40 protein-coding genes and 2 pseudogenes (1 of these 42 only partly in view) are annotated in these 57,671 nt (G+C 74.4%); 24 read left to right on the top strand and 18 right to left on the bottom strand.

The annotated features are described in order from the left end of the window. On the top strand, nt 1-21 hold the 3' end of the coding sequence (locus CXR04_RS07495; RefSeq protein WP_101421088.1) for a ribonuclease HII. The gene continues 693 nt to the left of window position 1, outside the view; the window shows 21 of its 714 coding nt (coding positions 694-714); its start codon lies off the left edge, out of view; it ends in the stop codon at nt 19-21. Between the two features lie 114 nt (nt 22-135). Next, on the top strand, nt 136-720 hold the full coding sequence (locus tag CXR04_RS07490) for a hypothetical protein (RefSeq protein ID WP_101421087.1): 585 nt from the start codon (nt 136-138) through the stop codon (nt 718-720). 36 nt (nt 721-756) lie between these two features. Here CXR04_RS07490 and CXR04_RS07485 read toward each other — a convergent pair whose 3' ends face one another. Further along, nucleotides 757-1,407 (bottom strand): hypothetical protein, encoded by a 651-nt coding sequence (locus CXR04_RS07485; RefSeq protein ID WP_101421086.1) that lies wholly within the window; start codon nt 1,405-1,407, stop codon nt 757-759. Between the two features lie 352 nt (nt 1,408-1,759). Here CXR04_RS07485 and CXR04_RS07480 point away from each other — a divergent pair, with 352 nt between their 5' ends. Further along, entirely contained in the window at nt 1,760-3,919 is a 2,160-nt protein-coding gene (locus CXR04_RS07480) for a RecQ family ATP-dependent DNA helicase (RefSeq protein ID WP_101421085.1), read from the top strand. A gap of 51 nt (nt 3,920-3,970) precedes the next feature. On the opposite strand, the gene CXR04_RS07475 is transcribed toward CXR04_RS07480, so the two are convergent. Beyond that, nucleotides 3,971-4,840, bottom strand: a complete 870-nt coding sequence (locus CXR04_RS07475) for an SAM-dependent methyltransferase (RefSeq protein ID WP_101421084.1) — start codon at nt 4,838-4,840, stop codon at nt 3,971-3,973. Nucleotides 4,841-5,038: 198 nt separating this feature from the next. Between CXR04_RS07475 and CXR04_RS07470 the strand changes: the two genes are divergently transcribed. The 9 genes from CXR04_RS07470 (at nt 5,039) to CXR04_RS07430 (ending at nt 19,909) form a co-directional block, all read left to right on the top strand. Then, entirely contained in the window at nt 5,039-6,340 is a 1,302-nt protein-coding gene (locus CXR04_RS07470; RefSeq protein ID WP_101421083.1) for a DUF4192 domain-containing protein, read from the top strand. Nucleotides 6,341-6,551: 211 nt separating this feature from the next. Next, nucleotides 6,552-8,831: a glycogen debranching N-terminal domain-containing protein gene (locus CXR04_RS07465; protein ID WP_101426244.1), complete on the top strand. Its 2,280-nt coding sequence runs from the start codon at nt 6,552-6,554 to the stop codon at nt 8,829-8,831. 75 nt (nt 8,832-8,906) lie between these two features. After that, a complete protein-coding gene (locus CXR04_RS07460) occupies nt 8,907-9,662 on the top strand; it encodes an NUDIX hydrolase (protein ID WP_101421082.1) in 756 nt (251 codons plus the stop codon). Nucleotides 9,663-9,934: 272 nt separating this feature from the next. Beyond that, a complete protein-coding gene (locus tag CXR04_RS07455) occupies nt 9,935-11,869 on the top strand; it encodes an ATP-binding cassette domain-containing protein (protein WP_101421081.1) in 1,935 nt (644 codons plus the stop codon). 67 nt (nt 11,870-11,936) lie between these two features. After that, complete coding sequence (locus CXR04_RS07450) at nt 11,937-12,950, top strand: FadR/GntR family transcriptional regulator (RefSeq protein ID WP_101421080.1); 1,014 nt, start codon at nt 11,937-11,939, stop codon at nt 12,948-12,950. Nucleotides 12,951-13,708: 758 nt separating this feature from the next. Then, nucleotides 13,709-15,292 carry an RNA polymerase sigma factor gene (locus CXR04_RS07445; RefSeq protein WP_267898181.1) on the top strand — a complete coding sequence of 528 codons (1,584 nt, stop codon included), beginning with the start codon at nt 13,709-13,711 and terminating at the stop codon, nt 15,290-15,292. Nucleotides 15,293-15,570: 278 nt separating this feature from the next. Continuing rightward, nucleotides 15,571-16,524 carry a patatin-like phospholipase family protein gene (locus CXR04_RS07440; protein WP_101421078.1) on the top strand — a complete coding sequence of 318 codons (954 nt, stop codon included), beginning with the start codon at nt 15,571-15,573 and terminating at the stop codon, nt 16,522-16,524. A gap of 22 nt (nt 16,525-16,546) precedes the next feature. After that, nucleotides 16,547-18,880 carry a hypothetical protein gene (locus CXR04_RS07435; RefSeq protein WP_159072279.1) on the top strand — a complete coding sequence of 778 codons (2,334 nt, stop codon included), beginning with the start codon at nt 16,547-16,549 and terminating at the stop codon, nt 18,878-18,880. A gap of 189 nt (nt 18,881-19,069) precedes the next feature. Continuing rightward, a complete protein-coding gene (locus CXR04_RS07430) occupies nt 19,070-19,909 on the top strand; it encodes a S1 family peptidase (RefSeq protein ID WP_101421076.1) in 840 nt (279 codons plus the stop codon). 188 nt (nt 19,910-20,097) lie between these two features. On the opposite strand, the gene CXR04_RS07425 is transcribed toward CXR04_RS07430, so the two are convergent. Then, nucleotides 20,098-20,328 (bottom strand): DUF7455 domain-containing protein, encoded by a 231-nt coding sequence (locus CXR04_RS07425; RefSeq protein WP_101421075.1) that lies wholly within the window; start codon nt 20,326-20,328, stop codon nt 20,098-20,100. Nucleotides 20,329-20,760: 432 nt separating this feature from the next. Here CXR04_RS07425 and CXR04_RS07420 point away from each other — a divergent pair. Then, a pseudogene (locus tag CXR04_RS07420) lies at nt 20,761-22,874 on the top strand (DNA gyrase/topoisomerase IV subunit B). Between the two features lie 51 nt (nt 22,875-22,925). Here the strand turns inward: CXR04_RS07420 and CXR04_RS07415 are convergent. From CXR04_RS07415 to CXR04_RS07385, 7 genes and pseudogenes are all read right to left on the bottom strand, one after another. Then, nucleotides 22,926-24,014 carry a glycoside hydrolase family 99 protein gene (locus CXR04_RS07415; protein WP_101421074.1) on the bottom strand — a complete coding sequence of 363 codons (1,089 nt, stop codon included), beginning with the start codon at nt 24,012-24,014 and terminating at the stop codon, nt 22,926-22,928. Nucleotides 24,015-24,146: 132 nt separating this feature from the next. Then, nucleotides 24,147-25,844: pseudogene (locus tag CXR04_RS07410) on the bottom strand (glycosyl hydrolase family 28-related protein); the annotation flags it as partial. A 99-nt stretch (nt 25,845-25,943) separates the two neighbouring features. Beyond that, complete coding sequence (locus tag CXR04_RS07405) at nt 25,944-27,608, bottom strand: glycoside hydrolase family 13 protein (RefSeq protein WP_101421073.1); 1,665 nt, start codon at nt 27,606-27,608, stop codon at nt 25,944-25,946. Between the two features lie 50 nt (nt 27,609-27,658). After that, entirely contained in the window at nt 27,659-28,540 is an 882-nt protein-coding gene (locus tag CXR04_RS07400) for a carbohydrate ABC transporter permease (protein WP_101421072.1), read from the bottom strand. 16 nt (nt 28,541-28,556) lie between these two features. Next, the gene (locus CXR04_RS07395; protein WP_101421071.1) at nt 28,557-29,507 is read right to left on the bottom strand and encodes a carbohydrate ABC transporter permease; all 951 of its coding nucleotides are present in this window, start codon (nt 29,505-29,507) and stop codon (nt 28,557-28,559) included. A 2-nt stretch (nt 29,508-29,509) separates the two neighbouring features. Continuing rightward, a complete protein-coding gene (locus tag CXR04_RS07390; RefSeq protein WP_101421070.1) occupies nt 29,510-30,907 on the bottom strand; it encodes an ABC transporter substrate-binding protein in 1,398 nt (465 codons plus the stop codon). A 136-nt stretch (nt 30,908-31,043) separates the two neighbouring features. Beyond that, nucleotides 31,044-32,048, bottom strand: a complete 1,005-nt coding sequence (locus CXR04_RS07385; RefSeq protein ID WP_047018487.1) for a LacI family DNA-binding transcriptional regulator — start codon at nt 32,046-32,048, stop codon at nt 31,044-31,046. Nucleotides 32,049-32,260: 212 nt separating this feature from the next. On the opposite strand from CXR04_RS07385, the gene CXR04_RS07380 reads away from it, so the two are divergent. Next, the gene (locus tag CXR04_RS07380) at nt 32,261-33,280 is read left to right on the top strand and encodes a sucrase ferredoxin (RefSeq protein ID WP_101421069.1); all 1,020 of its coding nucleotides are present in this window, start codon (nt 32,261-32,263) and stop codon (nt 33,278-33,280) included. Between the two features lie 145 nt (nt 33,281-33,425). Then, nucleotides 33,426-35,090, top strand: coding sequence for an ATP-binding protein (locus tag CXR04_RS07375; protein ID WP_101421068.1), 1,665 nt, complete (start codon nt 33,426-33,428; stop codon nt 35,088-35,090). A gap of 15 nt (nt 35,091-35,105) precedes the next feature. Here CXR04_RS07375 and CXR04_RS07370 read toward each other — a convergent pair whose 3' ends face one another. The 4 genes from CXR04_RS07370 to CXR04_RS07355 form a co-directional block, all read right to left on the bottom strand. Beyond that, complete coding sequence (locus CXR04_RS07370) at nt 35,106-36,746, bottom strand: solute symporter family protein (protein ID WP_101421067.1); 1,641 nt, start codon at nt 36,744-36,746, stop codon at nt 35,106-35,108. After that, entirely contained in the window at nt 36,743-37,462 is a 720-nt protein-coding gene (locus CXR04_RS07365; protein WP_101421066.1) for a DUF485 domain-containing protein, read from the bottom strand. Before CXR04_RS07365 ends, CXR04_RS07370 begins: the two co-directional genes overlap by 4 nt. Before the next feature lie 85 nt (nt 37,463-37,547). Beyond that, nucleotides 37,548-38,510, bottom strand: coding sequence for a threonine ammonia-lyase (locus CXR04_RS07360; RefSeq protein WP_101421065.1), 963 nt, complete (start codon nt 38,508-38,510; stop codon nt 37,548-37,550). Between the two features lie 160 nt (nt 38,511-38,670). Continuing rightward, entirely contained in the window at nt 38,671-41,124 is a 2,454-nt protein-coding gene (locus CXR04_RS07355; protein ID WP_101421064.1) for a DNA gyrase/topoisomerase IV subunit A, read from the bottom strand. A gap of 177 nt (nt 41,125-41,301) precedes the next feature. Between CXR04_RS07355 and CXR04_RS07350 the strand changes: the two genes are divergently transcribed. The 3 genes from CXR04_RS07350 (at nt 41,302) to CXR04_RS07340 (ending at nt 44,883) form a co-directional block, all read left to right on the top strand. Then, nucleotides 41,302-42,657, top strand: a complete 1,356-nt coding sequence (locus tag CXR04_RS07350) for a M16 family metallopeptidase (RefSeq protein ID WP_199850415.1) — start codon at nt 41,302-41,304, stop codon at nt 42,655-42,657. Between the two features lie 20 nt (nt 42,658-42,677). Further along, entirely contained in the window at nt 42,678-44,042 is a 1,365-nt protein-coding gene (locus CXR04_RS07345) for a M16 family metallopeptidase (protein ID WP_199850609.1), read from the top strand. Nucleotides 44,043-44,193: 151 nt separating this feature from the next. Continuing rightward, nucleotides 44,194-44,883 carry a GntR family transcriptional regulator gene (locus CXR04_RS07340; protein WP_101421061.1) on the top strand — a complete coding sequence of 230 codons (690 nt, stop codon included), beginning with the start codon at nt 44,194-44,196 and terminating at the stop codon, nt 44,881-44,883. A gap of 118 nt (nt 44,884-45,001) precedes the next feature. On the opposite strand, the gene CXR04_RS07335 is transcribed toward CXR04_RS07340, so the two are convergent. Continuing rightward, the gene (locus tag CXR04_RS07335; RefSeq protein ID WP_047018496.1) at nt 45,002-45,286 is read right to left on the bottom strand and encodes an HPr family phosphocarrier protein; all 285 of its coding nucleotides are present in this window, start codon (nt 45,284-45,286) and stop codon (nt 45,002-45,004) included. Nucleotides 45,287-45,510: 224 nt separating this feature from the next. Here CXR04_RS07335 and CXR04_RS07325 point away from each other — a divergent pair, with 224 nt between their 5' ends. From CXR04_RS07325 to CXR04_RS07315, 3 genes are all read left to right on the top strand, one after another. After that, a complete protein-coding gene (locus CXR04_RS07325) occupies nt 45,511-48,462 on the top strand; it encodes a bifunctional acetate--CoA ligase family protein/GNAT family N-acetyltransferase (protein ID WP_101421060.1) in 2,952 nt (983 codons plus the stop codon). A 176-nt stretch (nt 48,463-48,638) separates the two neighbouring features. Next, entirely contained in the window at nt 48,639-49,229 is a 591-nt protein-coding gene (locus CXR04_RS07320) for a DUF5998 family protein (protein ID WP_047018498.1), read from the top strand. Further along, nucleotides 49,229-50,443, top strand: a complete 1,215-nt coding sequence (locus tag CXR04_RS07315; protein WP_101421059.1) for an alkaline phosphatase family protein — start codon at nt 49,229-49,231, stop codon at nt 50,441-50,443. Before CXR04_RS07320 ends, CXR04_RS07315 begins: the two co-directional genes overlap by 1 nt. A 46-nt stretch (nt 50,444-50,489) precedes the next feature. Here the strand turns inward: CXR04_RS07315 and CXR04_RS07310 are convergent, their stop codons facing one another. Further along, nucleotides 50,490-51,251, bottom strand: coding sequence for a VOC family protein (locus CXR04_RS07310; RefSeq protein WP_234380104.1), 762 nt, complete (start codon nt 51,249-51,251; stop codon nt 50,490-50,492). Between the two features lie 198 nt (nt 51,252-51,449). On the opposite strand from CXR04_RS07310, the gene CXR04_RS07305 reads away from it, so the two are divergent. Then, nucleotides 51,450-52,286 carry a sulfurtransferase gene (locus tag CXR04_RS07305; RefSeq protein ID WP_101421057.1) on the top strand — a complete coding sequence of 279 codons (837 nt, stop codon included), beginning with the start codon at nt 51,450-51,452 and terminating at the stop codon, nt 52,284-52,286. 122 nt (nt 52,287-52,408) lie between these two features. On the opposite strand, the gene sepH is transcribed toward CXR04_RS07305, so the two are convergent. Beyond that, nucleotides 52,409-53,461, bottom strand: coding sequence for a septation protein SepH (gene sepH, locus CXR04_RS07300; protein ID WP_101421056.1), 1,053 nt, complete (start codon nt 53,459-53,461; stop codon nt 52,409-52,411). Nucleotides 53,462-53,878: 417 nt separating this feature from the next. On the opposite strand from sepH, the gene CXR04_RS07295 reads away from it, so the two are divergent. Beyond that, on the top strand, nt 53,879-54,952 hold the full coding sequence (locus tag CXR04_RS07295; RefSeq protein ID WP_234380103.1) for a hypothetical protein: 1,074 nt from the start codon (nt 53,879-53,881) through the stop codon (nt 54,950-54,952). A 25-nt stretch (nt 54,953-54,977) separates the two neighbouring features. Here CXR04_RS07295 and CXR04_RS07290 read toward each other — a convergent pair whose 3' ends face one another. Next, a complete protein-coding gene (locus CXR04_RS07290) occupies nt 54,978-56,309 on the bottom strand; it encodes a D-arabinono-1,4-lactone oxidase (RefSeq protein ID WP_101421054.1) in 1,332 nt (443 codons plus the stop codon). Nucleotides 56,310-56,460: 151 nt separating this feature from the next. On the opposite strand from CXR04_RS07290, the gene CXR04_RS07285 reads away from it, so the two are divergent. Next, nucleotides 56,461-57,576, top strand: coding sequence for a ferrochelatase (locus CXR04_RS07285; protein ID WP_101421053.1), 1,116 nt, complete (start codon nt 56,461-56,463; stop codon nt 57,574-57,576). Nucleotides 57,577-57,671 lie beyond the last annotated feature (95 nt).

Genomic DNA, 57,671 nt, shown 5'->3' with positions numbered 1-57,671 from the left:
CAGTTGGGGCTGGACATCTGACGTACCGGGCCCCGTCGTCGGGGCCGCCGCGGGGGCTGCGGGCCGCGGGCGCCGGTTGCTTCAGTTGCCCACCCGCTGATGTGCCTGTCACAGCCATTTGATAGACATGCGCCCATGCCTCTCCCTGCCGAGGACTCTCCCACCCACGAGAGCGTCCCGGGCCGCAGCGCGCCCCCTCGTCCCATCCCAGGCCCCCGACCCGTACGGCCGCGTGGCGGCTCCCGTTCCGGACCCGGCGGCCGTGCCCCCGGTGCCACCGCGCCCGGCGCCCGTCCCGCACCCGCCGGCGGCCAGGGCAGGCCCGCCGCCGGTCCGCAGATCCAACTGATCCCCGCGACGCCCGACGGTGCCGTCGACGCCGCCGACGAAGCCGTCGACCTGCTGCTGGAGTCCGGCCGCGCGCCGGCCGAGATCCTCGTCCTCACCACCGGCGATCCGCACCCGTGGGCGGCGCACGAGTTGTCGTTCGGCGAGGACGGCTACTGGGCGCAGGAGGCCGCGGGGGACGACGTCTTCTACGCCTCCGCCGCCGCCTCGGAGCGGCTGGCCGGGCGGCCGGTGGTCGTCGTCGCCGTCAACGGCGGCGGCGACGAGGCGACGGCCGCGGCGCTGCCGGCGGCGATGACGCGCGCGGCGGCGCTGCTGATCCTCTGCGGCGACGCGGACTACATCAACGGCGTCCTGGGCGTCTCGGCCTGATCGCCGCGCTCCGCCCGCGGGCGGAGCGCGGGCCGCTCAGACCGCCCACGAGATGGTGGGTTCCGCGTCCGCTTCCTGCTGCGCCGCCTCCGGCGGCTGCAGCGCCCGCGGGCCCGGGGCCGTGCCGATCTCCCGCGCGGGGGCGTCCGCGGTGAACTCCGCGTCCGCCGGCGGTCCGTCCGCGTACGGGCGGCGGCCGCCGCGGCCCTCGCCCAGTACCTGCCAGCCGCCGCCGGTGAGCGTGATGTACGCGCCGCAGCGCAGCCCGTGCAGCGTGCAGGCGTCCCGCAGCCCCCACATCCACGCGCCGTCCTCCTCCGTCCAGCCGGCGTCCCCGGTGCGGCAGTACAGCAGCACCGCCGTACGGACCGGGAAGCGGCGGCGCAGGTCGTGCGGGATGACCCGGCGGAGCCGGGCCAGCAGCGCGTTGCGCAGGGCCCAGCCGTCGGGTGCGGCCTCCGGGCGGCCCGCGTCGCGGCGCGCGAGCGACGCGCTCGCGCGCAGGCGTTCGTCGGGGTCGAGCACGGCGACCACCGCCGTCTGCGGCGGTGGCCGGTGGCGGGCGTGCAGGCCGGTGACGATCTCGCGGGGGTTGCGCAGGAGCGGGATGCCTGCCGCGGCCCACTCGGCAGGTTCGAGGATGCGGCCGGACGGGCCGGTGTCGCCGGTGGCGGGGCCGAAGACCAAGGGCCCTCCCTGGGGGCTGCGGGCGTACGGAACGCACGGCGGGGGCGAACGGGCGTGGGCGCGCAGCGTGGAGCAGCCCGGGGGACCGGGCCGGCGCTGGGAGCGAACCTCAATTCTCCCCGCCGAACTGGCCTGCGGCAATGCGGCATTGTCGACAGGTCCATCTTCTCCGGCCGCCGACGGGCTGCGGTGCGGGCCGCTTTCGGGCCCCGCGGCGGCGGTCGCCTGGCCGCTTTCGTGACGTCGGCGGGCCGGTGTCCCGCGGCTGTCCAACCGCTGACCAACTGCGTATCAGCAGTAATCACCGTGCGTGAGGTGGCTGACTGTCGGTGCCATCGGGTTGCATAGGGGCATGGACGATCAGGAGCTGCGCGCCGAAGCCGACGCCGTTCTCGCCGGACTCGTCGGCGACCCCGGCGGCACGGCCCGGCTGCGGGAGGACCAGTGGCAGGCCGTGGACGCCCTCGTGCGCGAGCGCCGCCGCGCGCTGGTGGTGCAGCGCACCGGCTGGGGCAAGTCGGCGGTGTATTTCGTTGCCACGGCGCTGCTGCGCCGCCGCGGCGGGGGCCCCACGGTGATCGTGTCGCCGCTGCTGGCGCTGATGCGCAACCAGGTCGAGGCCGCGGCGCGGGCCGGCATCCGGGCCCGTACGATCAACTCGGCCAACCCCGAGGAGTGGGGCGCCATCCACGAGGAGGTCGAGCGCGGGGAGACCGATGTGCTCCTCGTCAGCCCCGAGCGGCTGAACTCCGTGGACTTCCGCGACCGGCTGCTGCCCGAGCTGGCGGCCACCACCGGCCTCCTCGTCGTCGACGAGGCGCACTGCATCTCCGACTGGGGCCACGACTTCCGCCCCGACTACCGCCGGCTGCGCGCGATGCTCGCCGACCTGCCCGAGGGCGTGCCCGTGCTGGCGACCACCGCGACGGCGAACGCGCGCGTGACCGCCGATGTCGCCGAGCAGCTCGGCACCGGCGGCGGCGAGGCCCTCGTGCTGCGCGGCCCGCTGGACCGGGAGAGCCTGCGGCTCGGCGTGGTCCGGCTGCCCGACGCGGCGCACCGCCTCGCCTGGCTCGCCGAGCACCTGGGCGAGCTGCCGGGCTCCGGGATCGTCTACGCGCTGACCGTCGCCGCCGCCGAGGAGGCCGCCGCCTTTCTGCGGCAGCGCGGCTTCCCCGTCGCCTCGTACACGGGGCGCACGGAGAACGCCGACCGGCTGCAGGCCGAGGAGGACCTGCTGGCGAACCGGGTCAAGGCGCTGGTCGCGACGTCCGCGCTGGGCATGGGGTTCGACAAGCCGGACCTCGGCTTCGTCGTCCACCTCGGCTCGCCGTCCTCGCCGATCGCGTACTACCAGCAGGTGGGGCGCGCCGGCCGCGGCGTCGACCACGCGGACGTACTGCTGCTGCCGGGCCGGGAGGACGAGGCCATCTGGCGCTACTTCGCCGACACCGCCTTCCCGCCGGAAGCGCAGGTCCGCCAGACACTCACCGCGCTCGCGGACGCCGGCCGCCCGCTGTCCGTCCCGGCCCTGGAGGCGGCCGTCGACCTCAGGCGTACGCGGCTGGAGACGATGCTCAAGGTGCTCGACGTCGACGGTGCGGTCCGGCGGGTCAAGGGCGGCTGGACGGCCACAGGCCGCGAGTGGGAGTACGACGCCGAGCGGTACGCGTGGGTGGCGCGGCAGCGCGCCGCCGAGCAGCAGGCCATGCGGGACTACCTGAGCACGCCGGGCTGCCGTATGGAGTTCCTGCGCGCGCAGTTGGACGACGAGGGGGCGGCGCCGTGCGGGCGCTGCGACAACTGCGCGGGCCCGTGGATCGACGCGGGCGTCTCGGCGGAAGCGCTGACGGGCGCCGAGAAGGAGCTGGACCGGCCGGGGACCGAGGTCGAGCCGCGCCGGATGTGGCCGACGGGCATGGCCGCGCTGGGCATCGACCTCAAGGGCCGTATCCCGGCGGGGGAGCAGGGCGCCACCGGGCGGGCCCTGGGCCGCCTCTCCGACATCGGCTGGGGCAACAGGCTGCGGCCGCTGCTCGCGCCGAACACCCCCGACGCGCCCGTGCCGGACGACGTGCTGCGGGCCGCGGTCGACGTCCTCGCCGACTGGGCGCGCTCGCCGGGCGGATGGGCGGCGGGCGGGGCGGACGCCCCGGCGCGGCCGGTGGGCGTCGTCGCCGTACCGTCCACGTCCCGGCCGCTGCTGGTGGACTCCCTCGCCCGGGGTATCGCCACCGTCGGGCGGCTGCCGTATCTCGGCACGCTGGCGTACGCGGACCCGGACGGCGGCCACGCCGTGCGCCGTAGCAACTCCGCGCAGCGGCTCGCCACCCTGACCGGCACCTTCACCGTCTCCGGCGACCTGGCCGCCGCCCTGGCGGACAACCCGGGCCCGGTGCTGCTCGTCGACGACTACACCGACTCCGGCTGGACCCTCGCCGTCGCGTCCCGGCTGCTGCGCCGGGCGGGCGCCGAGGCGGTGCTGCCGCTGGTCCTCGCGGCGAGCGGCTGAGCGAGCGCAGCGATGACGCCGGGCAGCCGCACCGCACCGGCCGCCGCGGCGCTACGGCTTGCGCAGGAGATAGACGAAGTAGCCGAGGTGGTCGCGGACGAACGTGCGGAACAACGGGATCGAGGCGTCCATCGCCGCCGTCGTCTCCAGCCCGTAGCGCTCCCGGATCTCGTCGTGGTGGTCCCGGTAGAGAACCGTCATGACCTCGGCGTTCATGATGACGTCGTGGGTCTGGTTCTCCAGCCGCACGAGCTCGAAGCCCGCCTCGCACGCCAGCCGCAGCCCGTCCGCCAGCGGCAGCGGCGGCGGCGACGTCCAGACCTGCCGGAAGGTGTCCAACTGCGCGCGCGACGGTTCGCCGCGGCGGGTGAACTCCGTCATCAGGAACCGCCCGCCGCGCGGCAGCACGCGCCACGCCTGGCGCAGTCCGCGCAGCCGGTCGGCGATGTGGGCGAAGGAGTCGATGGCCCAGGCGGCGTCGAACGACGCGTCCTCGTAGGGGAGTTCCAGCGCGTCGTTGAGGGCGAACGTCACGCGGTCCGTGAGCGACGCGGCGGCGGCCCGCTCCCGGGAGCGGGCGACCTGCGTCTCGCTGACGGTGATCCCCGTGACGCGCGCGCCGGTGCGCTCCGCAAGACGCACGGCGGGACCGCCCGTGCCGCTGCCGATGTCGAGCACGTGGTCGGTCTCACCGGGCGCCAGGGCGTCGATGTAGTAGTCGGTCTGCCGGTTCATCGCCTGGTCGGCCAGCTTCCCGAGCGAGGTCGCGGGCAGGCCCGCGTCGTCAGCCGACCACCGGCCGACGTGGATGGCGGCGGTGCCCTGCGTCAGGTCGTACAGCGGGCCGAACCGGTCGTACGCGGAACCGACCTCCTCGGGCGACGGGGGAGCGAGGTTGCTGTCGTGCGCGTCGGATGCCATGGCGCGTTTGCCCCTTCGTGTCGGCGTACGTCGCCTTCCTCGCGTCACCGTAGAGGCCGCCGCAGCCGGGAGCCCGAACCGAACCGGCCAACCCGCGGGTTGGCCGGATTCCCCAGGTCCGGGAGGGTGATGGCATGGCCCTGCCAGGAGTTATCCACAGGGGTCGCGGATCTCGCGGAGACACGAAACCCTCAAGCCATGACAACGCACAACGAAACGCAGGTCGTGCTGCGCAGCCCGGCCGAGCTGGCGGACGCCCTGCCGTACCTGATGGGCTTCCACCCGGACGACAGCGTCGTCCTCGCCGCGCTGCACGGCGAGCACGGACGGTTCGGCGGCCGGCTGCGGCTCGGCATTCCGCCGGACCGGGACGGCTGGCGGGACGTGGCCGCGCAGCTCGCGGAGTGCCTCATCGAGGGCAGCGCGAAGCGGGGCGACAAGCCGGACGGCATCGTCGTCTTCCTCTGCCAGGACCCCGGCGTGGGCGAGCAGCCACGCGAGGTCATGGAGCGGCTCCGCTCGCTCGCCCAGCGGCTCCGCGTGGCCTGCGGACGGCTGGAGGTGCCGGTCGTCGAGGCGTTGTGCATCTCCGCCGGGCGCTTCTGGTCCTACCTCTGCCCGGACGAGAGCTGCTGTCCGCCGGAGGGCACCGAGCTGGTCCCGCCCGGCAGCTCCGCCATGGCCGCCGCCGCGGCCTATGCGGGCCTGCGGCGGCCCGGGTCGCTGCGCGCGCTGGAGGGCAGGATCGCGCCCCGGCACCCGGACGTCGACCGGCAGACGCGGGCGCTCGACGCGGCCGGCGGCTCGCTCGTGCCGCGGATCCTGGAGCAGGCCGGCCGCGAGACCGTGCGCGCCGAGACCCTGGCGCTGACGGACCGGCTGATCGCCCGGCTCACCGACGCTCCGCCGCCCGCGGGGGAGGCGGCGGCGGACACCGATGAGCGGGACGACAGGCTGCTCACCGACGACGAGTGCGCGGCCCTCATCGTCGGGCTCCAGGACCGGCTCACCCGAGACCGCGCCGCCGAGCGGATGGAGGGCGAAGAGGCGGCGGGCGCGCTGCGGCTGTGGCGGGCGCTGTCGCGTCGCTGCATCGGAGCGTATGTGGAGCACGCCGCGGCGCCATTGACGCTTGCCGGCTGGGTGGCGTGGTCCAGCGGCGACGAGGCGGCGGCCCGGGTCGCCCTCGGCTGCGCCCTGGTGTCCGACCCGGAATACCTGTTCGCCCGGCTGCTCCATCAGGCGATCAACGAGGGCCTGGATCCTGAGCCGTTGCGGCGCTCCCTGCGCCGCCAGCGCCGCGCCCAGGAGGCCGCCGCCTCGCCGGTGCCGGCGGAGCCGGGCTCCCAGCCGCCCGCGGCGGCGTCCCGGTCCCGGGCGCGGGCGCGGCCGCTGTGCCTGCCGCCGGCCCAGCCGTCGAACCGCGGGTCCCGCCGCCCGCCCGGCCGCCGCCCGTCGCGCCGCACCGCCCGGCGCCGCGACGTGCGGAGCAAGGAGTAGCGATGACGGCATGAGAGAGCGGTGCGGGGCGGCCGGTGGGCCGTCGGCGTGACCTGGAGGGGCTTGCGGGCGTTCTCACGGCGGCGGCCGGTCGCCGCCTCGTCCGTCCACGGCTTCCCGAGAGGACTGCCGCGTGTCTCCCAGCCCCCAGCCCCCGCGTCAGCGGCCACCCGTGCCCGGCCCCGCGCACGACGCGCTCGTCTGCGTCGCCATGCCGGCCTTCGCCGTCTCCGCCCGCCACGGCCAGCTCGACGGCCACGGACTCGAAGGGTTCTACCGGGCGGGCCGCCGGCTGGTCGGACGGCTGCGGCTGCGGGTGGGCGGCGTCGAGCCGCTGCCGGTACAGGGGCGCCGGTCGGGCGCGGACCGGGTGCGCTTCGTGGGCACGGTCCGCACCGGCGCCGAGTCGGGACCCGACCCCGCCGTGGTCGTGGAGCGGGTGCGGCACGCCGCCGGGGTCGAGCGGATCACGCTGCACAGCAGCGCCACCCGCGTGCTGCGCCTGACGCTGGAGGCCGAGCTGGGCACGGACCTCGCCGAGTTGAGCGCCGTCGCCGCCGGACACGAGCGCTGCGAAGTCCCGGCCAGCGTCCACGAGTCGGGCCTGCGCTGGCGCCCGCTCCCGGCCCTCGCGGACCCCGGCCGCGAGCCGGACGCCGCACCCGCGGAAGCCGGGGGAGGGGCACGCGCCACGGCCCCGGCGCGGACCGGCACCACGCCCGGCGGTGGCGCGCCCGGTACGGGTGCACAGGGCGGCGCCGAGGCTTATGGCGGTGCCGCCCGGGGCGGTGCCGCGCGTGGAGACGGTGTGCGCGGCGGCGCGGCTCACGGGAGCGGCGGGCGCGGGGCCGCGGCAGCGCCCGGCGGCGGGTCGCGGGGCGCCGAAAGAAGCAGCGGAGGGGGAGGGGGTGGGGGTGGGGCCCCCGGGGTGGGGGCCCTGGTGACCGCGGAGCCGCCGCCCGACGACGTGATCGCCGCGGCCGGGTTGCTGCGGTGGCAACTGGAGTTGGCGCCGGGCGGGTCCCGGACGCTGGAACTGCGGATCGGTACGGATCAGGCGTGCCCGCGGGAGCTGCCGCCGGTGCCGTGGCCGCCGGCCGCCGCCGCGGCGGGCGACGATCCGGGGGTCGCCCCGTTGCTGGGCACCGCGCTCGACGACCTGCGGACGCTGCTGCTCCGCGATCCTGCCGAGCCGACCGACGTGCACCTCGTCGCCGGGGTGCCGTGGCGTTGCGCGCTGGCTCCCGCGGACGCGCTCTGGGCCGCCCGCATGCTTCTGCCGCTGGGTACGCGCCTGGCCGCCGGCACCCTCCGCGCCGTCGCCCGCACCTGGCCGGCGGCCCCCGCCGCCGGGGCTCCCGAGCCGGCGCGGCTGCCCGGCACCCTCAGGGACGCGGGCCCGCATCTGCCCCCGGCCGCCACCGGCGTCGAGGCCACCCTCCTCTTTCCCGCCGTGCTCGCCGAGGCCCGCCGCTGGGGGCTGCCGGAGCGGGATCTCGGCGGGCTCCTGCCCGCCGCCGAGCGCTGCCTCGCGTGGCTGCGCGCCGCCGCGGACGACCGCGGCTTCGTCCCCGACCCGGCCCCCGGCGGCCCGTACCGCTGCGAGACCCAGGCCCACGCCCACCGCGCCGCCCTCCTCGGCGCCGAACTCCTCGACGCCTGCGGCCGTCCCGGTGCCGCCGAGTGGCGCCAGTGGGCCGCGGCCCTGCGCGAGCGGTTCCGCGCCGGCTTCTGGACCGAGGACGTCGCCGGCGGCAGGCCCGCGGCGGCCCTCGCCCCCGACGGCCGTCCGCTCACCCACCTCGGCAGCCCCGCCGCCCACCTCCTGCCGACCGCCGCCGACGCCCTCGTCCGCGCCAACGGCAACGCCAACCCCGCCTCCGCCACGCCCGCCTCCGCCGACGGCAACGGTCTCCCCGTCGCCGACAGCGCACCCGGCCTCCTCGACAAGGCGCAGACCGGTCAGCTCGCCCGCCTCCTCGGCGGCCCCGCCCTCGACTCCGGCTGGGGCCTGCGCAGCCTCGGCGCCGCCGAGCCCGGCTTCAACCCCTTCGGCCACCGCGCCGGCGCCGTGCACGTCCACGAGACCGCCGTCGCCGTCGCCGGGCTCTTCACCGCCGGCCACGACAAGGAGGCCGGACCCCTCCTCCGCGGACTCCTCGACGCCGCGGGCCACTTCGGCCACCACCTCCCCGAGATGTACGCGGGCGACCAGCGCACCGCGGGCGGCGCCCCGCTCCCGCACCCCGCCGCCTGCCGCCCGTCCGCCGTCGCGGCCGCCGCCGCGGTGCACATCCTCACCGCGCTCGCAGGCGTCGCCCCCGACGTCCCCGCCGGCACCGTCGCCGCCCGTCCGCCTGCCACGGCCCCGCTGGGCGCGGTGCAGCTCACGGGCTGGCGGCTGGCCGGCGAGCCCTTCGCCGTACGGGTCAGCCGCCTCGGTCTCGCCGTCGTCGAAGAGGCCGCCCCCGGCATCCAACTCGGCTCCTGAGCCGCCGCCCCGCCCGTCCGGCCCGTCTCCCGGGAAGTCCTGATTATCGTCAGGCAGACGACTAAGATCCCCGCCATGCCCCCCTACGAGCCGTCCGCCTACCCGCCGTTCGCCGTGACCGTCGACCTGGTCGTGCTCACCGTGCGCCGGCACGCTCTGAGCGCCCTGATCGTCCGCCGCGGTGAGGCGCCCTTTCAGGGCCGGTGGGCGCTGCCCGGCGGTTTCGTACGCGAGGAGGAGGACCTGGCCGAGGCGGCGGCGCGCGAACTCGCGGAGGAGACCGGCCTGCACGCGCACGGCCCGGTGGAGGAGGACACCCCCGCGCACGCCGCGCACCTCGAACAGCTCGCCACCTACGGCGATCCGAAGCGCGACCCGCGGATGCGCGTGGTGAGCGTCGCCCACCTCGTGCTGGCGCCGGACCTTCCCGCGCCGCGCCCCGGCGGCGACGTCGGCGGCGCCCGGTGGGCGCCGGTCGAGACCCTCGTCGGCCCCGCCGACGACGACGGGGAGCACCCGCCGCTGGCCTTCGACCACCGCCGGATCCTGGCCGACGGCGTGGAGCGGGCCCGGTCGAAGATCGAGTACTCGTCGCTTGCCACGGCCTTCTGCCCGCAGGAGTTCACGGTCGGGGAGCTGCGCCGGGTGTACGAGGCGGTGTGGGGCGTCGCGCTGGACCCGCGCAACTTCCACCGCAAGGTCACCGGCACCCCCGGCTTCCTGCTGCCCACCGGCGGCACCACCACCCGTCAGGGCGGCCGTCCCGCCCAGCTCTTCCAGGCCGGCGGCGCCACGATCCTCAACCCCCCGATGCTGCGCCCCGAGGTCTGAGGACCGGCGGGCGGCACGCCCTCTGCCTCGCCGCCTTCCCCACCGCGCGTCCGCGCAGCCGACTCCGGGGAAGCCCGGGCCGCACGCCCGGCACAGCCCCCGGGCGCCCTGTCCCAGCCGACGGCCTCCGGATTGCGCCCCTCCGGGCATACGAGTCGTACGAGCACACATCCGCGACGCCGCACCGCGCCCCGGGGTGAAATCCCGGTCCCGGCGCGCCTCCTGCGCAATCATCCCTATATGTCGGATATCAACCGATTTAGGGAGGCGCGGTGATCCAGGCCATCGGACTCACGAGCAGGCCCCGCGGCGGCCGCCCGCCGGCCGTGCGCGACCTCACGTTCGAGGCCGAGGCGGGCAGGGTCACCGCGCTGCTCGGCGAGCCCGGTGCCGGCAAGACCGCCGCGCTGCGCCTCATGCTCCAGTTGGACAGCGGCCGCGGCATCGCGCTGTACGACGGCCGCCCGCTGAGCCGGCTCCCCGCCCCCGCCCGCGAGGTCGGCGCCGTGCTCGGCGACGTCGCGGGCCACCCCGCGCGCACCGTGCTCAGCCACCTGCGCATGCTCGCCGCCGCCGTGGGCGTCCCCGCGGCCCGCGCCGACGCCCTGCTCACCCACGTCGGCCTCGACGCGCTCGCCGACGACCGGCTCGACGCCCTCTCCCTCAGCATGGACCGCCGCCTCGGCCTCGCCACCGCGCTCCTCGGCCAGCCGCACTCCCTGCTGCTCGACGACCCCGTACGCGATCTCCCGCGCCGCGAGGCGGCGTTCTACTACGCGCTGCTGCGGGAGCTGGCCGCCGCCGGAGTCTGCGTCGTGCTCGCCACCGCCCAGCCGCGCGTCGCCGCCCGCTTCGCCGACCGGGTGCTGACCCTGCGGGCCGGCCGGCTCGTCGCCGACGAGGAGGCCGACGACTTCGCCCGGCTGCGGCTGCGCCCCTGCGTCCTCATCAGGACGCCGCAGTCCGAGCGGTTCGCCAGTTATCTGACGCGGCAGGCGAGCACGCCGGAACGGCGCATCGAGGTGGTACGCCGCGACGGCGGCGTCCTGGCCGTCTACGGGACGGACAGCGCGGCCGTCGGCGAACTCGCGTACCGCAACGGCATCCTGCTCCATCAACTCACCGACTCCTCCCACGAGTCCGTCCTCACCGCCATCCCCGAAGCAGCCGTCCCCGCAGCCACCGTGCCCGCGGCCACCCGCACCGCCACCGCCACGGCCACCCTAGAACCCGGCACTGACACCGGCGCCGAGCCGCCGGCCGCCGGCGACACCCCGCCCGCCGGCACCTTCATCCCCGCCCCCGTGGCCGGCCCCGACGACGCCCCCCTCGCGGGACCGCTGCGCCGCCGCTGGCTCCCCGGCCCCGCCCACCCCCTGCGCTACGAGCTGCGCCGTGCCGGCTCCGGCTCCCGGCTGCCCCGCATCGCCGCCGCCGGCACCCTCGCCGCCTCCGTCGCCGGAGCCGCCCTCCTCGCGCACTCCGCGGGCGGCTCCGCCGTCTCCGACGCCCCCGCCGTGCGCATGCTCACCGGCTGGGCGCCGGTCTTCCCGCTGCCGCCCGCCGCGATCGGCGCCGGGCTGCTCGGCGCGTACGCCTTCGGCCAGGAGTTCAGCTTCCCCTCGCTCACCCCGGCCGTCGGTGCCGTGCCGCGCCGCCTCGGCCTGCTCTTCGCCAAGCTCGCCGTGAGCACGGCCGTGGCGCTGCTGCTCTTCGTCGCGGTCCTGCTCGCGGACGCGACGGCGCTCCTCGTGCTCTTCGGCGACATCGTGGACATGCCTGCCGACGGCGGTCTGCAACTGCTGAGCTGGGCGGGCGTGACGGTGGGCTGCGCCTGGACCGGGGTGCTGGCCGCCGGGCTGTTCACGTCGGCGTCGCTGGGGCTTGCCGCCGTGCTCACCGTGCCCGTCGCCGTCGCCCCCGGCATCCACGCGCTCGCCGACACCGGCGCCGTACGCCGCCTCGGGGAACTTCCGGTGCAGCTCATGCGCGTGCTGCACATCCCCAGGCCCGGCAGCGGACTGCACCTCGGCGGCGTGTTCGGCGTGCCCGCCCAACCTTTCGGGCACGCGCTGGTGTTGTCGCTCGGGGCCCTCCTCGGCGCGTACGTCCTGACCGCGGGCCGCGCCCGGTCCCTGGGGCGCGCGCTGGAGCGGAGCGGGTGTCCGAGTTTCGTACGGAAGGTTTTCAACTCGCCTGGTGAATAGCCGGTTTCCCACCGGTTTGAGGTCGCCGCGGCGTCAATGGAGGGGCGCTGGGCGATCACCCTTTCGTGTGCTTTTCACCAAAGCCCTCAAGGCGGCCGGGGCGTCCGCCGACAAAGGTTTGGTGAGTACCCTTGCGCAGACCATGATGACGGCCCGTTCCTCCGAGTCCGGCTTCGCCGGCCACGGGGATCTGGACCGCTACCCGTACCCCGACGGCCCCGCGGCCGCCGCCCCCGCCGCTCCCGTCCCCCCGGCCGCCGCCCCCGGCCCCGCCGCGCCGCCCGCCGCCCCCGCGCCGCCCGCCCCGCCCGCCTGGGACGCCGGGGAGCCGGAGATCGGCCGCGTCGGCCGCCGCGCGGCGACCAGCCGGGGCCGCGGCCTCCACGGCCAACTCGTCCAGCAGCTCGGCCAGATGATCGTCTCCGGCGATCTGGGCGCCGACCGCCCGCTCGTGCCCGAGGAGATCGGGCAGCGCTTCGAGGTCTCGCGCACCGTGGTGCGCGAGTCCCTGCGCGTGCTGGAGGCCAAGGGCCTCGTCAGCGCGCGCCCCAACGTCGGCACCCGGGTCCGCCCGGTCAGCGACTGGAACCTGCTCGACCCGGACATCATCGAGTGGCGGGCCTTCGGCCCGCAGCGCGAGGACCAGCGCCGGGAGCTGTGCGAGCTGCGCTGGACGATCGAGCCGCTGGCCGCCAGGCTCGCGGCGGGCCACGGCCGCGGCGCCGTCCAGCAGCGGCTGACGGACATGGCCGAGATCATGAGCCACGCGCTGGTGCAGGGCGACACGGTCACGTTCGCCCGCGCCGACGCCGAGTTCCACGCGCTGGTCCTCCAGGTCGCGGGGAACCGGATGCTGGAGCACCTGGCCGGCGTGGTCGCCGCGGCACTGCAGGTCTCCGGCGGCCCCGCCGGCGGCTGCGACCGCCCGAGCGAGCAGGCCGTCACCCACCACGTGCACATCGTGGAGGCGCTGGGCAGCGGCGACGGCGCCGCGGCCGAGTCGGCGATGCGGCAGTTGCTGGGCGTGCACACCGAGGTCGGCGCGGGCGACCGCGTCGTGCCGGCGCCGCGCGAGCACTGACGGCGGGGTACGGGCGCGAGGCCCCGGCCCCGCGCCCCCGTCGGTACGCGCACCGGCACCGCCGGCCCCCGCCGGGGGACGGCGGCGTCGCGCCCCGGCAGGACCGGCCCACCGCCTGGCGGCGCCGGGCGCCCGAGCCCACCGCGTGAGGCCCCGGACACCCGAGCCGGCCTCCGGCCGGGCCGGGTCGCACCGGCCGGCCGCAGGGGCGGCCCCGGGACACCCCCGCCGCAGGGGCGGCCCGGGAGACCCCCGGGGCACACCCCCGGACGACCCCCGGACGACGCGTCCGGGCAGCCACCCGGGCACGTACCGCGACGCCCGCGCTCCGGCCCGTACGAGACCGACCCCCCGGAGACGACCCGGGCACCCGCCCCGGACATCCGCAGGACACCCCCGGAGACCCCGGAACGCCGCCGGACCACCCGCCCGGGCACCCACCCGGCCGTACCCGGCCCCACCAGCCCCGCGCGCCCCGCACCCCCGGCGCACAACCGCCGCACGGCGGGCGCACGCCGCGCTCCGCCCGGGCGTCCGCACGCCCTGGGGGCGCCCGGACGGGCCGGCGCCTGCCGGGCGGCTTTCGTGCCGCCGCGCCGGTGGCGGTAGATTGTGACCTGGGCCACGTGGATTGGGCGTAACGCTGTGCGGGAAGGCGCGATGACCTAAGAGGTGGTGGCGCACGTATCGCGGTTCCGCCTCTACGCCGGTGGTCCATCCCCGCCACCGGTCGTTCCCATCGTTTCGAGAGGTTGTTCGTGTCGGCCAGCACATCCCGTACGCTCCCGCCGGAGATCGCCGAAGCTGAGTCCGTGATGGCACTCATCGAGCGGGGGAAGGCCGAAGGGCAGATCGCCGGTGATGACGTGCGTCGTGCCTTCGAGGTTGACCAGATTCCGCCCACCCAGTGGAAGAGCGTCCTGCGCAGCCTCAATCAGATCCTCGAAGAGGAGGGTGTGACACTGATGGTCAGTGCCGCAGAGGCGCCCAAGCGCACCCGCAAGAGCGTGCCGGCGAAGACCCCGGCGAAACGGACCGCCACGAAGGCGGTCGCCAAGCAAGCCGTCCCCGCCAAGACCGCGACGAAGAAGCCGACGGCCACGGCCACGGCGCACGCGGTCCAGGAGGCCCCCATGGACGATCCGGTGCCCGCGGGCCTGGGCGACCCGGCGGACGAGCCGGAGAAGAAGGCCGCCGCCAAGAAGACCACCGCCAGGAAGGCGGCCGCCAAGAAGACCGCGGCGAAGAAGGCCCCGGCCAAGAAGGCGGCCGGCAAGAAGGGCGCGGCCAAGGACGGCGAGTCCGGCGCCGCCGGCCCGGAGGACGGCTCCCTGGAGAAGGAGGAGCCGCCCGCCGAGGCCGAGGCGGAGGGCTTCGTGCTCTCCGACGAGGACGAGGACGACGCCCCCGCGCAGCAGGTCGCCGCGGCCGGCGCCACCGCCGACCCGGTCAAGGACTACCTGAAGCAGATCGGCAAGGTCCCCCTGCTCAACGCCGAGCAGGAGGTGGAGCTCGCCAAGCGGATCGAGGCCGGCCTCTTCGCCGAGGACAAGCTCGCCGCCGCCGACAAGCTGGCGCCGAAGCTCCGCCGCGAGCTGGAGATCATCGCCGAGGACGGCCGCCGCGCGAAGAACCACCTGCTGGAGGCCAACCTCCGCCTCGTGGTCTCCCTCGCCAAGCGCTACACGGGCCGCGGCATGCTCTTCCTGGACCTCATCCAGGAGGGCAACCTCGGTCTGATCCGCGCCGTCGAGAAGTTCGACTACACCAAGGGCTACAAGTTCTCCACGTACGCCACCTGGTGGATCCGGCAGGCGATCACCCGCGCGATGGCCGACCAGGCCCGTACCATCCGCATCCCCGTGCACATGGTCGAGGTCATCAACAAGCTGGCCCGCGTGCAGCGCCAGATGCTCCAGGACCTGGGCCGCGAGCCCACCCCGGAGGAGCTGGCCAAGGAGCTGGACATGACCCCGGAGAAGGTCATCGAGGTCCAGAAGTACGGCCGCGAGCCCATCTCCCTGCACACCCCGCTGGGCGAGGACGGCGACAGCGAGTTCGGCGACCTCATCGAGGACTCCGAGGCGGTCGTGCCGGCCGACGCGGTCAGCTTCACCCTGCTGCAGGAGCAACTGCACTCCGTCCTCGACACGCTCTCCGAGCGCGAGGCGGGCGTGGTCTCCATGCGCTTCGGGCTCACCGACGGGCAGCCCAAGACCCTGGACGAGATCGGCAAGGTGTACGGCGTCACGCGCGAGCGCATCCGCCAGATCGAGTCCAAGACCATGTCGAAGCTGCGGCACCCGTCGCGCTCCCAGGTGCTGCGCGACTACCTCGACTGAGCCGAGCGGCCTCCAGCGCCCCTGACCTGCCCTGCCGCGGGTCGGGGGCGCTTTCCTTCGCCGGGGGCGCGGCGCGTGCCGCCGCGGCCCCGATAGGTGCGTAAGACGGTACGAATTCGTGAACTCTCCGGGAATTGACGCCACTTGCCGGGCGTGACAATCTCGGATGTTCAGGGAGGACATGACTCATGAGTAGTGCCATGCCGTGGCACGCGGACCATCCTGTGCTGACTGCCTTACGCCGTCGCCGGGAAAAGGGACATACGCACGACAAGCCCGTGGACGACCTCAAGATCGGGCTTGCCGTCGAGGGGGGCGGCATCCGCGGCGTCGTCTCGGCGGCCATGCTCTGCGCCCTTGAGGATTGCGGGCTCAACCAGGCGTTCGACACCATATATTCCGCTTCTTCCGGTGCCATCAACAGCGCCTACTTCCTCAACGGCGAGACCTGGTATCCGCTTTCGATCTACTACGACGACCTCGCCACCCGGACGTTCGTCGACTTCCGGCGCGTGCTGCGCGGCCGCATCATGGACCTGGACTACGCGTTCGAGGTCGTGGACAACGTCAAGCCCCTCGGGTACGAGAAGGTCATCGCCTCCCCGACGCGGCTGCACGTCGCCGTCACGCTCGTCGACGACATCCGCACCGAAGCCGTCACCGACTTCACCTCGCGCGCCGACCTGCGCGCGGCCCTCGTGGCCAGCGCCTGGCTCCCCGTCGCGCTGCGCGGCACCGCCGACTTCCGCGGCTCCCGGGCCGTCGACGGCGGCGTCCTCACCCCGCACCCGTACAAGCTGGCGCTGGCGGACGGCTGCACGCACGTGCTGTCCCTGAGCACCCGCCCCATCCAGCCGCCCGCGCAGAAGCTGTCCGTCTCGCAGCGCTGGGCCATCCGCCATCTCGACCGCATCCGCGACGGCCTCGGCCGGGGCTACGGCGAGGCCATCGAGCGCTACCGGGACGAGCGCGTCATGCTGCAGCGGCGGATGACGGAGCCGGGCGACGCCCCGTACGTGCTCGACATCGCGCCCCTGTCGTGGATGCCGCAGGTCAAGCGGCACGAGCTGGATCCCGGCCGGATTCTCGGCGGTGCCCGTGGCGGGTACGAGGTGATGTACTGCGCCGTCGAGGGCAAAGACCCGGCGCTGATAAAGAACGGCCGCATTCGTGCCGTACCCCAACTGACCATCGTGACGAAGGACGATGCCAACAACCGGCAGCGCGCGTAATCTCCGCGCGATCATCCGCGCCTTGTCCGATACTTCACCCGCACCGGGCGGGGCCGGCGCCGCGACCCCGGCGGAGAACGAGTTATGCGAGTGGGGCCGGGAGGACTGGAGCCGGGTCCTTTTCGGCCTGCCGTTCGAGGCGCACAGCTTTAGCGGCGAGTTCGAGCAGTCGTGGGAATCGGTCATCGAACAGGTGACCCGCTGGCGTACGGAATTCGCCACCCGCCCGGAATCGTTTCGCACCGAGTTCCGGGCGGTCGGCGGGTATCTCGGCCTGCTCCTCCTCACCCTGGTGTCGCTGGCGCACTCCTACCAGCGCCGCTACGACCAGGGCGAGCGGACGCCACACGACTGCGCGGCCCTGTGCGCACCGGCGGTCGCGGACCCGGCCGTACGGGAGGCGATACGGACGCTGTACGCCCCCGACGTCGCGATTCCGGACGTGGAGGGCAGCGCCGACGAGGACGCCGCGACGCTCGACGCGTGGCGCGAAGTCGACATCGGCACGCTGCGGTTCCACCGCCACGGCACGACGTCGTTCATCCTGACCGGCCTCCCGCTGCGCCAGGCGCACGGCAGGCGTATCCCGTTCGCCCTCAAGTGCATCGTCTACCCGTACCTGAGGGTGCCGACCATCGTCCGGGCCACCCGCGACTACCGCTCCTCCTACGGCGACGTGCGCGCGGGCGAGGAGGCGGCGACGGAGGCGCTGCCGCTGGCCCGCGCGTGGGCGAGCAGCGGGCGCTGGATCCTCATGGACTTCGTGCCCGGCGAGACGCTCGCGGAGTATCTGAGCCGGCAGCCGGACAGCACGCGCATCCGGCTCGATCTCCTGCGCGACCTCGGGCCCCGGCTGCTGGGGGTGCTGGACGAACTCGACCGGTGCGGCCTGCGTCACGGCGACCTCTCGCCGTCCAACATCATCCTCAGCGGCTCGGGTTCGGGACCGGGCGGCGGTACGGGGGCGGGGGACCGCCGCTTCGTCCTCATCGACCTCGGCGTCAACTACCTCTATTCCCACACCGTCCCGGGCTCCGGCGGACCGGACGCGGCGTTCGTGGCGCCCGAGGTGCGCAGCGAGACGATGGTGGTCGACCCCCGGCAGGCGGACCTGTACTCCGTCGGGCAGCTCCTCATCGCGATCGGCAGCGAGCACCGGGAGACCGCCGGATCCGGTGCGCGCGCCGTGACCGTACCCGACGCCTTCTACGCCGAGACGCCGCTGCTGGCGCGGTTCATCGAGGACCTCACCGACCCCGTCCCGGAGAACCGGCTGCTGCTGTTCCGGCCGGTGCCGGGGGAGCGGCTCTATCCGCAGTTGCTCCATTTCTACGAGGAGGAGCTGGCGGCCGTCGAGGCGACCCGGGCGCAGAGCGCCGGCACCCGCTTCGTCCGGCTGTACACGCCGCTCGCCGGGGCGCCGAGGCAGCAGCTCCAGATGTGGCGGATCCGGCGCACCCAGTCGCTCTACCACGACCCGCACCGCGGCATGCACGTGCGCTGGCTGCTCTTCTTCTCCTGGCTGTCGGCCGCGGCCTGGTACGTCGCGGCGAGCATCGTCATCACGTACTGGCTGCGCGATCTCAACTGGAGCTGGGGCAACAACTACATCACCCTGCTGCAGCGCACCAACAGCGCGGGCGAGGAGGAACTCCCGCTGCTCGACGGGCTGCGGCTGGACGGCTACACCATCCCCGACTACTCGGCCAACGCGCCGGTGCGGCTGGTCGGCATGAGCTTCCTGCTGGCCGGCGCCCGGTACTACCAGAACCTCTTCGCCGGCCTCACCCCGCTGGTCGCGGGCCGGGAGCAGGGGCGGCTGAGCCGGCGGGCGGTCCTGGCCGAGGTGGCGATGCGGCTGTTCACCCTGATCCCCGCCGTGCTGGTGCTGTCGACCACGCTGTTCCACCGCGACTGGTGGCCCATCTGCACGGCCATCGGCATCCTCTCCACCGCGCTGTGCAACGCCGCCTGCCTGGTCTTCGCCCGCGCGGCCGTCGCCGAGGCCCGCGGCAGGCAACTGGGCACGGTGCCGCAGGGCCGGATCGCCGGCCTCGACGCTCTCTACAGTTGGACGCTGACGGCCGGCTTCTACAGCGTGGCCTGCTGGGGCATCGGGCTGTCGATCTACGTGGGCACGGCGAAGGACGTCTACATCTACGCCGGGTCCGTGGCCGCCATCAACATCGTGATCTTCTACCTCGCCCGGTGCAGCGGCAGCGCCGCCGACGAGGTACGGACCATCCTGACCCGGGCCTGTCTCGCCTCCGAGCGGCTGCGCCACCTGCCGGCCCCGGCGGCGACCGCGGCACCCGCGGTGACGCCGTCCCCGGCCGCGGCACCGGCGGCGCCGTGACCGCGGCCCCCGGGCACCTCCCGGGGCCGCGGGTCCTTCGGATGCCACGCCCCCGCCGGACCGGCGTCGTCGCAGGTCGCGCGGGGTACTCGGGGTCCCGCGGGCGGCGCGACTGACGTGCGGCCCGCGCCCTGCTGAATGAGGCTGTAGTGCACGACCGCCCCAGCCTCACGCCGTCAGGGAGACCCCATGCGCCCGCGTCTTCGCTCGATCGCCGCCGCCGTCGCGGTGCTGCTGCCCCCGGCGATGCTCGGGCAGGCGCCGCCGGCGGCGGCGGACGGCGTGGTGGTGGGCGGGCACCCGGTGCGTATCGGCGACAGCCCCTGGACGGTCGCGCTGACCAGCCGGAAGCTCTTCGGCGACGAGCGGTCGGGGCAGTTCTGCGCGGGCGTGCTGGTCTCCCCGAAGGTGGTGCTCACGGCCGCGCACTGCCTCGCCGAGGAGACCCTGGGCGAGCACTGGAGCAAGGTCCGCGATCTGGCCGTCGTGGCCGGCCGCGGTGACCTCGCGGGCACCGAGGGCAAGGAGTTCGCCCTCGAAAAGGTGTGGGTGAACCCGGACTACGACGCCTGGACCAACGCCGGCGACCTCGCCGTGCTGCGGCTGAAGCGCCCGGCCGAGTCCGCGGCCTTCCTGAAGCTGGCGGAGAAGCCGGACGACCCGGCGTACGAGCCGGGCTCCCCGGCGCGGGTCTACGGCTGGGGGGACACCGAGGGGAACGCCAGCTACCCCACGACGCTGCACGCCGCGGACGTCGAGGTGCTGCCGGACACGGTCTGCGAGCGGGCGTACCCGGGCAGTCCCGACGGCCGCTACGTCGCCGCGTCGATGGTCTGCGCGGGGCTGATGCGGGGCGGCCCGGACGCCTGCCAGGGCGACAGCGGCGGCCCGCTGGTCGTGAAGGGCCGGCTGGTGGGCCTGGTCTCGTGGGGCGAGGGCTGCGGTGAGAAGGGCCGCCCCGGCGTCTATACGCGCATCTCCGCGGCCGTGAAGACCGTCGTGGCACACAGGCCCGTCAAGGCCCCCTGAGGACCGCAGACGCCCCTCAGGGCCCTCCTGCCGGGTCGTTGCCCCCGCCTTGCCTGCGCGCCGCGCCGCCCGATGCCGTACGCGCCCGTACCGCCCCGGAAACCGACGAGGCGGCCACCCCCCTGTGGGAATGACCGCCATGTCCGGCCCGGGGGCCGCACGAGGCTCGTCGGGCTGACGTCGGCGCGTCAGCGTTCGTCGGCGCCTGCCGACCCGGGAGTGGTCTGGAGCCGCTCCGTCTCGTCCTGTATCTCGGCAGCGATCTTCTTGAGCTCCGGCTCGAACTTACGGCCGTGGTGCGCACAGAAGAGCAGGTCGCCGCCGCTCGTCAGGACAACACGCAGGTAAGCCTGGGCGCCACAGCGGTCGCACCGGTCGGCGGCCGTCAGCGGGCTTGCGGGAGTCAGAACAGTAGTCACGTCGCCTCTTCTCTAGCTCGACGAGCTGTCGTACCAGGGTCAACATCCAACCAGGCCGAAAACGTTCCCGCTCGTGGGTCGGGATCGGGAAAGCGTTCCTGACCAGGCCCGATGTCGCCAGGTGGCGGCGGATGAGCCGTAATGCTTGTCGTGCTTGTGCCGTTTTGAGCGTCTTTGGGCCTTTTTGACCTCCCCGGCTGGGTTGCCGGTTGTTGATGAGGACGTGCCCGGAGCCTAAATGGTTCATGCGTGTAAGGGAACGTGATAAACGAATCACCCCTCCGAGGGATCGAACATGCACTCGAAGCGGGACTAGTATCGAGTCACATGCGGGTGGCTGCGTACCGGCTCTATAGAGCCTCGGTACCCTCTGACCGGCAGATGAGGCCCGCCACCGCCACCCGGGCCCGAATTCAGCGAGGAGCGAACTGAGTGACCGCCGACACGTCCGTGCCGTCCGTGCTGGCCGCCGCCGAGCGCGACGGCTCCAACTACACCGCGCGGCACCTGCTCGTTCTGGAGGGTCTGGAGGCCGTCCGCAAGCGGCCCGGCATGTACATCGGCTCCACCGACAGCCGCGGCCTCATGCACTGCCTGTGGGAGATCATCGACAACTCCGTCGACGAGGCCCTGGGGGGTACTGCCGGAACATCGACGTGCTGCTCGCCGCCGACGGCTCCGTGCAGGTCGACGACGACGGCCGCGGCATCCCCGTCGACGTCGAGCCGAAGACCGGGCTGTCCGGCGTCGAGGTGGTCATGACCAAGCTGCACGCCGGCGGCAAGTTCGGCGGCGGCGCGTACGCGGCCTCCGGTGGCCTGCACGGCGTCGGCGCCTCCGTGGTCAACGCGCTGTCCGCCCGGCTCGACGTCGAGGTCGACCTGTCGAGCAGGACGCACTCGATGAGCTTCCGCCGCGGGGTCCCCGGCCGGTTCTCGGGCAAGGGCGCCGACGCCCCCTTCGAGCCCGCCAGCGGCATGACCAAGGGCAAGAAGATCCCCAAGACCAGGACCGGCACCCGCGTGCGCTTCTGGCCGGACCGGCAGATCTTCCTCAAGGACGCCGCGCTCTCGCTCGACGACCTGCACGCGCGCGCCCGGCAGACCGCCTTCCTCGTGCCCGGCCTCACGCTCACCGTGCGCGACGAGCGCTCCGCCGACAAGGCCGGCCACACGGTGGAGACCTTCCGCTACGACGGCGGGATCAGCGAGTTCTGCGAGTTCCTCGCCCCCGACCGTCCCGTCTGCGACGTGCTGCGGCTCTCCGGGCAGGGGACGTTCAAGGAGACCGTCCCGGTGCTCGACGACCGCGGGCACATGACTCCCACCGAGGTCACCCGTGACCTCGGCGTCGACATCGCGCTGCGCTGGGGCACCGGGTACGACACCACGATCCGTTCCTTCGTCAACATCATCGCCACCCCCAAGGGCGGCACCCACGTCACCGGCTTCGAGCGCTCCCTGACCCGCACGGTCAACGACGCCCTGCGGAGCATGAAGCTGCTGCGCGTCGCCGAGGACGACATCGTCAAGGACGACGCGCTGGAGGGCCTGACCGCCGTGGTCACCGTCCGGCTCGCCGAGCCGCAGTTCGAGGGCCAGACCAAGGAGGTGCTGGGCACCTCGGCGGCCTCCCGGATCGTCGCGCAGGTCGTCACCAAGGAGCTGAAGGCGTTCCTGACCTCCACCAAGCGGGACGCCAAGCAGCAGGCGCGGGCCGTGCTGGAGAAGGCCGTGGCCGCGGCCCGTACCCGTATCGCCGCCCGGCAGCACAAGGAGGCGCAGCGCCGCAAGACGGCGCTGGAGTCCTCCTCGCTGCCCGCCAAGCTCGCGGACTGCCGCAGCGACGACGTGGAGCGTTCCGAGCTGTTCATCGTCGAGGGCGACTCCGCGCTGGGCACGGCCAAGCTCGCGCGCAACTCGGAGTTCCAGGCCCTGCTGCCGATCCGCGGCAAGATCCTCAACGTCCAGAAGGCGTCCGTCGCGGACATGCTGAAGAACGCCGAGTGCAGCGCGATCATCCAGGTGATAGGAGCCGGCTCGGGGCGGACGTTCGACATCGACCAGGCGCGCTACGGCAAGGTGATCTTCCTCGCCGACGCCGACGTCGACGGCGCGCACATCCGCACCCTGCTGCTCACCCTCTTCCAGCGCTACATGCGCCCGATGGTCGAGGAGGGCCGGGTCTTCTCGGCGGTGCCGCCGCTGCACCGCATCGAGCTGGTCCAGCCCAAGAAGGGCCAGGACAAGTACATCTACACGTACTCGGACACCGAGCTGCGCGAGACCCTGCTCGACCTGCAGCGCAAGGGCACGCGCTTCAAGGACTCCATCCAGCGCTACAAGGGCCTCGGCGAGATGGACGCCGACCAGCTCGCGGAGACCACGATGGACCCGCGTTACCGCACGCTGCGGCGGATCAACATCAGCGACCTGGACGCCGCCGAGCAGGTGTTCAACCTGCTGATGGGCAACGAGGTCGCCCCCCGCAAGGAGTTCATCACCAACTCGGCGGCCACCCTGGACCGTTCGCGGATCGACACCTGAGCCCCGGCCCGGCGGGAGCCGGCCGGGGCCCAGGCCCGCGCAGGGCCCGTCTCAGCCCCGGCCGGACGCCGTCTCGAACTCGGTGACCCAGTGCCGGGTCCGGTCCAGGTACGCGGTCTCGGCCGCCGCGCCCGTACGCCCGTAGGCGCCGTCGTACGTGACGTAGACCGGCTGCGGCGGCGCCGCGGCGGCCGGCTCCAACTGGCTGCCCTCGTGCCACTCGTTGAACGACGTGAGCGTCACCCAGTCCGCTGGACCGCCCTTCGCCGGGTCCAGCACGTAGCCCCAACTGCGGTCGTACACCGCGCCGTCCGCGCGGTCCACGGTCGGCGAGGTGTTGCCGGGCACGGCGCGGTCGTCGAGGTAGCCGGGGCCGATGGACGGCGCCCACACGTACCCGTTCTGCCGGCACCAGGCCGCCACACCGCCCCAGTCCGGGTCGTTCGCGCCCGCGATGGCGTCGTACGTGTAGATGCCGCCGAAGTGCGTGACGCGGGAGACGTCCGTGGTCTGCGCCATCACCAGCGCGCTGTCCCGGATCGCCGCGATCGGCGCCCAGTCGGTGACGTTCAGGCTGTTGAAGACGTAGTACGCGCAGCGCCCGCCCCGGTCCGCCGCCCGGTGGTAGGCGGGGTGGGCGCCGTAGTTCTCCTCCAGGTACGCCACGTCGTCGACCACGGACGCGGCTGTGCGCCCCGAGTAGGGCTCGATGTGCCAGGCGATCTGCAGCCCCGCGGTTGCCGCCGCGTCCAGCACGCCGGCCGCGAGCCGGTCCTCGTACCCGCCGCGGCCCCACCAGCTATACGCCAGCACGCCGATCCCGGCCTGCCGCGCCCACGCCATGTGCTGCGCGACGGCACCGTCGTAGTCGCCGGAGTCGTATGCGCCGAGGGCGGGGTAGAAGTCGGCGCCGATGTCGTCCGGCGGGGTGTGCCCGCCCTGCTGCCAGTGCACCCACGAGCCGTGGTGCTCGGGGTTTCCGTACCAGGAGTAGTAGAAGGCGTGCACGTACGGGGACGGCCCGGCGGCGCCGGCCGCGCGGGCCCCGGCGGCGGGGGCCGCGGCGGCGGACGGCAGGCCGCCCGCCGCGGCGAGGCCGGCGCCCGCGGCGCCGGCGAAGAAGGCTCTTCGGGTGGTCACGGTGGTGCTCCTCTCATGGGGGACGGGCTCCCGGCCCGTGGGGGTGAACCGGGAGCCCGGACGAGTGGACCGCTGTGCCGTGGTGCGCTGTGCGGGAGCGCTGTGCCGTAGGGGAGCGGGTCAGTCCTGGCCGGGCCAGGCGGAGCAGTCCTCCCAGGTGCCGTCCCAGCCGGAGTTGCCGCCTCCGTCGGTCAGTGTGAACGTGCCGCTGCCCTCCGGGTACGGGCAGTTGTAGACGCCGGCGACGCCGACGTCCGTCGCGGTGACGTCGCCGGCGGTCACCGCGCCCTGCGTCTCGGCCTGCACGACGACGCTGCCGGCGCCGGCCACGGTGGCGCCGTCGATGGTGACGTTCTGCACGGCCTTGCCCGTACCGCCGCCGGAGACGAACTGGAAGGCGCTCCACGGGCTGTCGGTGACGACTGTGTCGGTGATCCTGACATCCGCCTCGATGGCGCTGTCGTAGGAGTCGACGCGCATCGCGCCCATCGGGTGGTTCCAGTTGGGGTTCATCGCGCCGGTGCGCACCAGCTCGTTCCCCGCGACGGTGATGGTGCCGGCCAGCGGGTGGAACGGGTCCAGGAACTTCTGGTTGGAGATCGCGATGCCGCTGCCGAGCGCGTTGGTGTCGAGGACGCGGTTGTTCTCGACGGTGATGTCCGTGCCGCCGTAGATCGCGATGCCGTTGGCCAGGTTGGGCTGCGAGATGGTGTTGCCGGCGAAGACGCAGTCCACGTCGGGTGCGTTGAGCGACCACATGGCGAGCGCGTCGTCGCCGGTGTTGCGCAGGAAGTTGTCGCGCACCCGGACGCCCTTGGCGTTGCCGTTGAGGTTCAGGCCGTCGGCGGTCATGTCGAGGAAGCGGTTCCGCTCGACCACGAGGCCGTCGTTGGTGCCGGTCAGCCAGAGCCCGACCTTCAGGTGCTGGAGCCACATCCCGGAGACCGTGGACCCGGGGCCGAGGCTGCCGTTGACGAAGTTGTCCGGGTTGCCGTCGACCCGCTCGGTGACCTCGCCGATGACGGCGAAGTCGGCGAGGTGCGCGTTCCCGGCGGAGCCCGACTGGTTGACGAAGCGGGAGCTGTGCACCACGGAGTGCCAGGCGCCGGCGCCCTTGAGAGTGACGTTCTCGACGCCGGAGAGCTCGGAGCCGACCGTGAAGTCGCCCGGCGGGATCCACACCGTACCGCCGCCCTTCGCCTCGGCGATGGCGCTGCGGAACGCCTCGGTGGAGTCCGCCGCGCCGGTCGGGTCGGCGCCCTTGCCGACGACGGAGACGGCGCCGGCCGGCGGCTGGGAGGGCGCGGCGACCTGCTCGAAGTCGGCGACGTCGACGGTGTACGGGCCGCCGCCCAGGTCGTCGGCCTGGAGCCGTACGGTGTCGCCTGCCTTCAGGTCCTGCCCCAGCTTGACCCGGGCGTTGTCCAGCAGGTGGTGGGTCTTGGCGCCGGGGATCCAGGGGGTGTCGATGTACGAGTACGTGGAGGTGACGGCGAGCGACGCGTCGAGCTTCGCGCCGTTGGCGTAGACGGCGAGGCTGCCGGACTTGCCGTCGGGGACGCTGTACGCGACGTTCACGGCGTTCGCCGGCGCGGTGAGCGTGAACTCGACGTACTCGCCCCGGGCGTCGAGCCGCACCGCCTGCCGCCCGGACGACTCCGAGGCCAGGGTGCCCTGGGTGTAGTCGGGGCCGACGGGGCTGCCGTTGGTGTCCGCCGCCTCCGCCTCGATCGAGACGAACGGCAGGTCGGCGCCCGCCTTCGGCGCGCCGTGGGCGCCGCCGGGCACGGCGACGAGTACCGCGGCGGCGGCCACGGACGCGGCCAGCATGATCCTTCCTGTGCGTGCCTTGCGCATGGCGTACCTTCCCGTGGGGGGTGGGTGGGGGGTTGTAATGGGTCGGCGGTCCGGCCGCGCGGCGCAGCGGTCCTAGATGCGCAGCCAGACCGCCGTGTCCCGCGGCAGCCGCCCGTCGTCCAGGGGGCCGCTGCCGATCAGGACGTCTCGGTGGGCCGGGAGCGGTGCGGGCTCCGCGGCGAGGTTGACGACGCAGACGAACGCGTCGGAGCGGGCGAAGGACAGCACGCCGGCGGGGGCGTCGAGCCAGCGCATCGGCCCGTCGCCGAGCCCCGGCTCGCCGCGGCGCAGCCGCAGTGCGTCGCGGTAGAGGCGCAGCATCGAGCGCGGGTCGTCCTCCTGGCGCCCGACGGCGTACGTGCCCCAGCCCGCCGGCTGCGGCAGCCACGGCTCGGCCGGTGCGACGCCGTCGCCGGCCGCCGGCGTGCCCCCGGCCGCGGGGCCGCCCGCGGCCGCCGGGCCGCTGAACCCGTACGCCGGTCCGCCGGGACGCCACGGCAGCGGCACCCGGCAGCCGTCCCGCCCCGGGTCGCGGCCCTCGGAGCGGAAGTGCATCGGGTCGACGATGCGGTCCCGGGGGATCTCCGCCTCCGGCAGGCCCAGTTCCTCGCCCTGGTAGAGGTAGACGGAGCCGGGCAGGGCGAGCGAGAGCAGCGCCGCGGCGCGCGCCCTGCGGGTGCCGCGCACCAGGTCGGTCGGGGTGCCGAAGCGCTTGGCGGCGAAGTCGAAGCCGGTGCCCGGGTCGGCGTCGTCGCGGCCGTAGCGGGTGACGGTGCGGGTCACGTCGTGGTTGCACAGCACCCAGGTCGCGGGCGCGCCGACCGGGGCGTGGTATTCGAGCGTGGTGTCGATGGACGCGCGCAGCTCGGCGGCGTCCCAGGGGCGGGCGAGGAAGTCGAAGTTGAACGCGGTGTGCAGCTCGTCCGGGCGCAGATAGCGGGAGAAGCGCTCCGGCTCCGGCACCCACAGCTCGCCGATGAGCACGCCGTCGTACTCGTCGGCGATGGCCCGCCACGAGCGGTAGACGTCGTGCAGCTCGTCGCGGTCGACGTACGGGCTGGGCTCGCCGCGCGGGTCGTCCTCGTCCCAGTCGGGCAGCTCGGGGTCCTTGGCGAGCAGGGCGGCGGAGTCGATGCGTACGCCCGCGGCGCCCCGCTCGAACCAGAAGCGCAGCACGTCCTCGTGCTCCCGGCGCACCGCCGGGTGGGCCCAGTTGAGGTCCGGCTGCCGCTCGGAGAACAGGTGCAGGTACCAGTCGCCGTCGGCGTGCCGGGTCCAGCACTCGCCGTTGAACTGGGAGGGCCAGTTGTTCGGCGGCAGTTCGCCGTCCGGGCCGCGTCCGGCGTGGAAATGGAACAGCTCGCGCTCCGGGCTGCCGGGCCCGGCGGCCAGCGCGGCGCGGAACCAGGGGTGGGCGTCGGAGACGTGGTTGGGCACGATGTCGACGATCGTGCGGATGCCGAGGGCGCGGGCCTCGGCGATCAGCTTCTCGGCCTCGTCCAGGGTGCCGAACGCCGGGTCGATCGCCCGGTAGTCGGCGACGTCGTAGCCGCCGTCGGCCATCGGCGAGACGTACCACGGGGTGAACCAGATGGCGTCCACGCCCAGCTCGGCGAGGTACGGCAGCCGGGCGCGGACGCCGGCGAGGTCGCCGGTGCCGTCGCCGTCGCCGTCGGCGAAGCTGCGTACGTAGACCTGGTAGATGGCGGCGTCGCGCCACCAGCTCGTATCCGACACTGAATCCCTCACAGGAAATCCCTACTGGTTCAGGAAGAGGGCCCTTACCGTCAGCCCTTGAGGCTGCCGGCGGTCAGGCCGTGCATGATGTTGCGCTGGAAGACGAGGAAGATCACCAACGTGGGCACCGAGGCGATCGCGAGGGCCGCGATGAGCTGGTTCTCCGGCACGCTCGTGCCCAGCGAGTAGATGCCGACGTTGAGGGTCTGCTTCGACGGGTCGGGCAGGGTGAGCATCGGCCAGAGGAAGTCCTTCCACACGGCGACGACCGCGAAGATCGACACGACGCCGAGGATCGGCCGGGACATCGGCAGGACGATGGACCGCAGCGTGCGCATCGGCGATGCGCCGTCCATGGCGGCGGCGTCCATCAGCTCCCGGGGGATGGAGTCGAAGAAGCGCTTGAGCAGGAAGATGTTGAAGGCGTTGGTGACCGACGGGAGCCAGATCACCCACGGCGAGTTGATGAGGTTGCGGTCGACCGCCGGCACGTCGAGCACCGTGAGGTACTGCGGTACGACGAGCACCGTGGCCGGGATCATCAGCGTCGCGAGCATCGCGCCGAGGATGACCTTGCCCAGCACCGGGCGGAGCTTGGACAGCGAATACGCCGCGGCCACGTCGAAGACGAGCTGGAAGGCCAGCGCGCCGAAGGCGTACACGCAGGTGTTGAGGAGCAGTTGGGACAGGTCCAGCACGCTCCACGCCTCGGAGTAGTTCTCCGGCTGCACCTCGCCCGGCACCAGTGTCGGCGGGGTTTGCGCGAACTCCTGCGAGGACTTCAGCCCGCTGGTCACCATCCAGTACAGCGGCCCGATGAACGCCAGCGTGAAGACCACCATGACCAGCGCGAAGGCGGTCCAGTACAGGGCCTTTCCGCGCGGCCTGGCCAGCACCGCCGGCGAGATCAGCGTCCTTTGTGATTCGGCCATCTGGGATCTCCCGGCTTCAGTCTTCGCTGCCGCGGTCGAGGCGTACGAACGCGGCCGAGAAGACGGCGAGCACCAGCATCAGGACGACCCCGAGGGCCGCGGCGCTGCCGTAGTTGTTGAAGGTGAAGGCGTACTGGTAGATGAGCTGGACGACGGTGAGCGTCGAGTTCTCCGGGCCGGCGCCGCCGGTGAGCAGGAAAGGCTCCACGAAGACCTGCATCGTGGCGATGATCTGCATCAGCAGCATCAGCGACAGGATGAGCCGGGTCTGCGGGATGGTGACGTGCCAGATCTTGCGGAAGAGCCCGGCGCCGTCCAGCTCCGCGGCCTCGTACAGCTCGCCCGGGATGCCCTGCAGCGCGGCCAGGTAGATCAGCGTGGCGGCGCCCATGTTCATCCAGGTGGCGGCGATGACGACGGAGATCATCGCGGTGTCGCTCGACTGCAGCCAGTCCTGCGCGGGCAGGCCGAAGGTCTCCAGGATGCGGTTGAAGAGCCCGTAGCCCGGGTCGTAGAAGTACTTGAAGAGCAGCACGGAGGCGACCGGAGGCAGCATCACCGGCAGGTACACCAGGACCCGCAGGTACGCGCGGCCGTGCCGGAACTCGTTCAGCACGATGGCGACGGCGAACGGCACGGCGAAGCCGAGGAGCAGCGCGAGCCCGGTGAAGGCGAACGTGTTGCGCCACGCCTGCCAGAAGGCCGGGTCGTTGAAGACGTAGCTGAGGTTCGACCAGCCCGCCCAGACGGTCTCGCCGTCCTCGTTCTTCTGGAAGGCCAGGATGAACTCCCTGACCATCGGATACCAGGAGAAGAGCGTGAAGCAGAGCACGGCGCCGATGAGGAAGCCGTGCGCGGTCAGGTTGCGGCGCAGCGCGCGGCCGAAGTCCTCGCGGCCCGCGCGCCGCCGGCCGGCGGGCCGCCCCTGGGCGGGGGCGGCCGGCCGGGAGAGGGTGGGCGCCGCCATGGCTACTGGTTCGCGAGGACCTGGTTGACCTGGTCCTCGGCGGTGTCGAGCAGCCCGGCGGGGTCGGCGTCCTCGTTGGTGAGCACGCCGGACATCACCGTGTCGAGGACCTTGTAGATCTCCTGGGCCTTGGGCGGCTCGGCGCGGCCGGGGACAGGGTTGTCGCGGAACGGCTGGAAGTTCTCGACCGGCATGGTGGAGTGCTCGGCGCGCAGCTCGTCGTCCCGCTGCTTGCTCCCGCCCTTCCAGAAGTCCGGCTGGGGCAGCCCGACGGGCAGCTCGTCGGCCTTCGTACGCGCCCAGTCGAACTGGCCCTTGCCCGGGGTGAGGAACTTGAAGTTCAGCCAGGCGAGGGCGGCCTTGATCTGGTCGGGCGAGCTGCCCTTCTTGATCAGGTAGTCGTTGCCGCCGAAGAGGGTCGCCTCGCCGCCGGGCATCGGGCCCATGCCGAAGTCGGCGTAGTCACCGCCCAGTTGCTGGACCATGTACGTGATGTCGTCGGGCGCGGCGAGGAACATGCCGAGCTTGCCGGACGCCATCTGCTTCTGCAGGTCGCCCCACTTGAGCAACTGGGTCTTGCCCATGCTGTCGTCCTCCCAGCGCATCGCGTGGAGGTTCTCGACGTACTCGCGGCCGGTGTCGTCGTTGAACGCGGCCTTGGTGCCGTCCGCCGAGACGATGTCGCCGCCGAGGCCGTACATCGAGGCGGTGAAGTGCCAGCCGCCGTTGTTGCCCGCGCTGTACTCGCCGAAGCCGCTGATGCCGCCGCCGAGGCCGGATATCGCCTTGGCGGCGGTACGGACCTCGTCCCAGGACGTCGGCGGGTCGTCGGGGTCGAGGCCGGCCTCCTCGAAGAGCTTGCGGTTGATCAGCAGGCCCATGGTGTAGTTGCTGGTCGGCAGCCCGTAGAGCTTGCCGTCCTGCTTGAGGACGTCGAGGACCTGCGGGTCGATGTCCGCGAGCGCGGGGACCGTCTTCTCGTTGACGTACGCGGTGATGTCCGCGGCGCCGTCGTTGTCCAGCACCTGCTGCAGGTCGGTGAAGTACGTGTAGAAGGCGTCCGGCTGGGACTTGGCCTTGAGCATGGCCGTGAACCGCGGGGGCTCCAGACAGGGGTCGGTCTGCTTCCCCTCGATCGTGACGTTCGGGTACTCCTCGTTGAAGGCCGCTACGTCCTCTTTCCACTCCTTCAGCTCGGCCTTCTCGGCCGCCGGGGGCATGCAGTCGATCGTCAGGGTGACCTCGGTCTCCGGGTCCAGCGGGGCGGCGGCGTCGGCCGGATCGGCCGCGTCGTCCCCGCCGCCCTCGTCGGAGCTGGAGGTGCCGCAGGCGGCGACGAGCGCCAGGGCGGCGCTGACGGCGAGGGCGGCGCTGGTACGGCGGAACCCGGTTTGTCTCATCTCGGTGACCCCTCTGGGCAGGAGCGGGAAGCCACGGCTGCACGCTGCCGTGGCGCGCACACTCAACCACCGTCGACAGGTCTTCGCAATATCTCGCGCGGAAGTTGCAAGAATGAGACTGGAAAATGAAGATCCCTCACCGAGCGGGGCCGGTGGAGCCGCGCACCACCAACTCCGGCTCGAACAGCAGCTCGTCGGCCGCCACCGGGGCGCCGCCGATCTGCGCCGACAGCAGCTCCACCGCCGCCCGGCCCATCGACTCGATCGGCTGCCGCACCGTCGTCAGCGGCGGCGACGTGCAGTTCATGAACGCCGAGTCGTCGTACCCCACCACCGACACGTCCCCCGGCACGTCCAGGCCGCGCCGCCGCACCGCCCTGATCACCCCGAGCGCGAGCGGGTCGCTGGCGCACACGAAGCCCGTGACGCCGTCCTCCAGCATCCGCGTCGCGGCCGCCTGCCCGCTCTCCAGCGAGTACTGCGCCCGCGCCACCCGCGACTCCGGCAGCTCCAGGCCGGTCTGCCGCGCCAGCTCCTCGGCGGCCGCGAGCTTGCGGGCCGAGGGCACGTGGTCGCCGGGGCCCAGCAGCATGCCGATGCGGCGGTGCCCGAGCGACGCCAGGTGGCGCCACGCCTGCTCCACGGCGACCGCGTCGTCGCAGGAGACGCGGGGGAAGCCCAGGTCCTCGATGGCGGCGTTGATCAGCACCACCGGGATGCGCCGCTCGGCCAGCCTGCGGTAGTGCTCGTGCGGCGCGGCGGACTGCGCGTACTGGCCGCCGGCGAACACCACGCCGGAGACCTGCTGTTGCAGCAGCAGGTCGACGTACGCGGCCTCGGAGACGCCGTTCTTCGTCTGGGTGCAGAGCACCGGGGTGAGGCCGAGCTGGGCCAGCGCGCCGCCGACCACCTCGCCGAGCGCGGGGAAGATCGGGTTCTGCAGCTCGGGCAGGACCAGGCCGACCAGCCGGGCGCGCTCGCCGCGCAGTTGCGTGGGCCGTTCGTAGCCGAGCACGTCGAGGGCCGACAGCACGGCCTGCCGGGTCGCCTCCGACACCCCGGGCTTTCCGTTCAGCACGCGGCTGACGGTGGCCTCGGAGACCCCCACCTTCTTGGCAACCTCAGCAAGTCGTCGAGTCATGGACGCAAGATTAGCGCAAGAAACGCAAGCTGCTTGCGGTGGGTGCCGGACCGATTGGTTCCGCCCATGTCAGCGGTACGGCGGGGGTGCGGTCGTACGCGGCGGTCGGCAGCGGCTTCGCGGGAACCCCGGGGTGCGCGGGACGCGGAGGGATCACCGGGACGGACGGGCCCCGCGGGACGGGGCGTTGAAGAACGGTTAGGCTCACCTTCGTGAGTACGTGCGCGACCGCCTCCGGAGAGCTGGCCGAACCGCTCGCCGGGACCGCGGCCGTCGCCGCGACCTGGCTGCTCGTCGAGCAGACCGGGCCGTGGGGGAACGAGGCGCTGACCCAGAGCCACCTCGACCCCGAGATCGGCCGCGCGCTGGAGGAGAGTGCCGAGGGCACCGGCGTGCGCGTCGCGCTCATCCGCCGGCCCGGCCGGCACGCCGACGTCCGCCGCTCCGCCGATGCCCGCCGTTCCGCCGGAGCCCGCCGCTCCGCCGCCGCCCGCCGCCCGGCCGGCCGCCGCGTTCTCGCCGCCCACACCGCCCCCGGCGGCACCTGGATCCGGGCCACCGACGTCCGCGACCCCGCGGACCTCGTCGGCCTCGACTTCGCCGCGCTCGGCCGCGGCGAGCACGCCGGCTTCGACGCCGCCCTCGGCGCCGGCCCGTACCGCGGCGAACCGCCGGTCTTCGTCTGCACCAACGGCCGGCGCGACCGCTGCTGCGCGCTGCTCGGCCGCCCGCTCGCCGCCGATCTGCACGCCGCGGGAGCCACCGCGACCTGGGAGATCACCCACATCGGCGGCCACCGCTTCTCGCCCACGCTGCTCCTGCTGCCGCACGGCTACGCCTACGGCCGCATGACCCCGCACGCCGTCAAGGAGGTCGTCGAGTCGCTGGCCTCGGGGCTGGTCGTGCCCGAGGGCTGCCGCGGGCGCTCGACATGGGAGCGGCAGGGGCAGGCGGCGGAGCTGGCGGTGCGGCGGCTGGCGGGTGCGTACGGCGCGGACGACCTGAGCGTCGTGCGTACGGACGTCGTGCGTACGGACGTCGTGCGTACGGACGTCGTACGTGCGGAGGGCGGCGGCGGCGACGGCTGGCTGGTGACCGTGGCGCACCGCGACGGACGGGCCTGGGACGTGCCCGTCGCCCCGCGGGCCGCCGCGGTGGCCACCCCGGCGAGCTGCGGCGCCGCGCCGGTGGCGCAGACGCGGATGGCTGCGGGGCCGCCGCGAGTGCACTGATCCCGCCGCCCGCATCGGGTGACTACTCTGCGTAGCCGGGCGAGGCTACCCTGGGGCGGGTGTGCGGGGGATCTGCAAGGGGATGTGCGGGGATGTGTGTCCGGGGGAGTGCCCGTAGCGCCCCGGTCGGTTACGGTTCGCGCTCATGGGCGCACCATCGACCGCACGCCGCGGCCGGCCCCGCGGCTCCGGCCGGCGGCTCGGCTGGCCGCGCCGTGTCTCCTCCCAGATCCTGCTCATGCAGCTCGCCCTGGCCACGGGCGTCACGATCCTCGCCGCGGCGCTGTTCCTCGCGCCGTACAGCGACGAGCTGGACCGGCAGGTGATGCGCCGCGCCATGGCCATCGCGCAGAGCACCGCCGTCGAACCCGGCCTCGCCGAGGCCCTGCTGACCACCCCCGCGGAACCGGAAGGACCCGTGCAGCGCCGCGCCGAGCGGATCCGCAGGGCCACCGGCGCCGAGTACGTCGTCGTGCTGGACAACCGCGGCGTGCGCTGGTCCCACACCCAGCCCGAGCGCGTCGGCCACCGCGTCTCCACCGACCCCTCCGCGGCGCTCGCAGGCGAGGAGTGGATGGGCATCGACACCGGCACCATGGGGCGGAGTGCCCGCGGGAAGGTGCCCCTCTACGACCGCGAGGGGCGGATCGTCGGCGCGGTGTCGGTCGGTATCCCGTACGAGGGCGTACGCGACCGGGTCATCGCGGCGGTCCCCGGCGTGCTGGCGTACGCGGGGGGCGCGCTGGCCGTCGGCGCGCTCGTCGCCTTCGCGCACTCCCGCCGGCTCCAGCGCCGCACCCGCGACCTCGCGTTCTCCGACATAGCCGCGCTCCTCGACGAGCGCGAGGCGATGCTGCACGGCATCCGCGAGGGCGTCGTCGCGCTCGACGGCAGCGGCCGGCTGCGGCTGGTCAACGACGAGGCCGCCCGGCTGCTCGGCATCGACCCCGAGCACACCGGCCGGCCCCTCGACGACGTGCTGCGCCCGGGCCGTACCGCCGACGTGCTCGCCGGCCGGGTCGACGGCTCCGACCTGCTGACGGTCAGCGACGGCCGGGTGCTCGTCGCCAACCGGATGCCCACCGCCGACGGCGGCGCCGTCGCCACCCTGCGCGACCGCACGGAGCTGGAGCAGCTCGGCCGCGAACTCGACTCCACCCGCGGCCTCATCGACGCCCTGCGCGCCCAGGACCACGAGCACGCCAACCACCTGCACACCCTGCTCGGGCTGCTGGAGCTGGGCATGACCGAGGAGGCCACCGAGTACATCGCCGAGGCCGCCGGCGCCCGCCGGGCCACCGCCGAGCAGGTCACCGGCCGGATCCGCGACCCGCTGCTGGCCGCGCTGCTCGTCGGCAAGGCGACCGTCGCCGCGGAGCGGGGCGTGCCGCTGGTGCTGACGGGGGAGCTGCCTGACCGGGCCGTGGACCCGCGCGGTCTGGTCACCATCGTCGGCAACCTCGTCGACAACGCCCTGGACGCTGCGGTGGGTTCGCCGGTCCCGCTGGTCGAGGTGGACCTGCGGGCGGACGGCGAGACGGTACGGCTGCGGATCGCCGACTCCGGGCCGGGCGTGCCGGCGGAGCGGCGGGAGCTGGTCTTCGCCGACGGCTGGACGACGAAGGAGCCGCCCGCGCACGGCAAGCGGGGCCTCGGGCTCGCGCTCGTGCGGCGGCTCGCGGAGCGGCACGGCGGCCACGCCGAGGTCGGCGAGCGGCCGGGCGGGGGCGCGGAGTTCACCGTCGTGCTCCCCGAGGCGCTGGCGCCGGCGGCCGGGCGCGTCCCCGGCAGCCTGCTGCCGGCCCCGTAGCCGAAGGGCCCGCCGCTACGCGGCCCCCGCCCCGGTCAGCGCCCGGACCTCTGTCTTCGCGTGCCGTACGGGATCGGCGGGCTCCGCGGACGTGACCGTGCCCAGCCAGCCCGCGAGGAAGCCCAGCGGCACGGACACCAGCCCCGGGTTCTGCAGCGGGAAGACGTGGAAGTCCACGCCCGGGAAGAGGGCGTCCGGGCTGCCCGAGACCACCGGCGAGAGGACCACCAGCAGCACCGCGGGGCCGAGCCCGCCGTACACCGCCCACAGCGCGCCGCGCGCGGTGAACCGGCGCCAGAACAGCGCGTAGAGCAGCACCGGCAGGTTCGCCGAGGCCGCCACCGCGAACGCGAGCCCCACCAGGAACGCCACGTTCAGGTCCCGGGCCAGCAGCCCGAGGCCGATGGCCAGCGCCCCGATGACCGCCGCGGCCACCCGCGCCACGGCCACCTCGCCGGCGCCCGCGGACGCGCCGTCCGCGCCCCCTGGCGTACGGCCCGCGCGGCGGCGCGCGCGGGAGTGGCGCACCGTCGCGTACAGGTCGTGCGCCACCGACGCCGACGACGCCAGCGTGATCCCCGCGACCACCGCCAGGATCGTCGCGAACGCCACCGCCGCCACCACCGCGAAGAGAACCGTTCCGCCGGTGGAGCCCGCGCCGCCGCCGAGGTCGAGCGCCAGCAGCGGCACCGCCGTGTTGCCCGACGGGTCGTCCGCGCGCACCGCCTCGCCGCCCACCAGTGCCGCGGCGCCGAAGCCGAGCACGATCGTCATCAGGTAGAAGCCGCCGATCAGCCCGATCGACCAGACCACCGAGCGGCGCGCGGAGGTGGCCGTCGGCACGGTGGAGAAGCGGGCCAGGATGTGCGGCAGCCCCGCGGTGCCGAGGACCAGCGCGATGCCGAGGCTGAGGAAGTCCAGCCGGTCGGCGAGCCCGCCGCCGTACGCCAGCCCCGGGGCGAGGAAGTCGGAGCCGTGGCCGCTGCGCCCGGCCGCGGCCTCCAGCAGCGCGCCGGGATCGCCGTGGAAGCGCAGCAGCACCAGCACGGTGAGGGTGAGCGCCCCGGCCAGCAGCAGCACGGCCTTGACGATCTGGATCCAGGTCGTCGCGCGCATCCCGCCGAGCACGACGTACGTGACCATCAGCGCGCCGACGCCCGCGACCGCCGCGGTGCGCGCGCCGGGGCCGGTGTGGCCGCCGGCCAGCAGCGCCACCAGGCTGCCCGCGCCGACCATCTGCGCGACGAGGTAGAGCACCGAGACCGTGACCGACGAGATGCCGACGGCGAACCGCACCCGCGGCCGGCGCAGCCGGGAGGCGACGACGTCGGCGAGGGTGAACCGGCCGCAGTTGCGGACGAGTTCCGCGACGAGCAGCAGCACGACGAGCCAGGCGACGAGGAAGCCGACGGAGTACAGCACGCCGTCGTAGCCGTAGAGCGCGATGAGGCCGGAGATGCCGAGGAAGGAGGCGGCGGACAGGTAGTCCCCGGAGAGGGCGAAACCGTTCTCCATGGGGGTGAAGAGCCGGCCGCCGGCGTAGAACTCCTCCGGTGAGCCGTGCCGCCGCCGGCCTGCCCACAGCGTGATGGCCAGCGTCAGCGCCACGAACGCGCAGAACAGCAGCAGCGCGAGCTGCCGGTGTTCCCCGGTCACCGGCCCGGCTCCGTCTCCTGGCGCGCGGGGGCGGGGTTGCCGTCCTGGCGGCGGGTCCGCATGGCGATGTCCCAGCGCAGGTCGAGCGCGGCGGGGTCACGGCGCAGCCGGGCGTGCCGGGCGTATGCCCAGGTGAGCAGGAACGTCGTCGCGAACTGGCCGAGTCCGGCGAGCAGCGCGACGTTGACGGGGCCCGCGACCCGGCGGCCCATCAACTCGGGCGCGACGGTGGCGGCGACGACGTACGCCAGGTACCAGGCGAGGAACGCGAGCGCGGCCGGCACGACGAAGCGGCGGTACCTGGTGCGTACACGCTGGAACTCGGGGGTGGCGTGGATGGCGAGGTACACGGCGTCGTCGGCTTCGTCATCGCCGTCCCGCGCACCGGAGCCGGCGCGCTCCGCGGCCCGGGAAGGCGGCGGCGCGGCGGGCTCCGGCTCCCAGCCGTCCCAGCCCCAGCCGGGGGCCGGGGCGGCGGGCACGTAGAGCTGCTCGCGCCGGTCGGTCGGCGCGGTCCTGGCGGGCCAGGGCGACGCGGCCGGCCAGGACGACGCATCCGGGCAGGGGTGCACGTCCGGGCAGGGCTGCACGTCCGGCCAGGGCTGTGCCTCCGGCCATGGCGACAGGTCGGAACGGCCGGACCAGTCCGGCCGTTCCGACCACGGATCGCGGGGCGGGGCCGGTGGGGCCCCCTCGGGCCCCTGGGGGTTGTTCACCGGAGTGCTCTCCTCGCTCGGCGGGGTTGCCGACTGCCCAGAATGAGCAACGCGGGAAGATCACAGACGGGGCATTCCCGACCCTTCACACCTTCAGGTGAAGGGCCCTGGCAATCTCCTCTTCCTGGGCGTTCCCTCCCGTACACACGACCGCGACGCGCTGCCCGGCGAACGCGTCCGGGTGCGTGTACAGCGCCGCGAGCGCCGCGGCGCCCGCGCCCTCCGCCAGCGTGTGCGCGTCGCGCAGCAGGCTGCGCTGGGCGAGGGCGATCGCGTCGTCGTCGACGAGGAGGAAGTCCGCGAGCCCGGTGCGCATCAGCGCCTGCGGCAGCGCGAAGCCGGTGCCGGTGGCCAGCCCCTCGACCCGGGTGCGGTTGGGGCGTTCGACGAGACGGCCCGCGCGCCAGGACTCGTACGCCGCCGGGGAGGCCGCCGACTGCACCGCCACCACCCGGCAGTCCGGGGCGACGGCCGCGGCCACCAGGCTCGCGGCCGCGGCGCCGCTGCCGCCGCCGACCGGGACGATCACCGTGTCCAGGTCCGGCGCCTGCTCGAACAGCTCCAGGTACGCGGTGGCCACGCCGGCGACGATCTCCGGCTCGTCCGCGGCGCTGACCGGCCGGGCGCCCCGCTCGGCGGCCAACTGCGCGGCGTACGGGCGGGCTTCGTCGAACGTCGCGCCGTGCTGGATCAGTTCCGCGCCGAGGGCGGTGACGGCGCGCACCTTGGCGGGGTTGGCGCGCTCCGGCATCACGATCGTGCACGGTGCGCCGTGCCGGGCGGCGGCGTAGGCGAGCGACTGGGCGTGGTTGCCGGTGGAGTAGCCGACGATGCCGCGGGCGCGCTCCTCCGCGGTCATCGAGGCGAGCAGGGCGAGGCCGCCGCGTACCTTGAACGCGCCCGTCGGCTGGGTGTTCTCGTGCTTGACGAACAGCGCCGCTGCGGCCCCGCGGTCCAGCGCGGCGTACGACCAGAGCGGGGTGGGCGGCAGCACGTCGCGGACCAGCCGGCGGGCGAGCAGGGCGTCGGTGACGGTCGGAGTCCTCATGGCCCCACGCTGGCAGCCGCCGGGCCCCGGGTCCAGCACGAGGATCAGGCCGTACGGCAGAGGACCGCAGGAGACCGCGGAAGACGACCGGGAAGTGCCGGAGACCGCCGAAGACAGTCCCGGCCCCCGGCCCCGCGCCCGCCCGCCGCGGAACCGCGGACTACACCGGCCCGGCCACCGCCGTCACCTGCTTCGCCAGCGGTGTCCCCGAGCCGTCCCGGCGCGGGTCCGGCTCCGGCAGCTCCACCGGGGCGCCCGCACGCCCCGCCGCGCGGGCCGGCACCGGCCCCACCCAGGCGAACGTCACGCAGTCCTCGCCCTTCAGGAACCGCTGGCAGCGCACGCCGCCCGTCGCCCGGCCCTTCCGCGGAAACTGGTCGAACGGCGTCAGCTTCGCCGTCTGCACCCACGCACCGTCCAGCGCCCCCGTGGAGCCCGCGACCGTCAGCACCGCCGCATCGGCCGCCGGGTCGACCACGTGGAACGCGACGACCTTCGCGCCGTCGGCCAGCTTCACCCCCGCCATGCCGCCCGCCGGCCGGCCCTGCGGCCGCACCTGCCCCGCGGGATAGCGCAGCAACTGGGCGTCGCTGGTGACGAACACGAGGTCCTCCTCGCCCGTCCGCAGCTCCGCCGCGCCGACGATCCGGTCGCCGTCCTTGAGCGTGACGACCTCCAACTCCTCCTTGTTCGACGGGTAGTCCGGCACCACCCGCTTCACCACGCCCTGCTCCGTGCCCAGCGCCAGGCCGGGCGAGGACTCGTCGAGCGTGGTGAGGCAGACGACCTTCTCGCCGTCCGCCAGCGTGAGGAACTCCGAGACCGCCGCGCCGCCGGCCAGGCTGGGCCGGGCCGCGGTCTCCGGCAGCACCGGCAGGTCGATCACCGACACCCGCAGCAGCCGCCCCTCCGAGGTCACCGCCCCGATGTGCGCCCGCGACGTCGTCGGCACGGCGGAGACGATCACGTCGTGCTTGACGCGCTTCGCCGGCGCCGGCTCGCCGAAGGGATCGCCGTTGGCGGTACGGGCCAGCAGCCCCGTGGACGACATCAGCACCCGGCACGGGTCGTCGGACATCTCCAGCGGCACCGCCGCGGCCGGCTCCCCGCCGGCCTCCAGCAGTACCGTGCGGCGCTCGCTGCCGTACTTCTTCGCCACCGAGGACAGCTCCCCGGACACCAGCTTGCGCAGCTCCGCGTCCGACTCCAGGATCCGCGTCAGCTCCTCGATCTCCGCCGTCAGCCGGTCCCGCTCGGCCTCCAGCTCCAGCCGGTCGAACTTCGTCAGCCGGCGCAGCGGGGTGTCCAGGATGTACTGCGTCTGGATCTCGGAGAGCGAGAAGTGGCCGATCAGCCGCTCCTTGGCCTGCGCGGCGTTCTCACTGGCCCGGATGATGCGGATGACCTCGTCGATGTCGAGCAGCGCGACGAGCAGGCCCTCCACCAGGTGCAGCCGGTCGCGGCGCTTGGTGCGCCGGAACTCGCTGCGCCGCCGCACCACCGTGAAGCGGTGGTCGAGGAAGACCTCCAGCAGCTCCTTCAGGCCCAGCGTGAGCGGCTGGCCGTCGACGAGCGCCACGTTGTTGATGCCGAAGGTCTCCTCCATCGGCGTCAGCTTGTACAACTGCTCCAGCACGGCCTCGGGGTGGAAGCCGTTCTTGATCTCGAAGACCAGCCGCAGCCCGTGCTTGCGGTCGGTGAGGTCCTTCAGGTCGGCGATGCCCTGCAGCCGCTTCGCCCCGATGAGGTCCTTGACCTTGGCGCGGATCTTCTCCGGGCCGACGGTGAAGGGCAGCTCGGTGACGACGATGCCCTTGCGGCGCGCGGAGACCTGCTCGACTGCCGCGGTGGCGCGGATCTTGAAGCTGCCGCGGCCCGTCTCGTACGCGTCCCGGATGCCGTCGAGGCCGACAACCCGGCCGCCGGTGGGCAGGTCGGGCCCCGGCACGTACCGCATCAGGGTCTCCAGGTCGGCGCCCGGGTGCCGGATGAGGTGCCGCGCGGCGGCGATGACCTCGCCCAGGTTGTGCGGCGGCATGTTGGTCGCCATTCCGACCGCGATCCCCGAGGCGCCGTTCACCAGCAGGTTCGGGAACGCGGACGGCAGGGCGACGGGCTCCTGCTCGCTGCCGTCGTAGTTGGGGGTGAAGTCGACCGTGTCCTCGTCGATCGACTCGACCATGAGCGTCGCGGCGGGCGCGGGGCGGCACTCGGTGTAGCGCATGGCCGCGGGCGGGTCGTCGTTGCCGAGGGAGCCGAAGTTGCCGTGGCCGTCGACGAGCGGCAGCCGCATCGAGAACGGCTGCGCCAGGCGCACCAGCGCGTCGTAGATGGCGGAGTCGCCGTGCGGGTGCAGCCGGCCCATCACCTCGCCGACGACGCGCGCGCACTTCACGTAAGAACGCTCGGGGCGCAGGCCCATCTCGTTCATCTGGTGCAGGATGCGGCGGTGCACGGGCTTCAGGCCGTCGCGGGCGTCGGGGAGCGCGCGGGAGTAGATGACCGAGTACGCGTACTCGAGGAAGGAGCCCTGCATCTCGTCCACGACGTCGACGTCGAGGATCCGCTCTTCGAACTCCTCTGGCGGCGGGGCACTGCTTCTGCGGCGGGCCATCTCGGCTGCTGCTCCTCATCGGCTCGTTCACGGGCGGTCGGCGTGCGCCCCCATTGTGGACCCACGTGCCGACATCGCCGACCACGACCCGGCGCACAGCCCCCGGCATACAGTGGGGGCGCGACACCGGACGTCCGGTGTCCCGCGTACAGCAGCGATCGAAGGGACTCCATGCCCATGGGTCAGACGGCCACCCCGCAGGCCAACTCAGGCGGACTGACACTGGAAGAACACCGCTTGGACAACGGGCTGCGGGTCATCCTCTCCGAGGACCATCTCACGCCCGTCGCCTCGGTGTGCATCTGGTACGACGTGGGTTCGCGCCACGAGGTGGCCGGCCGCACCGGTCTCGCCCACCTCTTCGAGCACCTGATGTTCCAGGGCTCGGCGCAGGTCTCCGGCAACGGTCACTTCGAACTGGTGCAGTCCGCCGGCGGCTCGCTCAACGGGACCACCAGCTTCGAGCGCACCAACTACTTCGAGACCATGCCGGCCCACCAGCTCGGACTGGCGCTGTGGCTGGAGGCCGACCGGATGGGCTCGCTGCTCACCGCGCTCACCGAGGAGAGCCTGGACAACCAGCGCGACGTGGTGAAGAACGAGCGCCGGCAGCGGTACGACAACGTGCCGTACGGCACGGCGTTCGAGAAGCTCGCCGCGATGACGTACCCCGACGGGCACCCGTACCACCACACGCCGATCGGCTCGATGGCCGACCTGGACGCGACCTCGCTCGCGGACTGCCAGGAGTTCTTCCGCACGTACTACGCCCCGGGCAACGCCGTGCTCTCCGTCGTCGGCGACATCGACCCGGCGCAGACGCTGGCCTGGGTGGAGCAGTACTTCGGCTCCATCCCCGCGCACGACGGCAAGCAGCCCCCGCGCGACGGCTCGCTGCCCGACACCCTCGGCGGCGCGCAGCGCGTGCCGCTCGCCGAAGAGGTGCCGTCGCGGGCGCTGATGGCCTCGTACCGGCTGCCCGAGGACGGCACCCGCGAGGCCGATGCCGCGGACCTGGCCCTGACCGTGCTCGGCGGCGGCGAGTCCTCCCGCCTCTACAACCGCCTGGTGCGCCGCGACCGGCTCGCCGTCGCGGCCGGGTTCGGGATGCTGCGGCTCGCCGGCGCGCCGTCGCTCGGCTGGCTGGACGTCAAGGCGTCCGGCGGCGTCGAGGTGCCCGCCATCGAGACCGCCGTCGACGAGGAGCTGGCGCGCTTCGCGGAACAGGGGCCGACGTCCGAGGAGATGGAGCGGGCGCAGGCGCAGATGGAGCGCGAGTGGCTGGACCGGCTCGCGACCGTCGGCGGCCGGGCGGACGAGTTCTGCCGCTACGCCGTGCTCTTCGGCGACCCGAAGCTCGCGCTCGGCGCGGTCGAGCGGATCCTCGGCGTGACCGCCGATGAGGTGCAGGCCGTCGCCAAGGCGCGGCTCATCCCGGAGAACCGCGCGGCCCTCGTGTACGAGCCCACCGCCCCCGCCGCCGACGAGAACGACGGTGCCGCGGGCGCCGAGGAAGACGAGGTTCAGGCGTGACCGCCGAGACGACCAGCACGATGACCTTCCACCCCCGCCCGCAGGGCGGCGAGGCGCGGCCCTGGGCCTTCCCGGCCCCGGACCGCACCGTCCTCGCCAACGGGCTCACGGTGCTCACCTGCCACCGTCCCGGCCAGCAGGTCGTCGCCGTCGAGGTGTGCCTCGCCGCGCCGCTGGACGCCGAGCCCGCCGGTCTCGACGGCGTCGCCATGATCATGGCGCGGGCCTTCTCCGAGGGCACGGACACCCACACCGCCGAGGAGTTCGCCGCCGAGCTGGAGCGCTCCGGCGCCACCATCGACGCGCACGCCGACCACCCGGGCGTCCGCGTCTCGCTGGAGGTCCCCGTCTCCCGGCTGCGCCGCGGCCTCGGGCTGCTCGCCGACGCGCTGCGCGCGCCCGCCTTCCCGGACGACGAGATCGAGCGGCTGGTCGCCAACCGGCTGGACGAGATCCCGCACGAGCTGGCCAACCCCGGCCGGCGCGCCGCGATGGCGCTGTACGGGGAGCTGTTCGACGCCGGCGACCGGCTCTCCCGCCCCCGCTGGGGGACGCAGGAGTCCGTCGCGCGCATCGACGCCGCGTCCGTACGGGCCTTCTACGACGCCCACGTCCGGCCCGCCACCGCCACCGTCGTGGTCGTCGGCGACCTGACCGGCGCCGACGTGGACGACGCGCTGGCCGGCACCCTCGGCGCCTGGTCCGGCACTCCCGCCGAGGCCCGCCCGCTGCCGCCGGTGGCCGCGGACGACACCGGCCGGGTCGTCATCGTCGACCGGCCTGGCGCGGTGCAGACGCAGATGCTCGTCGGCCGGGTCGGCGCCGACCGGCACGATGCCGTCTGGCCCGCCCAGCTCCTCGGCACGTACTGCCTGGGCGGCACCCTCACCTCCCGCCTGGACGTCGTGCTGCGCGAGGAGAAGGGCTACACCTACGGAGTCCGCGCCTCCGCCCAGTCGCTGCGCTCGCCGGCCGACGGCACCGGCGCGGCGCTGCTGGCCATCGGCGGCTCCGTGGAGACCGACGTGACCGGCCCCGCGCTCGCGGACACCTGGCAGGTGCTGCGCTCGCTGGCCGACGGGCTGACCGACGCCGAGCGGGACGCGGCCGCGGACTTCCTCGTCGGCGTGGCCCCGCTGCGGTACGAGACGTCGGCCGCGGTCGCCGGCACGCTGGCCGACCAGGTCGAGCAGCAGCTCCCCGACGACTACCAGGCCCGGCAGTACGCCAGGCTGGCCGATACCGGCACGGTGGAGGCGACGGCGGCGGTGCTGAGCGCGTTCCCCACGGACCGGCTCGTCACCGTGCTCGTCGGCGACGCGGAGAAGATCGCCGAGCCGGTGCGGGAGCTGGGCATCGGTGAGGTCAGGGTCGTGTCCGGCTGATTGCCGGCATTTACCGCGGGCCGCGCTGAACGGCCCGTAGCAGACCGGAAAGAGCCCGGCGGTGACGCCGGGCTCTTTCGCGTTCCTGCCGCAATTCGCATACCGCTGCCATACTGTTCACCCGGCGGCGCTAAGGGGCGTGGATGATGCGGTGTGCGCGGTGAACGGCGGTATTTCCCAGGCGGTGTGCTCGGCGATCCGCGACGACATCGTCTCGGGATTCTTCGCCCAGGGCGCCCGGCTCGCCGAGGAGCACCTCGCGCGCCGGTACGGGGTCTCCCGGGTGCCCGTCCGCGAGGCGCTGCGGACGCTGGAGTCGGAGGGCTTCGTCACCACGAAGCGGCACGCCGGCGCCTGCGTCGCCGAGCCCACCGCGCAGGACGCCGCCGACGTGCTGGAGATACGCGCGCTGCTGGAGCCGCTGGGCGCCGCCCGCGCGGCGCAGCGGCGTACGGAGGCCCATCTCAAGGTGCTGCACGGGCTGGTGCGGCTGGGCAGGGAGCGGGCGCAGCGCGGGCATGTCGCGGAGCTGCCGTCGCTGAGCACGTGGTTCCACGAGACGCTGGCGCAGGCCACCGGCAGCCGGAACCTCACCGCGCTGCTGGTGCAGGTGCGCCGGAAGGTGGCCTGGCTCTACGGGGCCTCGCCCGCGGTCCGGACGGTGGAGGCGTGGGACGAGCACGGCGCGATCGCCGACGCCGTGGCGCGCGGGGACGCCGAGCGGGCGCGGAGCCTCACCACGGCGCACGTGGAGCGCTCGGCGGGCGCGTACGAATTGCGCAGAACCGTGCGCGTGAGTTCCCGGAAACATGCCGTAAACACGGGAAGCGATCAGCCGTAACAATGACGTGCCCCGCGGAAATCGGCGGGGCGGGGAAAAATGCGGGACCGGCGGAATTCGAGCGGCGGTAACCGGCCAATTCAGTCCCGCGGGGTGCGCGGATTTTCGCGTACGGGCGTCAGACGGTTTCCGGCAGCTCGTCCAGGCCCTCCTGGACGAGCTTCGCCAGCCGGTCGAGCGCGCGGTCCGAGGCGTCGTCCTCGGAGGCGAGGACGATCTCGTCGCCGCCCTTCGCGCCCAGGCCCAGCACGGCCAGCATGGAGGCGGCGTTGACGGCGTTCCCGTCGGCGGCCTTCGCGATCGTCACCGGGATGCCGGCGGCGGTGGCCGCCCGCACGAAGATCGACGCGGGACGGGCGTGCAGCCCCTCGGCCCAGCCGACGGTGACGCGGCGCTCAACCATGGTGTTGCCCTTCCATCGTTCTAGTTGTCTAGACCATCCTTGCACGCGCGCCGAGGCGGCCTGACCGCGGTCGCACCGCGGCCGGCCTGTGCTTACGTCCGCGGAGCGCGGCCCTGCGCCGCCCGCCCCGGCCGCCCGCGGTGCCCGGCACGCCCCGCGGTCACCTCAGACTGCCCTGCCCGCGCCCGCTCCCGCCAGCGTGCGCGGACCGTAACCTGGGCCCCATGGCCACCCCGTCGGCACATGAGTACCCCACCCACTGGGAAGCCGACGTCGTGCTGCGCGACGGCGGCACCGCACAGGTCAGGCCGATCGTCCCGGACGACGCCGACCGGCTCGTCGCGTTCTTCGACCGGGTCTCCGACGAGTCCAAGTACCTGCGCTTCTTCGCCCCGCACCCCCGGCTGTCCGCCCGGGACGTACACCGCTTCACCCACCACGACTACGTCGACCGGGTGGGCCTGGCGGCCGTCGTCGGCGACGCCTTCATCGCCACCGTGCGCTACGACCGCATCGAGCCCGCCGCGGACGGTGCCACGCAGGCCGAAGTCGCGTTCCTGGTCCAGGACGACCAGCAGGGCCGCGGCGTCGCCTCCGTCCTGCTGGAGCACATCGCCGCCTGCGCCCGCGAGCGCGGCGTACGCCGCTTCGTCGCCGACGTGCTCCCCGCCAACAGCCGCATGATGAAGGTGTTCACGGACGCCGGCTACACCCAGAAGCGCAGCTTCGAGGACGGCGTCGTGCGGCTGGAGTTCGAGCTGGAGCCCACCGAGCGCTCGCTCGCCGTCATGCACGCCCGCGAGCAGCGCGCCGAGGCCCGCTCCGTCCAGCGGCTGCTCGCCCCGCGCTCCGTCGCCGTGATCGGCGTCGGCCGCCGCCCCGGCGGCGTCGGCCGCACCGTCCTCGCCAACCTCCTCGCCGCCGGCTTCACCGGCCGCCTCTACGCCGTCAACCACGCCTATCCGGAAGGCCGGGACCGGCTCCTGCCCGAGGACGTCCCCGCCCGCCGCTCCGTACGCGACATCGACGAGCCCGTCGACCTCGCCGTGGTCGCCGTGCCCGCCGCCCGCGTCCCCGACGTCGTCGACGACTGCGGCGAACAGGGCGTCCAGGGACTCGTCGTGCTCTCCTCCGGCTACGCCGAGGCCGGCGCCGCCGGGCGCGCGCGGCAGCGCGACCTCGTCCGGCAGGCCCGCGGCCACGGCATGCGGGTCATCGGCCCGAACGCCTTCGGCGTCCTCAACACCGCCCCGCCCGTACGCCTGAACGCCACCCTGGCCCCCGAACCCGCGGGCAGCGGCCGTGTCGGGGTCTTCACCCAGTCCGGCGCCATCGGCATCGCGCTGCTGTCCGGGCTGCACCGGCGGCCGGGCGCGGTGCTCACCGGGGTGTCCACGTTCGTCTCCGCGGGCAACCGCGCCGACGTCTCCGGCAACGACCTGCTGCAGTACTGGCACGACGACGCCGCCACCGACGTCGTCCTCATGTACCTCGAATCCCTCGGCAACCCGCGCAAGTTCACCCGCCTCGCCCGCCGCACCGCCGCCGTCAAGCCGGTCGTGGTCGTCAAGGGCGCCCGGCACAGCGCCAGTACGCCGCCGGGACACGCCGTGCCCGGCACGTCGGTGCCCGCCGAGACCGTCGGCGCGCTGCTGCGCCAGGCCGGCGTCGTCGCCGTCGACACCGTCACCGAACTCGTCGACACCGGGCTGCTGCTCGCCGCCCAGCCGCTGCCCGCCGGGCCGCGGGTCGCGATCGTCGGCAACTCCGACTCCCTCGGCCTCCTCGCGTACGACGCCTGCCGCGCCGCCGGACTGCGCCCGCTGCCCCCGCGCGACCTGACCGCCGCCGCGGCGCCGGAGGACTTCCGGGCCGCGGTCGCCGCCGCGCTGGCCGAGGAGGGCTGCGACGCGGTGCTGGTGACGGCCATCCCGTGGGTCGCCGATCCCGACGTGCCCGCGCTCGCCGCGGTGCCGGGACCGCAGGACGCCGGCGCGCTCGCGGACGCGCTGCGCACGGCGGCGGCCGGCGCGACGAAGCCGGTGGCCGTCGTCCACCTGGAGATCGAGGGCCTGCCCGGTGCCCTGGCGGCCCCGCCGGACGGCATCCCGACGTACCCGGCGGGGGAGCGGGCCGCGCGGGCGCTGGCGCAGGCGGTGCGGTACGCCCAGTGGCGCCGGCGGGCGGCGGACCCGGGACGGGTGCCGGAGTACGACGACCTGGACACCGCCGGGGCGGCCGCGGACATCGCCGGGCTGCTGGGGGAACGGAGCCCGGCGGCGGGCGCCGGCGACGGGGTCCCGCCCGACTGGGCGCCGGGCGGCGCGTGGCAGCCGGCGGAGGGCGAAGGCCCGGCAGGCCGGTCCGGTGCCGGTGCGGCCGGACCCGGGGGCACGGCGGCCGGAGCCGACGGCGCTGCCGCGGCCGGAGGCCCGGCGGGCGCCGCTGCCGGTACGGCAGCGGCGCCCGCTCCGTACCCGGAAGGCGTGCCCGTCGACGTCCCCGAGCAGGCCGCCGCGCGCGTGCTCCGCCGCTACGGGATCAATGTGCTGCCCGCGCTGCCCGCCCCCGACCCGGACGCCGCCGCGGCCGCCGCCGCCCGGCTCGGCTACCCCGTGGCGCTCAAGACCACCGCCGTCCACCTGCGGCACCGCCCCGACCTCGGCGGCGTACGCCTCGACCTCGCCGGCGAGGACCAGTTGCGCCTCGCCCACACCGAGCTGACCGGCACCCTCGGCGCCGCCGCCGAGGTGCAGCCCGTGGTGCAGGCCATGGCCCCGCGCGGCGTCGACACCGTGGTACGGGCCACCGTCGACCCCGGCGTCGGCGCGGTGCTCTCCTTCGGCCTGGCCGGCGCCCCGTCCGAACTGCTCGGCGACCTCGCGCACCGGCTCGTGCCCGCCACCGACCGCGACGCCGCCGAGCTGATCCGCGCCATCCGCGGCGCCCCGCTGCTCTTCGGCTGGCGCGGCGCCCAGCCGGTGGACACCGCGGCGCTGGAGGAGCTGCTGCTGCGGCTGTCGATCTTCGTCGACGAGCACCCCGAGGTGGTCTCCGCCGAGCTGTCCCCCGTCGTGGTGGCCCCGCAGGGCGTCAGCGTGCTCTCCGCCGCCCTGCGGCTGGCCCCGCCGCCGCCCCGCATCGACCTCGGCGCCCGCCGCATGCCCCGCTACTGACCCGCGGACCCCCGGCGCCGAGCGGTGCCGACCGGTGTCCCACGGCCCCCACCGGCCCGGATGCCGGCCCGCGCCCGCGCGGCGGCCGGTGCGCGCGCCAACCCGGGTGCCCCGCCCGCCCCCCGGGCCTCGCGACAGCGGACCGGGGCGGCCCCTCCGGGCCGTAGGATGGGCGCATGGCTAAGACCGGGACCGCGACCAAGGGGCTGCGTGCGGCGATCGAGCGCAGCGGCTACTACCCCGCCCTCGTGGCGGAGGCGGTGGAGGCCGCCGTCGGCGGGGAGCCCGTGTCCGCGTACCTGGTCCACCAGGAGACGACGTTCGACGCCAACGAGGTACGGCGGCACGTCACCGTGCTCGTGCTCACCGACAGCCGCTTCATCGTCAGCCACACCGACGAGCAGGCCGCGGACACCACCTCCCCGACGCCGTACGCCACCACCTCCACCGAGTCCGTCAAGCTCGCCCGGATCTCCTCCGTCGTCCTCAGCCGCGTCGTCGGCAACCCCGAGGCGTACACCCCCGGCACCCTGCCCCGCGAGGTCGTCCTGACCGTCGGCTGGGGCGCCGTCAGCCGGCTCGACATGGAGCCGGCCACCTGCGGCGACCCCAACTGCGACGCCGACCACGGCTACACCGGCTCGGCCACCGCCGACGACCTGAGCCTGCGCGTCAGCGAGGCCGGCGACGGCCCCGAGACCGTACGGCAGGCCCTGACCTTCGCCCAGGCGCTCTCCGAGGCCACCGCCGCCGGCCCCGAAGCCTGATGGCCGCCACGGGGGGGACACCGGGCAGCGGCACGCAGGACGGCACACCACCGGGCGCCGGGGACTGGCCCGCGCCGCTCGACCCCGCATCCGCGCCCGCCCCCCGCTACGGCACCCGCTCGCTGGCCGACCTGTTGCCCAGCGCCGCCGCAGGACTCGGCGTCCCCGGCTTCGCCCCGGCCCTCGCGGGGGTCGAACCGGCCGACCGCGTCTGCGTCTTCCTCATCGACGGCCTGGGCTGGGAGCAGTTGCTCGCCCACCCCGAGGACGCCCCGTTCCTGCACGGCCTCGCCGCCGGCGAGCCGCTGACTGCCGGCTTCCCCGCCACCACCGCCACCTCGCTCGCCTCCGTCGGCACCGGCCTGCCGCCCGGCGCCCACGGCCTGCCGGGCTACACGGTGCGCGACCCGGAGACCGGCGAGCTGATGAACCAGTTGCGCTGGCAGCCCTGGACGGCGCCGCGCGCGTGGCAGCCGTACCCCACGGTCTTCCAACTGGCCCACGACGCCGGCGTGCACACCGCGCAGGTCTCCTCGCCCGGGTTCGAGACCACCCCGCTGACGACGATCGCGCTCAGCGGCGGCACCTTCCACGGCCGGCTGTCGGGGGAGGAGCGGATGGACGTCGCCGCGGAGCAGCTCGCCGCCGCGGACCGCACGCTCGTCTACACGTACTACAGCGAGGTCGACGGCAACGGCCACCGGCACGGCGTCGACTCCGACGCCTGGCGCGGCCAGCTCGGCTACGCGGACCGCCTCGCCCGCCGGCTCGCCGAGCAACTGCCGCCGCGCGCCGCGCTCTACGTCACCGCCGACCACGGCATGGTCGACATCCCCTTCACCGCCGACGCCCGCTACGACGTCGATGAGGACTGGGAGCTGCGCGCCGGCGTGCGCCTCCTCGGCGGCGAGGGCCGCGCCCGGCACGTGTACGCGGCCCCGGGCGCCGCCGCCGACGTGCTCACCGTCTGGCGCGAGGTGCTGGGCGAGCGCGCCTGGGTGGCGAGCCGCGAAGAGGCCGTCGCGCTGGGGTGGTTCGGGCCGAAGGTCGACGAGCGGGTACGGGACCGGCTCGGGGACGTCATCGTCGCCGCGGCCGACGACATCGCGATCACCGCCACCCGCAGCGAGCCGAAGGAGTCCGCGCTCGCCGGCATGCACGGCTCGCTGACCCCGGCGGAGCAGTTGGTCCCGCTGCTGACCGTACGCTCCTGACCCGCGAACCGCGGCCGCGGCGGGTCACACCGGCGGCACCGTACGGCTAGTGCGGCGTGCGCACCAGCGTGAACCGCGCGCCCTCGACGTCCGCGACCTCCGCCATCCGCCCCGCGGCCGTCTCGTGCGGCTCGCGCACCAGCCGCCCGCCCAGCTCCACCGCGCGCGCCACGGAGGCGTCCACGTCGGCGACTCCGAAGTGCGTCGTCCAGCGCGGCCCCGTCTCGCGCAGCGTCTCCTCGCCGGCGGCGCAGACCGACGCCACGGGCCGGTCCTGGACGTAGAGCGTCGCGGTGTCTCCCTCCGAACGCACGTCGTAGCCGAAGACCAGCTCGTAGAACTTCGCGACCATCGTCGGTTCCGCCACCAGCAGGTCGTTCCAGACCGGCGTGCCGGGACGCGCCCGCCGCTCCACCTCCGGGGGCTGCCGCGGCTGCCACACCCCGAACACCGCCCCCGCCGGGTCCGAGCAGATCGCCTTCCGGCCGGCGGCGTCGGCGTCCAGCGGCCCCACCGCCACCGTCCCGCCGCAGCAGCGCACCAGCTCGGTGGCGGCGTCGGCGTCGTCGGTCGCCAGATACGGCGTCCAGGCCACCGGCAGCCTGCGCTCCGGCGCCATCGCGCCGATCCCGGCGACCTGGCCGCCGTCGAGGTGCGCCAGCCGGTACGCGCCGAGCGTGCGCGGGCCCTCCTCGAAGGCCCAGCCGAACAGGCCGCGGTAGAACTCCTCGGTCGTGTCCAGCCCGTGCACCATCAGGCTCACCCAGCACGGTGTGCCCGGCGCGCTGAGGATCGCTCCTTCGGACATGGCAGCCCTCTCTGACCATCGGAAGGTGGCGGTGGGTGACGTTCCGGTGACGCCTCTGCAGATATTTCCATTCCCCGTGCCGCAGCGCGCCCCCTCTGCGCCGATCGATCTGAAGAATTGTCCGTCTCGCCAGGAGATGTTCGCTTTCGGGCGGGGGTGGGGGCGGGGGCGGGAGGCGCGGCGCGACTCTGCGCCAGGATGGCCTCCATGGATGCCATCATCTCCGGAACCGATCTCGCGAGCGACCTGGCGGGCCCGCGGCCGCCCGTCGTGCTCGACGTGCGCTACACGCTCGGCGGCCCGCCCGGCCGCCCCGAGTACGACGCGGGCCACATCCCGGGCGCCGTCTACGTCGACCTGGACGCCGAGCTGGCCGCCCCGCCGGGACCCGCGGGCCGCCATCCGCTCCCCGGCTTCGACGTCTTCGGCGCGGCCATGCGCCGCGCGGGCGTCTCCCGCGACCGGCCCGTGGTCGTATACGACGGCGGGCAGGGCTGGTCCGCCGCGCGCTGCTGGTGGCTGCTGCGCTACACCGGCCACCCCGACGTCCGCGTCCTCGACGGCGGCCTCGCGGCCTGGCCCGGCGAACTCTCCCGGGAGACCCCCGGGGACGGCGCGGGGGACTTCACGCCGGAGCCGGGTGCGCTGCCGGTGCTCACCGCGGCGGAGGCCGGCGTACTCGCCCGCCGCGGCGTGCTGTTCGACGCCCGCGCGGAGGAGCGGTACCGCGGCGAGACGGAGCCGATCGACCCGGTCGCGGGCCACATCCCCGGCGCGGTCTCGGCGCCGACGACGGAGAACCTGGGCGCGGACCGGACCTTCCTGCCCGCGGCGGAGCTGGCGGCGCGCTTCCGGGCGCTCGGCGCCGCGCCGGGCACGGAGGCCGGGGTGTACTGCGGCTCGGGGGTGTCCGCCGCCCAGGAGGTGCTGGCCCTGGCGATCGCGGGCATCCCCGCGGCGCTGTACCCGGGTTCGTGGTCGGAGTGGGTGGCGGACCCGGCGCGGCCGGTGGCGACGGGCGCGGAGCCGGGCTGACGTACGCGGGTGGCGCCGCCCTCGTACCGGAGCAACGCCGGGGCGGGCGGCGTCCCTTGCGACGGAGCGCGGGGGCGCGGTCCGCGGGGACGAATCCCCGCGAACCGCGCCCGGCCGTACGGCTACTCCGGCTTCTTGCGCCTGCTTCCGAACACGATCTCGTCCCAGCTCGGCACCGCGGCCCGGCGGCCGGGCCGCACGCCGTCGGCCTCCGCCTGCCGGTCCGTCTGCCCGGTCAGCCGCTCCCGGTGCGCCGAGACGCTCCGCGGCATCAGCACGTCCGCGTACGCGGAACCCGCGCTCGCCGCGGGCGCCGGAGGCTCCTCCTCCACCGCGGGCGGCTCGGGCTCCTCCTCGGGCGGCCCGGGCACGGGACCCGCGGCACCCGCCGTGGCGGCAGGCCCGTCGGCCGCGGCCGCGGGCGCGGACTGGTCCGGCACCACCAGGTCGCCCCGGAAGCTCGGCACCGCCTCCAGCAGGCTGGTCAGGGAGTCGCGGTCCTCGCCGGCGCCGTCCCTGTCCCCGCGCCCGTCGGACGGCCGCTCCGGACTCCGGGGCAGCCGCGCGATCTTGGGCACGAAGGGCAGGCTCGGCTCGGGCGAGGCGTCGGTCTCGCCGATCAGCGCGCGCGCCTCGTCGTCGACGGGCTGCACGAGCCGCCGCGGCGGGTCGTACGTCCAGCCGGCGCTGTGCGGCTCACCCGCGACGCGGTAGACGAGCAGGACCTCCCAGGTGCCGTCGTCCCGGCGCCAGGAGTCCCACCGCGCGGAATCCTTCTCCGCGCCGCGCATCATCAGCCGCTCGGCGACCGCCTCGCCCAGCGCGGGACCGGCGCTCTCGCCGGGCCGCCGCAGGGGCGTCTTGCGGGCACGCTCGGCCATGAACGCGCGCTCGGCGAGCACGGGGCCCTCGAAGCGGCGGACGCGGTCGACGGGGATGCCGGCGAGCGCGGCGACCTCCTCCGCGGACGCTCCGGCTCGTATCCGGGCCTGGATGTCGCGCGGGCGCAGGTGGTTCTCGACTTCGATCTCGATCTGGCCGAGCCGCGCACGGTCGTTGCGCACCGCGGCGCGCAGACGCTCGTCAATCGGAAGGGTGTACTCCGTACTGTCCGCAGCCTTCAGCACCAGCCGTGTGCCGTCGTTACTGACCGCCACGACACGCAGTTCGGGCATGGGAACCTCCCGGTGGTGCCTGCCGACGTTCGGTGCGTCGCTGCTCTTCCCGCTAGTCGAGTGTGGCCTGCCCGGGTGCAGCCTGCCACAACATTGCTGAGTTGCCCGGCGTGTCGGGTCTTGGAACCCGATGCGCCGTTATGACACGGTTACGCATTTGCAACGCAGCGGCCGTGATCGCCGCCGTCGGACGGGCACCGGGGCACTGGCTCGCCCACAGTACTCCATTCGAGCCATGCGGGTGGACCGGCGCGCCACCGAACGCGGAACGTTGCACGGCAGTTGAGTCTGCCTGTTGCGCCCCGGTTCGATCAAGAGGTGCGTTGCATCACAGAATCCCCGGAATCGGAACTAACGGGTCCGTCCATGCGCTCGTCCATGAGGACAGGAGGCCATCGGAGCGATCTTGGGATGGAGATGCGGGGCACAGCGGACAGGGCGGAGGACGACGAGGGCGGGGAGAAGCGCAAGGGGAGGATCGAACTCAGCGGCGCCCAGGTCGCGGGCGGTGCGTCGGCCACGATGGTGGCCGCGTTCCTCGCCTCCAGCATGGGCGTGTACGGCACGATCATCGGCGCCGGCGTCGTCAGCGTGGGCGCCACCGCGGGCGGCGCGCTCTTCCAGCACGTCTTCCGGCGTACGGGCCAGCAGTTGAAGGACGCGGCGGTCGCGGCGCCGAAGGCGCTGCACAAGCAGACGACGCCGCTGCAGACGCCCGTACGCAACCGGGCGGACGACGAGACGCACCTGCTCAGGGCCGTGGCGCCGGCGGCGGGGGACGAGACGCAGCTCCTCCCGGGCGCGCCCGCCCCGGCGGACGATGCGACGCAACTGCTGCCCGTCGCACGCCCCGCGGCCGACGACGCGACCCAACTCCTGCCCGCCGCCCGCCCGGAGCCCGGCGACGCCACCGCCGTGCTGGGCGCACCCGCCCCCACCGGCGGCTTCGGCACCGCCAGCACGCACGGCACCCGGGCCAGAGGCTGGCGGCGCCTCGCGCTGGTCGCCGCCGGGACGTTCGCCGCCGTGATGCTCGTGGTCTTCGGCATCGAGAAGCTCACCGGCGGACCGCTCTCCAACGCCTGGGGCGACGACCGCACCGGCACATCTTTCAGCCCCGGCGAACGAAAGTCCGATACCCCGCCGGCGCCGGAAGAGGACGGCCACACCACCGACGGCACCCCCGAGCCCGGCACCGAGGAGACCGGCGGCACCCCCGGCACCGGCTCCGGCGAACCCGGCGACGGCGGCACCGGCTCCCCGGACGAGGGCACAGCCGAACACACGGACCCCGGCGGCACGTCCACCCCGCGGCCCGGCGGCGGTGGCGACAGCCCCGCACCCGGCACCACGGACGGCGGCACGACCCCGGCCCCCACGCCCACCCCGACGCCGCCGGGTACGGGCGAGGAACCCGCGGAGCCCGGCACCGGGGAGACCCCGGCGACCCCGCAGCCGGACGGCGCCACGGCGCCGGGGGCGGCGCAGTAGCCGCGGCGGGCGCCCCCGGGGGCGCTCAGTCCCCCAATACCCGCCGCAAGTAGTCGTTCCCGAACACCCGGCCGGGGTCGAGCCGGTCCCGTACCGCGGTGAACTCCCCGAACCGCGGGTACACGCCCGCCAGATACTCCGCGTCCCGGCTGTGCAGCTTCCCCCAGTGCGGCCGGCCGCCGTGCGCCGTCATGATCCGCTCCACCGCCGTGAAGTACGCCTGATGCGGCGTCCCCCGGTACAGGTGCACCGCGACGTACGCCGTGTCCCGCCCCGACGCCGTCGACAGCGGGATGTCGTCCGCGGGCGCGACCCGTACCTCCACCGGGAAGCTGATCCGCAGCCCCGACCGGTCGACCATCGCCTTCAGCTCCCGGATCGCGGCCACGGCCGCCGCCCGCGGCAGCGCGTACTCCATCTCCACGAACCGCACCCGCCGCGGGCTGGTGAAGACCTTGTAGGGGATGTCCGTGTACGTCCGCGCCGACAGCGCGCGGCTGGAGACCGCCGCGATGCCCGGGATCGCCGCGGGCACCGCCCGCCCGACCGCGCAGGCCGCCCGGAAGACGCCGTTGGAGAGCAGCTCGTCGTCGATCCACCCGCCGATCCGGCCGAGGGGCTCGGCGGGACCCTCGCTGCGGTTGTTGCGCTTGGTGTTGCAGTGGCCGGTGTGCGGGAACCAGTAGAACTCGAAGTGCTCGTTCTCCTCGGCCAGTTCGCCGAAGGACGCGAGGACGTCCGTGAGCGCCATCGGCTCCTCCCGCGCGGTGAGCAGGAAGACCGGCTCGACGGCGAAGGTCAGCGAGGTGACGACGCCCAGCGCGCCGATGCCGAGCCGGGCGGCGGCGAAGACCGCCGCGTCGTCGCCGGTGCCGGCTGCCGTGTACGTACGCGCCCGGCCGTCGGCCGTCACCAGCTCCAGCGCGGTGATCTGGGCGGCCAGCGAGGCGGAGGAGCGGCCGGTGCCGTGGGTGCCGGTGGCGGTGGCGCCGGACACGGTCTGCGCCATGATGTCGCCCATGTTGGTCAGCGAGAGACCGGCGGCGGCGAGGGCGTGGTTGAGCTGGTGCAGCGGGGTGCCCGCGGCGACGGTGACGGTGCCGGCCTCGCGGTCGATCTCGTGGATGCCGACCAGCCGCTCCGGGCGGATCATGAGCCCGCCGGTGGCCGCGGCGGCGGTGAAGGAGTGGCCCGTACCGACGGCCTTGACCTTCAGTCCCTCCTCGGCGGCGGCCTGCACGGCGTCGGCGACCTCGGCGGTGGTGGCGGGGCTGAGGGTGCGCGCGGGGCGGGCGGCGACGGTGCCCGCCCAGTTGCGCCAGGCGCCCGCGGCCCTCGTGCTCCTCACCTGATGCATCCGCCGTCCATCCCCTGAACGGGCCGGTCGTACGGCCCCTCGTCCCGGCTCTCGGCCCCCGGTTGGACAGGGATGATACTCGCGCGTACGGACCGTCCCGACGCCGGTGCCCGGCTCGGGCCGGAGGCGGGCTCATGGCAGGATCGAAGACATGCCAGACGCGCCGTCCTCCCAGCCGTACGACGCCCTTCTGCTGCTGTCCTTCGGCGGCCCCGAGGGCCCGGACGATGTCGTTCCGTTCCTGGAGAACGTCACCCGGGGACGCGGCATCCCGCGCGAGCGGCTGGAGGAGGTGGGCAAGCACTACTACCTCTTCGACGGCGTGAGCCCCATCAACGCCCAGAACCGCGCGCTCCTCGAAGCCCTGCGCAAGGACTTCGCCGAGGTGGGCCTCGACCTCCCGGTCTACTGGGGCAACCGCAACTGGGCCCCGTACCTCACCGACACCCTGCGGGAGATGACCGAGGCCGGGCACCGGCGGGTGCTGGCGCTGGTCACCAGCGCCTACGCCTCGTACTCGGGCTGCCGGCAGTACCGCGAGAACCTCGCCGAGTCGCTGGCCGAGCTGACCGCCGAGGGCCTGGAGCCGCCGCGCGTCGACAAGCTGCGGCACTACTTCAACGCCCCCGGCTTCGTCCGCGACATGGTCGTCGGCGTGCAGGACGCGCTGGCGCGGCTGCCCGAGGACGTACGCGACGGCGCCCATCTGGCCTTCACCACCCACTCCATCCCCACCGCCGCGGCCGACACCTCGGGCCCTCCGGCGGACCACGGCGACGGCGGCGCGTACGTGGGGCAGCACATGGACGCCGCCAAGCTGGTCGCGGACACCGTGGCCGTGCTCACGGGGGTGCAGCGCGCCTGGCGGCTCGTCTACCAGTCGCGCAGCGGCGCCCCGCACATCCCGTGGCTGGAGCCGGACATCTGCGACCACCTGGAGGAGCTGCACGCCGCCGGGGCGCCCGCGGTCGTGATGGTGCCGATCGGCTTCGTATCGGACCACATGGAGGTCCTCTACGACCTCGACACCGAGGCGGCGGCGAAGGCGGCCGGGCTGGGCCTGCCCGCCGTGCGGTCGGCGACCGTCGGGGCGCGGCCGACGTTCGTCGAGACGCTGCGGAAGCTGGTCCTGGAGCGGGCCGCGACCGAGCGCGGGGAGCCGGCCGAGCGGCTCGCGCTGGGCCGGCTGGGGCCGAGCCACGACGTCTGCCCGGCGGGCTGCTGCCCGGCCCGCACCCCCCGGCCCGCGACCGCGGGCGCCGACTGACGCCACCGCGGGCGCCGCCGGAACAGCCGGCCACATGCGCCCGGCAGCCGCCCGGCAGCCGCCCGCGGCACCCACCCCCGCACCCGAGGAGCACC

The sequence above is a fragment of the Streptomyces sp. CMB-StM0423 genome (assembly GCF_002847285.1).
In the GTDB taxonomy this organism is placed as follows: Bacteria; Actinomycetota; Actinomycetes; order Streptomycetales; family Streptomycetaceae; genus Streptomyces.
The sequence above is the reverse complement of the archived record's forward strand: the minus strand, read 5'-3'. Positions and strand labels throughout refer to the sequence as shown.

Excerpts from the sequence above, each read along its gene's own strand:
- CXR04_RS07295 (WP_234380103.1), top strand. The coding sequence starts at position 53,879 with ATGCGGGGCACAGCGGACAGGGCGGAGGACGACGAGGGCGGGGAGAAG.
- CXR04_RS07465 (WP_101426244.1), top strand. The coding sequence starts at position 6,552 with ATGCCGGCCTTCGCCGTCTCCGCCCGCCACGGCCAGCTCGACGGCCAC.
- CXR04_RS07310 (WP_234380104.1), bottom strand. The coding sequence starts at position 51,251 with ATGTCCGAAGGAGCGATCCTCAGCGCGCCGGGCACACCGTGCTGGGTG.
- CXR04_RS07355 (WP_101421064.1), bottom strand. The coding sequence starts at position 41,124 with ATGGCCCGCCGCAGAAGCAGTGCCCCGCCGCCAGAGGAGTTCGAAGAG.
- CXR04_RS07390 (WP_101421070.1), bottom strand. The coding sequence starts at position 30,907 with ATGAGACAAACCGGGTTCCGCCGTACCAGCGCCGCCCTCGCCGTCAGC.
- CXR04_RS07480 (WP_101421085.1), top strand. The coding sequence starts at position 1,760 with ATGGACGATCAGGAGCTGCGCGCCGAAGCCGACGCCGTTCTCGCCGGA.
- CXR04_RS07290 (WP_101421054.1), bottom strand. The coding sequence starts at position 56,309 with ATGCATCAGGTGAGGAGCACGAGGGCCGCGGGCGCCTGGCGCAACTGG.
- CXR04_RS07285 (WP_101421053.1), top strand. The coding sequence starts at position 56,461 with ATGCCAGACGCGCCGTCCTCCCAGCCGTACGACGCCCTTCTGCTGCTG.
- CXR04_RS07400 (WP_101421072.1), bottom strand. The coding sequence starts at position 28,540 with ATGGCCGAATCACAAAGGACGCTGATCTCGCCGGCGGTGCTGGCCAGG.
- CXR04_RS07325 (WP_101421060.1), top strand. The coding sequence starts at position 45,511 with ATGGCCACCCCGTCGGCACATGAGTACCCCACCCACTGGGAAGCCGAC.
- CXR04_RS07315 (WP_101421059.1), top strand. The coding sequence starts at position 49,229 with ATGGCCGCCACGGGGGGGACACCGGGCAGCGGCACGCAGGACGGCACA.
- CXR04_RS07320 (WP_047018498.1), top strand. The coding sequence starts at position 48,639 with ATGGCTAAGACCGGGACCGCGACCAAGGGGCTGCGTGCGGCGATCGAG.
- CXR04_RS07490 (WP_101421087.1), top strand. The coding sequence starts at position 136 with ATGCCTCTCCCTGCCGAGGACTCTCCCACCCACGAGAGCGTCCCGGGC.
- CXR04_RS07345 (WP_199850609.1), top strand. The coding sequence starts at position 42,678 with ATGACCTTCCACCCCCGCCCGCAGGGCGGCGAGGCGCGGCCCTGGGCC.
- CXR04_RS07350 (WP_199850415.1), top strand. The coding sequence starts at position 41,302 with ATGGGTCAGACGGCCACCCCGCAGGCCAACTCAGGCGGACTGACACTG.
- CXR04_RS07460 (WP_101421082.1), top strand. The coding sequence starts at position 8,907 with ATGCCCCCCTACGAGCCGTCCGCCTACCCGCCGTTCGCCGTGACCGTC.
- CXR04_RS07395 (WP_101421071.1), bottom strand. The coding sequence starts at position 29,507 with ATGGCGGCGCCCACCCTCTCCCGGCCGGCCGCCCCCGCCCAGGGGCGG.
- CXR04_RS07335 (WP_047018496.1), bottom strand. The coding sequence starts at position 45,286 with ATGGTTGAGCGCCGCGTCACCGTCGGCTGGGCCGAGGGGCTGCACGCC.
- CXR04_RS07430 (WP_101421076.1), top strand. The coding sequence starts at position 19,070 with ATGCGCCCGCGTCTTCGCTCGATCGCCGCCGCCGTCGCGGTGCTGCTG.
- CXR04_RS07375 (WP_101421068.1), top strand. The coding sequence starts at position 33,426 with ATGGGCGCACCATCGACCGCACGCCGCGGCCGGCCCCGCGGCTCCGGC.
- CXR04_RS07475 (WP_101421084.1), bottom strand. The coding sequence starts at position 4,840 with ATGGCATCCGACGCGCACGACAGCAACCTCGCTCCCCCGTCGCCCGAG.
- CXR04_RS07305 (WP_101421057.1), top strand. The coding sequence starts at position 51,450 with ATGGCCTCCATGGATGCCATCATCTCCGGAACCGATCTCGCGAGCGAC.
- sepH (WP_101421056.1), bottom strand. The coding sequence starts at position 53,461 with ATGCCCGAACTGCGTGTCGTGGCGGTCAGTAACGACGGCACACGGCTG.
- CXR04_RS07470 (WP_101421083.1), top strand. The coding sequence starts at position 5,039 with ATGACAACGCACAACGAAACGCAGGTCGTGCTGCGCAGCCCGGCCGAG.
- CXR04_RS07385 (WP_047018487.1), bottom strand. The coding sequence starts at position 32,048 with ATGACTCGACGACTTGCTGAGGTTGCCAAGAAGGTGGGGGTCTCCGAG.
- CXR04_RS07360 (WP_101421065.1), bottom strand. The coding sequence starts at position 38,510 with ATGAGGACTCCGACCGTCACCGACGCCCTGCTCGCCCGCCGGCTGGTC.